The sequence below is a fragment of the Pseudomonas sp. MF4836 genome (assembly GCF_002018875.1).
GTDB lineage: Bacteria > Pseudomonadota > Gammaproteobacteria > Pseudomonadales > Pseudomonadaceae > Aquipseudomonas.
The window spans coordinates 168,661-218,176 of sequence record NZ_MVOL01000014.1 but is presented as its reverse complement, the minus strand read 5'-3'; the positions used below and the strand labels follow the sequence as shown (position 1 = coordinate 218,176).

General features: G+C 55.3%; 53 protein-coding genes, 2 tRNA genes and 2 pseudogenes (1 of these 57 cut by a window edge). 31 read left to right on the top strand and 26 right to left on the bottom strand.

Annotated features, from left to right (window positions below; genetic code table 11):
- The first annotated feature begins 441 nt into the window (after window positions 1-441).
- Window positions 442-515 (top strand) — tRNA-Cys (locus MF4836_RS28200).
- A gap of 330 nt (window positions 516-845) precedes the next feature.
- Here MF4836_RS28200 and MF4836_RS28195 read toward each other — a convergent pair.
- The 3 genes from MF4836_RS28195 to MF4836_RS28190 form a co-directional block, all read right to left on the bottom strand.
- Window positions 846-1,922 carry an RES family NAD+ phosphorylase gene (locus tag MF4836_RS28195; protein WP_078473098.1) on the bottom strand — a complete coding sequence of 359 codons (1,077 nt, stop codon included), beginning with the start codon at window positions 1,920-1,922 and terminating at the stop codon, window positions 846-848.
- A 298-nt stretch (window positions 1,923-2,220) separates the two neighbouring features.
- The gene (locus tag MF4836_RS35215; RefSeq protein WP_153050280.1) at window positions 2,221-3,069 is read right to left on the bottom strand and encodes a hypothetical protein; all 849 of its coding nucleotides are present in this window, start codon (window positions 3,067-3,069) and stop codon (window positions 2,221-2,223) included.
- Between the two features lie 382 nt (window positions 3,070-3,451).
- A complete protein-coding gene (locus MF4836_RS28190) occupies window positions 3,452-3,934 on the bottom strand; it encodes a GNAT family N-acetyltransferase (protein ID WP_178102993.1) in 483 nt (160 codons plus the stop codon).
- Window positions 3,935-4,471: 537 nt separating this feature from the next.
- On the opposite strand from MF4836_RS28190, the gene MF4836_RS28185 reads away from it, so the two are divergent.
- A complete protein-coding gene (locus MF4836_RS28185; protein ID WP_238596222.1) occupies window positions 4,472-5,533 on the top strand; it encodes a hypothetical protein in 1,062 nt (353 codons plus the stop codon).
- 163 nt (window positions 5,534-5,696) lie between these two features.
- On the opposite strand, the gene MF4836_RS28180 is transcribed toward MF4836_RS28185, so the two are convergent.
- Entirely contained in the window at window positions 5,697-5,945 is a 249-nt protein-coding gene (locus MF4836_RS28180) for a hypothetical protein (RefSeq protein ID WP_078473097.1), read from the bottom strand.
- Between the two features lie 346 nt (window positions 5,946-6,291).
- On the opposite strand from MF4836_RS28180, the gene MF4836_RS28175 reads away from it, so the two are divergent.
- Window positions 6,292-6,924: a hypothetical protein gene (locus tag MF4836_RS28175; RefSeq protein WP_238596221.1), complete on the top strand. Its 633-nt coding sequence runs from the start codon at window positions 6,292-6,294 to the stop codon at window positions 6,922-6,924.
- A 428-nt stretch (window positions 6,925-7,352) separates the two neighbouring features.
- On the opposite strand, the gene MF4836_RS28170 is transcribed toward MF4836_RS28175, so the two are convergent.
- Entirely contained in the window at window positions 7,353-7,916 is a 564-nt protein-coding gene (locus tag MF4836_RS28170) for a recombinase family protein (RefSeq protein ID WP_078473096.1), read from the bottom strand.
- Between the two features lie 321 nt (window positions 7,917-8,237).
- Here MF4836_RS28170 and MF4836_RS28165 point away from each other — a divergent pair, with 321 nt between their 5' ends.
- From MF4836_RS28165 to MF4836_RS28145, 5 genes are all read left to right on the top strand, one after another.
- Window positions 8,238-9,305: a fatty acid desaturase gene (locus tag MF4836_RS28165; protein ID WP_078473095.1), complete on the top strand. Its 1,068-nt coding sequence runs from the start codon at window positions 8,238-8,240 to the stop codon at window positions 9,303-9,305.
- A 191-nt stretch (window positions 9,306-9,496) separates the two neighbouring features.
- Complete coding sequence (locus MF4836_RS28160) at window positions 9,497-10,642, top strand: serine hydrolase domain-containing protein (protein WP_078473094.1); 1,146 nt, start codon at window positions 9,497-9,499, stop codon at window positions 10,640-10,642.
- Window positions 10,643-10,836: 194 nt separating this feature from the next.
- Window positions 10,837-11,130: a hypothetical protein gene (locus MF4836_RS35210; RefSeq protein WP_153050279.1), complete on the top strand. Its 294-nt coding sequence runs from the start codon at window positions 10,837-10,839 to the stop codon at window positions 11,128-11,130.
- 519 nt (window positions 11,131-11,649) lie between these two features.
- Entirely contained in the window at window positions 11,650-12,693 is a 1,044-nt protein-coding gene (locus MF4836_RS28150; protein WP_078473092.1) for a hypothetical protein, read from the top strand.
- Between the two features lie 197 nt (window positions 12,694-12,890).
- Window positions 12,891-13,619 (top strand): type 1 glutamine amidotransferase, encoded by a 729-nt coding sequence (locus MF4836_RS28145; protein ID WP_078473091.1) that lies wholly within the window; start codon window positions 12,891-12,893, stop codon window positions 13,617-13,619.
- Window positions 13,620-13,707: 88 nt separating this feature from the next.
- Here MF4836_RS28145 and soxR read toward each other — a convergent pair whose 3' ends face one another.
- Complete coding sequence (gene soxR / locus MF4836_RS28140; protein WP_078473113.1) at window positions 13,708-14,169, bottom strand: redox-sensitive transcriptional activator SoxR; 462 nt, start codon at window positions 14,167-14,169, stop codon at window positions 13,708-13,710.
- A 113-nt stretch (window positions 14,170-14,282) separates the two neighbouring features.
- Here soxR and MF4836_RS28135 point away from each other — a divergent pair, with 113 nt between their 5' ends.
- From MF4836_RS28135 to MF4836_RS28125, 3 genes are all read left to right on the top strand, one after another.
- Window positions 14,283-15,782 carry an MFS transporter gene (locus MF4836_RS28135; RefSeq protein WP_078473090.1) on the top strand — a complete coding sequence of 500 codons (1,500 nt, stop codon included), beginning with the start codon at window positions 14,283-14,285 and terminating at the stop codon, window positions 15,780-15,782.
- A 151-nt stretch (window positions 15,783-15,933) separates the two neighbouring features.
- Window positions 15,934-16,227 (top strand): hypothetical protein, encoded by a 294-nt coding sequence (locus MF4836_RS28130; RefSeq protein WP_078473089.1) that lies wholly within the window; start codon window positions 15,934-15,936, stop codon window positions 16,225-16,227.
- Window positions 16,228-16,274: 47 nt separating this feature from the next.
- Window positions 16,275-16,631: a hypothetical protein gene (locus MF4836_RS28125; RefSeq protein ID WP_078473088.1), complete on the top strand. Its 357-nt coding sequence runs from the start codon at window positions 16,275-16,277 to the stop codon at window positions 16,629-16,631.
- A gap of 129 nt (window positions 16,632-16,760) precedes the next feature.
- Here MF4836_RS28125 and MF4836_RS28120 read toward each other — a convergent pair whose 3' ends face one another.
- Window positions 16,761-16,970: a hypothetical protein gene (locus tag MF4836_RS28120; protein ID WP_078473087.1), complete on the bottom strand. Its 210-nt coding sequence runs from the start codon at window positions 16,968-16,970 to the stop codon at window positions 16,761-16,763.
- 73 nt (window positions 16,971-17,043) lie between these two features.
- The gene (locus tag MF4836_RS28115; RefSeq protein WP_078473086.1) at window positions 17,044-17,790 is read right to left on the bottom strand and encodes an SOS response-associated peptidase family protein; all 747 of its coding nucleotides are present in this window, start codon (window positions 17,788-17,790) and stop codon (window positions 17,044-17,046) included.
- Window positions 17,791-18,017: 227 nt separating this feature from the next.
- Here MF4836_RS28115 and MF4836_RS28110 point away from each other — a divergent pair, with 227 nt between their 5' ends.
- Entirely contained in the window at window positions 18,018-18,413 is a 396-nt protein-coding gene (locus MF4836_RS28110; RefSeq protein WP_153050278.1) for an SMI1/KNR4 family protein, read from the top strand.
- Between the two features lie 43 nt (window positions 18,414-18,456).
- Window positions 18,457-18,894, top strand: coding sequence for a GNAT family N-acetyltransferase (locus MF4836_RS28105; protein WP_078473084.1), 438 nt, complete (start codon window positions 18,457-18,459; stop codon window positions 18,892-18,894).
- 84 nt (window positions 18,895-18,978) lie between these two features.
- Here the strand turns inward: MF4836_RS28105 and MF4836_RS28100 are convergent, their stop codons facing one another.
- Both MF4836_RS28100 and MF4836_RS28095 read right to left on the bottom strand, forming a co-directional pair.
- A complete protein-coding gene (locus MF4836_RS28100; protein ID WP_078473083.1) occupies window positions 18,979-19,395 on the bottom strand; it encodes a hypothetical protein in 417 nt (138 codons plus the stop codon).
- A 153-nt stretch (window positions 19,396-19,548) separates the two neighbouring features.
- The gene (locus MF4836_RS28095; RefSeq protein WP_078473082.1) at window positions 19,549-20,775 is read right to left on the bottom strand and encodes a hypothetical protein; all 1,227 of its coding nucleotides are present in this window, start codon (window positions 20,773-20,775) and stop codon (window positions 19,549-19,551) included.
- 224 nt (window positions 20,776-20,999) lie between these two features.
- Here MF4836_RS28095 and MF4836_RS28090 point away from each other — a divergent pair, with 224 nt between their 5' ends.
- Window positions 21,000-21,227 carry a hypothetical protein gene (locus MF4836_RS28090; protein ID WP_238596220.1) on the top strand — a complete coding sequence of 76 codons (228 nt, stop codon included), beginning with the start codon at window positions 21,000-21,002 and terminating at the stop codon, window positions 21,225-21,227.
- Between the two features lie 39 nt (window positions 21,228-21,266).
- Here the strand turns inward: MF4836_RS28090 and MF4836_RS28085 are convergent, their stop codons facing one another.
- Window positions 21,267-21,758, bottom strand: coding sequence for an Lrp/AsnC family transcriptional regulator (locus MF4836_RS28085; RefSeq protein WP_078473081.1), 492 nt, complete (start codon window positions 21,756-21,758; stop codon window positions 21,267-21,269).
- Between the two features lie 130 nt (window positions 21,759-21,888).
- On the opposite strand from MF4836_RS28085, the gene MF4836_RS28080 reads away from it, so the two are divergent.
- Window positions 21,889-23,340 (top strand): L-lactate permease, encoded by a 1,452-nt coding sequence (locus tag MF4836_RS28080; RefSeq protein ID WP_078473080.1) that lies wholly within the window; start codon window positions 21,889-21,891, stop codon window positions 23,338-23,340.
- A 100-nt stretch (window positions 23,341-23,440) separates the two neighbouring features.
- Complete coding sequence (locus MF4836_RS28075) at window positions 23,441-23,674, top strand: YceK/YidQ family lipoprotein (protein ID WP_102047950.1); 234 nt, start codon at window positions 23,441-23,443, stop codon at window positions 23,672-23,674.
- Window positions 23,675-23,723: 49 nt separating this feature from the next.
- On the opposite strand, the gene MF4836_RS28070 is transcribed toward MF4836_RS28075, so the two are convergent.
- Entirely contained in the window at window positions 23,724-24,086 is a 363-nt protein-coding gene (locus tag MF4836_RS28070; protein ID WP_078473079.1) for an NUDIX hydrolase, read from the bottom strand.
- Between the two features lie 460 nt (window positions 24,087-24,546).
- Between MF4836_RS28070 and MF4836_RS28065 the strand changes: the two genes are divergently transcribed.
- Entirely contained in the window at window positions 24,547-24,810 is a 264-nt protein-coding gene (locus MF4836_RS28065) for a DUF1652 domain-containing protein (protein WP_078473078.1), read from the top strand.
- Window positions 24,811-24,845: 35 nt separating this feature from the next.
- Here the strand turns inward: MF4836_RS28065 and MF4836_RS28060 are convergent, their stop codons facing one another.
- Window positions 24,846-26,183: a serine hydrolase domain-containing protein gene (locus tag MF4836_RS28060; protein WP_078473077.1), complete on the bottom strand. Its 1,338-nt coding sequence runs from the start codon at window positions 26,181-26,183 to the stop codon at window positions 24,846-24,848.
- Between the two features lie 665 nt (window positions 26,184-26,848).
- Here MF4836_RS28060 and MF4836_RS28050 point away from each other — a divergent pair.
- Window positions 26,849-26,935: transfer RNA gene (locus tag MF4836_RS28050), tRNA-Leu, on the top strand.
- A gap of 41 nt (window positions 26,936-26,976) precedes the next feature.
- Here MF4836_RS28050 and MF4836_RS28045 read toward each other — a convergent pair.
- The 3 genes from MF4836_RS28045 to MF4836_RS28035 all read right to left on the bottom strand — a co-directional run bounded on the left by MF4836_RS28045 (window position 26,977) and on the right by MF4836_RS28035 (window position 29,057).
- Window positions 26,977-27,375 (bottom strand): hypothetical protein, encoded by a 399-nt coding sequence (locus MF4836_RS28045; protein WP_078473075.1) that lies wholly within the window; start codon window positions 27,373-27,375, stop codon window positions 26,977-26,979.
- A gap of 47 nt (window positions 27,376-27,422) precedes the next feature.
- Window positions 27,423-27,584, bottom strand: a complete 162-nt coding sequence (locus MF4836_RS35420) for a hypothetical protein (protein ID WP_161955772.1) — start codon at window positions 27,582-27,584, stop codon at window positions 27,423-27,425.
- A gap of 501 nt (window positions 27,585-28,085) precedes the next feature.
- Entirely contained in the window at window positions 28,086-29,057 is a 972-nt protein-coding gene (locus MF4836_RS28035; RefSeq protein WP_078473111.1) for an AraC family transcriptional regulator, read from the bottom strand.
- Window positions 29,058-29,156: 99 nt separating this feature from the next.
- Between MF4836_RS28035 and MF4836_RS28030 the strand changes: the two genes are divergently transcribed.
- Window positions 29,157-30,407, top strand: a complete 1,251-nt coding sequence (locus MF4836_RS28030; protein ID WP_078473073.1) for an MFS transporter — start codon at window positions 29,157-29,159, stop codon at window positions 30,405-30,407.
- Between the two features lie 201 nt (window positions 30,408-30,608).
- Window positions 30,609-30,860, top strand: coding sequence for a hypothetical protein (locus MF4836_RS28025; protein WP_078473072.1), 252 nt, complete (start codon window positions 30,609-30,611; stop codon window positions 30,858-30,860).
- 112 nt (window positions 30,861-30,972) lie between these two features.
- Here MF4836_RS28025 and MF4836_RS28020 read toward each other — a convergent pair.
- Window positions 30,973-31,662 (bottom strand): annotated as a pseudogene (locus tag MF4836_RS28020) (DNA cytosine methyltransferase); the annotation flags it as partial.
- A 238-nt stretch (window positions 31,663-31,900) separates the two neighbouring features.
- On the opposite strand from MF4836_RS28020, the gene MF4836_RS35205 reads away from it, so the two are divergent.
- Window positions 31,901-32,728, top strand: coding sequence for an MrpH family fimbial adhesin (locus MF4836_RS35205; RefSeq protein ID WP_153050277.1), 828 nt, complete (start codon window positions 31,901-31,903; stop codon window positions 32,726-32,728).
- 559 nt (window positions 32,729-33,287) lie between these two features.
- A complete protein-coding gene (locus MF4836_RS35200; protein WP_153050276.1) occupies window positions 33,288-33,494 on the top strand; it encodes a hypothetical protein in 207 nt (68 codons plus the stop codon).
- Window positions 33,495-33,531: 37 nt separating this feature from the next.
- Here the strand turns inward: MF4836_RS35200 and MF4836_RS28010 are convergent, their stop codons facing one another.
- Entirely contained in the window at window positions 33,532-33,858 is a 327-nt protein-coding gene (locus MF4836_RS28010; protein ID WP_078473070.1) for a hypothetical protein, read from the bottom strand.
- Between the two features lie 165 nt (window positions 33,859-34,023).
- Here MF4836_RS28010 and MF4836_RS28005 point away from each other — a divergent pair, with 165 nt between their 5' ends.
- The 4 genes from MF4836_RS28005 to MF4836_RS27985 all read left to right on the top strand — a co-directional run bounded on the left by MF4836_RS28005 (window position 34,024) and on the right by MF4836_RS27985 (window position 36,898).
- Window positions 34,024-34,656 (top strand): hypothetical protein, encoded by a 633-nt coding sequence (locus tag MF4836_RS28005; protein ID WP_238596219.1) that lies wholly within the window; start codon window positions 34,024-34,026, stop codon window positions 34,654-34,656.
- 154 nt (window positions 34,657-34,810) lie between these two features.
- The gene (locus MF4836_RS36030) at window positions 34,811-35,041 is read left to right on the top strand and encodes a hypothetical protein (protein WP_078473068.1); all 231 of its coding nucleotides are present in this window, start codon (window positions 34,811-34,813) and stop codon (window positions 35,039-35,041) included.
- A gap of 166 nt (window positions 35,042-35,207) precedes the next feature.
- Complete coding sequence (locus MF4836_RS27995) at window positions 35,208-35,828, top strand: hypothetical protein (protein ID WP_238596218.1); 621 nt, start codon at window positions 35,208-35,210, stop codon at window positions 35,826-35,828.
- 608 nt (window positions 35,829-36,436) lie between these two features.
- A complete protein-coding gene (locus tag MF4836_RS27985) occupies window positions 36,437-36,898 on the top strand; it encodes an anti-virulence regulator CigR family protein (RefSeq protein WP_078473066.1) in 462 nt (153 codons plus the stop codon).
- Between the two features lie 12 nt (window positions 36,899-36,910).
- Here the strand turns inward: MF4836_RS27985 and MF4836_RS35645 are convergent, their stop codons facing one another.
- Window positions 36,911-37,189 (bottom strand): hypothetical protein, encoded by a 279-nt coding sequence (locus MF4836_RS35645; RefSeq protein WP_078473065.1) that lies wholly within the window; start codon window positions 37,187-37,189, stop codon window positions 36,911-36,913.
- A 130-nt stretch (window positions 37,190-37,319) separates the two neighbouring features.
- Here MF4836_RS35645 and MF4836_RS27975 point away from each other — a divergent pair, with 130 nt between their 5' ends.
- Window positions 37,320-37,727, top strand: a complete 408-nt coding sequence (locus tag MF4836_RS27975) for a DUF3224 domain-containing protein (protein ID WP_078473064.1) — start codon at window positions 37,320-37,322, stop codon at window positions 37,725-37,727.
- 153 nt (window positions 37,728-37,880) lie between these two features.
- On the opposite strand, the gene MF4836_RS27970 is transcribed toward MF4836_RS27975, so the two are convergent.
- The 7 genes and pseudogenes from MF4836_RS27970 to MF4836_RS27945 form a co-directional block, all read right to left on the bottom strand.
- Window positions 37,881-38,336: a methyltransferase family protein gene (locus MF4836_RS27970; protein WP_078473063.1), complete on the bottom strand. Its 456-nt coding sequence runs from the start codon at window positions 38,334-38,336 to the stop codon at window positions 37,881-37,883.
- A gap of 260 nt (window positions 38,337-38,596) precedes the next feature.
- Entirely contained in the window at window positions 38,597-39,352 is a 756-nt protein-coding gene (locus MF4836_RS36260) for a methyl-accepting chemotaxis protein (RefSeq protein ID WP_443217453.1), read from the bottom strand.
- Between the two features lie 102 nt (window positions 39,353-39,454).
- A pseudogene (locus MF4836_RS36255) lies at window positions 39,455-40,267 on the bottom strand (cache domain-containing protein); the annotation flags it as partial.
- Between the two features lie 59 nt (window positions 40,268-40,326).
- The gene (locus MF4836_RS27960) at window positions 40,327-41,580 is read right to left on the bottom strand and encodes an OprD family porin (protein ID WP_078473061.1); all 1,254 of its coding nucleotides are present in this window, start codon (window positions 41,578-41,580) and stop codon (window positions 40,327-40,329) included.
- Window positions 41,581-41,665: 85 nt separating this feature from the next.
- Window positions 41,666-42,970, bottom strand: a complete 1,305-nt coding sequence (locus MF4836_RS27955) for a CitMHS family transporter (protein WP_020294700.1) — start codon at window positions 42,968-42,970, stop codon at window positions 41,666-41,668.
- Between the two features lie 132 nt (window positions 42,971-43,102).
- A complete protein-coding gene (locus tag MF4836_RS27950; RefSeq protein ID WP_078473060.1) occupies window positions 43,103-44,416 on the bottom strand; it encodes a dicarboxylate/amino acid:cation symporter in 1,314 nt (437 codons plus the stop codon).
- A 43-nt stretch (window positions 44,417-44,459) separates the two neighbouring features.
- A complete protein-coding gene (locus tag MF4836_RS27945) occupies window positions 44,460-45,542 on the bottom strand; it encodes a 4-oxalomesaconate tautomerase (protein ID WP_078473059.1) in 1,083 nt (360 codons plus the stop codon).
- Between the two features lie 165 nt (window positions 45,543-45,707).
- Here MF4836_RS27945 and MF4836_RS27940 point away from each other — a divergent pair, with 165 nt between their 5' ends.
- From MF4836_RS27940 to MF4836_RS27925, 4 genes are all read left to right on the top strand, one after another.
- The gene (locus tag MF4836_RS27940; protein ID WP_078473058.1) at window positions 45,708-46,598 is read left to right on the top strand and encodes a LysR family transcriptional regulator; all 891 of its coding nucleotides are present in this window, start codon (window positions 45,708-45,710) and stop codon (window positions 46,596-46,598) included.
- A 697-nt stretch (window positions 46,599-47,295) separates the two neighbouring features.
- Window positions 47,296-47,757 carry a hypothetical protein gene (locus tag MF4836_RS27935; protein ID WP_078473057.1) on the top strand — a complete coding sequence of 154 codons (462 nt, stop codon included), beginning with the start codon at window positions 47,296-47,298 and terminating at the stop codon, window positions 47,755-47,757.
- A 430-nt stretch (window positions 47,758-48,187) separates the two neighbouring features.
- Window positions 48,188-49,003 carry a monalysin family beta-barrel pore-forming toxin gene (locus tag MF4836_RS27930; RefSeq protein WP_078473056.1) on the top strand — a complete coding sequence of 272 codons (816 nt, stop codon included), beginning with the start codon at window positions 48,188-48,190 and terminating at the stop codon, window positions 49,001-49,003.
- A gap of 394 nt (window positions 49,004-49,397) precedes the next feature.
- Window positions 49,398-49,516, top strand: the 5' portion of a protein-coding gene (locus tag MF4836_RS27925) for a DUF1993 domain-containing protein (protein WP_078473110.1). Its footprint extends 400 nt past the window's final position; the window shows 119 of its 519 coding nt (coding positions 1-119); its start codon is at window positions 49,398-49,400; its stop codon lies beyond the right edge, outside the window.

Here is a 49,516-nt window from a genome sequence, read left to right as displayed (position 1 = left end):
GTTGGCGTTGGTGGTGTGTGTGGCATAGAAGACGGGTGGTTTGCGGGATTTGGATTGCGAGTGTGGGAAGAGTGAGTGAGGATGTGAGTGGGGTGCATAGTAGAGTAGGGGGCGGCTGGAGAGGGGGGGGGAGGGGGGGGAGGAGGGGAAGTGGCCGGGGAGGGTGCGGGGGGGTGGGGGCGTGGGGGGGGGGGCATCACCCGCTGGAGCAGATGCCGCATTGCCCCTCTCCAGGGTGAAATCACGCAAGTCACGGGAAATGTTGAAAAAAATCACAGAGGGAGTTGCCATGAACGAAAAACAAGTCCATAATTGCGACCACTCCTTAACGGGAAAGCGGAAAACTCTTTATAAAACAAAGAGTTGCGAGGTGATAAAGATCTCGTTCGCTGTTCAAGTTTGTATGTGTCCAGCACTGCTTCATGGGTATTGGATACTTGGGGCCGAGTAGCAAAATGGTTATGCAGCGGATTGCAAATCCGCCTACGCCGGTTCGATTCCGACCTCGGCCTCCACTATAAGGACCCCGTAGATCAATGATCTACGGGGTTTTTTATTGCCTGGGATTTGGGCAATCGCTTCCGCAATTTTTTGGATCGCTTCCGCAATTAGCCTCTTTTTAGCGTCGATTTGAAGAGAAGTATCTCTCAATTGAGCATGAGTTGAGGGTGGATGTTGGCTTGGATGTTTGCCGTTTTTGGCTATGGACGACCTTGCCCCTCAGCCATTGTTGTATTCAAGCTAGGTTCGTGGAAGCGACAGCTTTCGGCCAATTGCTGCCCGTCGTGAGAGGAAGCAGATGACCCGATGCCCTTCAAGGAAGAGCGATAGCCACCACACTTGAGTCAGTACTCCACGGGGCCGAAATGTCCTCTATATCCGACCTGAGTGAGTATCAATCGATTAATGCATTTGATGCTTACAAGGTCATTCTCCAGTGGACGTCCAAACAGGGCAAAATTTTGGATTGTGTATGCTTCTGCGTATTTTTCCCGCTCAGGATGATAGCGCCGCAGTGACATACCATAGGTGGTTTCAAAGGGATGGCCACCAGTGCGAATCAAACTAAAAAACGACGGGTAAATTATGCCGTCAAACCCCGCTTCTTTGGCTGCTAATGCGATTGCTCGGGAAATCTCATAGGAGTGAGAACGTGCCAGGAAGAGCATATGGATAGCCATATCCAAGCTTTCGAACTCTGTCACATCCTCTTCGAGTAAATGAGTAAGATCCAGGAGCCGTAGGTTTCGCTTGGGCTCCAGGGTAGCAACGTAGATATCGTCATCTGTCGATGCTCGACATTCATGGATGCAAACGTCGATGTCCTGCGATCCGTACATGATAGGAAAGCCTGGCGAGTCGAGTCGCCCCTTTCCAGCGAGTGCAATCGGTGGGCTGTCGTACTCTGCCGGATCAGCTGGACGTTGTGGGCAGATTCGTAGGCGATAAAACTTTTCCCCCATTACAAGTGTCTTTACTGGGTATTCCTTCATCACGCGCTTGATGATTTGCAACCGCTTCGATTCATCCTGAAGATCCTTAAGTGGCTCGACTTCGCCAATCATCCAGAGGCGTGGGCCGTAGTGGAAGAAGCCAAGCTGAGCAGCCTCCTCAAGAAGTCTGATGTCATCTTTGAGCCAGATCGAGGGCGATATATCGCTCCTCCCAAAGTGATGCTCGTTGCACTGAATAACAGGCGCTGCGCCGTAGTCGCAACGAATGGTAGTTCCACCCACAAAAAAGCGCCATGCAAGAGCTTCAATAAGCTCCTTCGTCAGCTTTCGCCCTTCTTGGCTATGACAATTCGGACATTTCAAGTGTTCCTCAATGCCGAGCTTGAATGCATCTATCCGCAGTCCTTCATCTGTGAAGCAATCAGAGCAAAGGAGGGTTTGATTCGTCTCCGCCGTTTCTTCTGTCATAGTTCTACCGTGAATAGTTATATGGGGTTGAACTCAAACTTTAGACCAAGTGGATCGCTCCGGTCTTAAGCTCACTTGAGCCCGGCTGCTTTTGTCCTTTGTTGGCCGATTGCAGCCTGTCGCGAAGGGGCGTTATATAGCTGCCCCTTGCGAAAGTAAGCAATCGGCCAAAAGCGGCAATTCAACAACGGGCGGACAGCTGCTAGTCAACTAGGGGCTCTCAATAAACCCCATTGATAATTAATAGCTTGAATAGTTTTGTGAAATTATTCCATCTTTTTAATTGTGCTCTCCAAAACTAATTTTTGACACCGTTATAATAATATTGAAATGTTAATGTCGAGGCGAACGCATGTTCTTTGAGTCTCGGAAATCTCCACTCGCGCAACATTCTTCGTGCGTTACGATTATAAAAAAAAGAATAATGCGCTAAAATTTTTCGCTCGCTTGGATACAAAGAATCAGTCAATAAACTAGAGAAAGATCGCTTTAATGGTTCTGGTATATCTGCATTATTGATAAGTCGCAAGGCACGAATAGCGCGATTATTTAATCCAATGCAGATGTCGTTATTTAGCAGGCCACTCACGACCCCTTTTACAGCTTGATATTGTGCGCGCGACGATAGTTTGCTGTGAGCGATATTATTCGCACTAATCTTCATTGATATTTTATCTCCCTCTGTAACGCCGGTATTTTTATCAGCCTGCCTGTAATGGATTTCACAATATGCTTCCAATCTTTCCAAAATTTGAAAGAAAGTTCCCTCAAATTTTTCTCGTTCAATAAATCTCATTTGACGCTCTAGGAAGTCAGCAGTTTTTCTCGCTTCGGCCGTCTGAATCATTGTAGTTCTCAACAATACCAGAAGTGCGATAAAGCTTAAGATCGGATTGGTTAGCCCTCCAATAAAATCACCAATTTGTCCAATATTGTTGTCAATGGCAAAATCCTGATCAAAAAGCATGAAAAAAGCAAAGCATATCAATAAGGCGAAAGCAGCCGCCCACCAAGCTACTAACGTTGAATCAAACGGCATCAATTGCTTCTCGTTTTTTTGTTTTTCTCGAGATAGAAAGTAAAAATAGAGCGCGAGCCCCGAAACACCAACAAGACTACAGATTAGTGCGATCAGAAGTACAATCATATTAGTTGATTCTCTCTAAGCTTAGCCCTGAACAATAATTAATTTTAAATCAAATAAGTCTGCAAGCATCTTTGCCCTAGGCTTTTGATTTACCCATATGCGCTAACTGTTGTCAAATCCGCAGTTAACGATAATCGCGACTGCGTCCATGCGCGCAGCGAGAGGTGATGTAAGGAAAGGGTGATGCTGCAAGCGTCGCACGAGACTCCATTCAAATAAACCGATTACAACCCAGAAGTCGTTATACCTGCGTCTCAACACTTAGGTGACAGTACTCTATGCTAAAGGGTTGCTGTAGGTTGTGAATGCGCTTATGAGCGTCTGCTTTTGGCCGATAGCAGACATCCGCAAACAACGGCCAGCCAGCAGAAGAGCTTGCCAGTTAGCTTTGAATAGTCCAGAGCATTGTCTGAACCATGATATGGGGATGACTTTCTAAAGGTTCCCATTCATCTATGAACGAAAACCCCTGGTTCAGATAGAAGTTTGAGGCTCTGGCATTGTCGGGAGAGACGTCCAAAAAAACACGATCATGGCCTTTCTCTATCGCGCGAGATTTCACTGCCTCAACCAGCTGAGCTGCCACACCAGAGCCTCGCGCAGTAGGTTCAACCCACATCCCGATCAAGTTATAGCGATTCGCGCCACTGAATGCCGCACCGATCATGCCAACCGGTTTATCGTCCTTCACGGCCAGCCAGAATTCAGTTCCGGTCGACGAGGCTCTGTCTTTCCATTGTTCGTCACTGTATTGGGCGGCAGTCTGGTAGCTCACACCAAACGCGGTTGGTGTGTCCAAAAGGGCTGCGAGACGAACTTGCTTCAAAAGCATCCAGTCTTTTACTTCCGTCGATCGAATGTCCATGTTCTTCCTAAAAATTAACGAAACTTAAACCTCTCACAAGAATATCGAGGGAGCAACCAAGTTGTCGTGGAGCGGGGTCGCGATTGGCTGAAAGCAGCAGCTCATGACTGACCTCTTTTGACCATTCGAAGCCCCTAAGAAATCAGTTCCGCAATCAAAATCCTACCCCCTATAGGACGTGGGCTTCAGTCTTGCTAGAGTAGGGCGCTTGCGGAATCGATTCCTCATTAACTTACTGAAAACATGGAGGTTTTATATGAATCGCAAATCCGCCTACGCCGGTTCGATTCCAACCTCGGCCCCCACTCTAAAGACCCGTAGATCAATGATCTACGGGGTTTTTTATTGCCTGGGATTTGGGCAATCACTTCCGTAATCAACTAAAAAAAGCGTCTGATAGCCCTGCAATTTATAAAGCACAGCGAATGTGCACGGATGCAATGGAGCTGTGCATCTACTGAGCCATACGTGCGCAATTGACCTTGACAAAATCAACCGCCCGTTCAGGGTCGACGAGCTCACGACCAAGGACTGATCATGTCAAAAACCGCTGAACCACAGCTCTACTATTCTCACGAAGCTTACCGGTCGGACCGCATACCCTTGCAGGCAGGCTCCGAAAAGCGAAGTGTCCTGCACAAATTCACCGGCACCCGCTTGCCTTGGGGCTACACGCAGGATGTGGTTCCAGACAACATCATGGAGGACCCAAAACCAGAAAGTATGCGTTTTTGGGAGCAGTGGGAGAAAGAAAAGGCTGAGATGAAAGCGAATGGGAAATACGTGCCACGCCCATTCGAAGACGTGGAGCTGCACTGTCGATATGATCATGAGCGATTTCGATTCGCGCAGTTGCCCTTCCGGTCTCAGTTTTGGCTCTCACTTAGGACGTTTTGCAAGTGGGGGTTAATTATTCTCCTTCCACTGTGCATCTTGATTGATTGGTTGTTCGAAATGGATTCAGCGGGATTCAATATAAGAGAGCTGCTAAATAACTCCATTACCGTACTCGTTTCAAAAATACTACTTCCCCCTTGGCTGGTTAGCAGCGTCATTGTCAATTACTTCCCGCGAGTTTGGTTCCGACCTCCTGGCGGTCCACTATGGGAGTTGAACCGTGTTACAGGACAGGTGACTATTTTCAATAGCGCGGATGTGAAAACACAAGGTCAAACCCACGACATAGTTGCGCCATTTCACGAGTTCGATGCATATATCGTAACTTCGCCGGATCGCCAAGGATTACCGACGAATGGATTGCAACTGGCTCATCGCTACAGTGCCGCTACCATCAATCTGAGTGCCCTGATAACCCCTGACAATACGACGCAGAAGCCATGTGCGCTGTGGGATTTCTTGCAAAATTTTATGGATATTCAACGTCCATTACCTGAAATTCCACTGTATGAGCCCTACCGGAGCCAAGATCCGACCACGTCTGAATACGACGAAAAAAACAATCGCCCAACGCGTTATTGGATCGATATGGACAACCACACCTTCAAAACAAAGGTTAAGGAGATGCTTGGAAAAATCGACTCCATAGATACCTTTGATCGCCCAAACCTTATGGCAAAAGCAGTTCAATATATCGATTGAATGACCGCTGAGTGGGCAAAGCCTCGTGAGGATTTAAAACGCCTTAGCAAACATGACAAATAACTGAAGACGTAAAAGCCATACGGCGCGGCGCGCGACGAGTATCGGGGCTTTTAAAGGCCGCACCGCTTGAGAAAGCTAGGGCGTAAAGCCCTAGCAGGTTTCACTTTTTCTTTTTAGCAGGCTTTTCCGCCTTCTCTGATTTCTTAGCTTTTTCTGGCTTGCTATCAGTTTTTTTTGCAGATTTCTTTGGTTCGACGTCTTTTTTCTTGTCTTTCTTTTCAGAGGATTTCGAAAGAGCCGAAGCCGCAGTTGATTTCTTTGCCGGTGATGACTTCTTGTCTTTTAATTCCTTGCTGGCTTTCGAAGCTTCACCTTTGCTTTTCTTCTCATCTTTAGCCATGTTGCCCACCTCTCGGGTATGCCGATTTTGGCAAATTGCCTGTGAGATTTTTCACAGGCTGAACATTAGGCGAGTGCGGGCAAAAGCAGTTCAAATTTTTTTGGATGTGTCGAAACAGGCTTTGGATGAAAAGGTGGGGAAGGGAAGTAGCGTGGCTTCTTCAAGGTGCTACTCATGGCAATTCTGGAAGATGTTAGCCTCCAAAAAGCTCAGGTACATGGTCCAATGGGGCGCAGAAGATATGCCGCAGGTGAGTGCGAAACGGATGAAATGCAGTGAAAAAAGCCTGATGATTCTGGGGCAGACGGTCTGGTAGTAGTGGTACCGTCTACGCAGCCATCCTGGAACCCGCTAGATGCCTCGTCAAAGTCCCCCTCACCGCGCCGCAGCGCCTCTAGCCGCGTCAAGCACTGACAGCCCCGTCGCCCACCCCCCTATTTGGCATCGCGGCCCGGACCAACTGACCGTTGGCAGCACGGGTGCGGCCGTTTTGGGTTTCAGCTTTGTGGTGCTTTGGTTGTTGCCAGGCTTAGTGCTGACAATACTGCTCCTTCTGGGGTTCGAAGCGATACCAGGTGAACCGAGCAGCGATGGCTCTAGCCTCACAACGTCGTCGCTCATCCAGTTCCTGTGTGGTTCTGTTGTGCTCATAGGGCTGGTCTTCGCGTGGATCTCTTCTGCCGCTAGAGTGCTGGCCTTCACGTTCGACGAAAACCAGCAACTGCTTACCCTCACGGTCACCCGGCGCGGTCGTAAGCCCACCGAAGTGCAGGTGCCATTTAGCGACATTATTTGTATCAGCCCTTACGTGTTAGCCAGTTATGACCGTCATGGTTATTTTAGCGTCGTGTGTCAGGGGCCGAGGGGCAAGGAGGTTGAATATCGATTGGCTGAGGGCACTTCTCTGGAAGACATGGAGTTTCATGCTGCGTGGTTGCGGGAAATAATTGGCTTACGGATGCACCATGTACTGAATCTGGACAAATGAGGAAAGTACATGCATCCAGCCACTAATTGGATTTCAGTACCTACCTTTCCCCTTCCGCCAACGCGGCGGTGCCCTTTTTGGTACTAGATAATAGCGGCCATAAGGACGAAACCACTTAAGGTAAAAATTGGGAAACCCCGGCACTGTCAGAGACTGCTGCACACCATTTCCGATGCGCAAAAAGGCGGATTTTGCTCGCTTGAAGCGGCTTCGGCATTCGGTGGTAGGGGACGAGTCCCCATCCGTAGAACCCGATTGATAGTCGTACCGAGTTGATACCCCAGGCGGTGAAATCGTTCAGCCATGACCGGTGACTTTCGGCCAAAGGCGTCCGCTCCAAGGTGTCTACGATGCACCGGCCGGCGAAAAGCCGAAATTCAAAAAAATCACGAAAGAGGTATCGAATCAGTAAGTGCCTGCAGAGGCCTCTATGTAGATCTCAAGTATCGATAAAGCGTCTGACGGCTGATATCAAAGTCACGCGCCAATTTAGATTTGCTTTCTCCAGCGCAGGCGCGGTCAATTAAACTTACAACCTGATTGTCCGACAGTTTCTTCTTGCGACCTCTATAAGAGCCGCGGTTTTTTGCGGTAGCAATTCCGACTGCCTGTTTTTCCCTTCTAGCAGCGCGCTCGAACTCTGCGAGCAGCTCCATTACCGCGATGATGGGCTCCACAACTTCAAGGCAGTCATGCCGGAAAATCAGGTTCTCGTTCAAAAACTCTAGTGTTACCTGCTTTTCAATCAGCCGGCGAATGATGGTGCACAACTGCTCGGTACTGGAGGTGAGCGTTGCCATGCTGTCCACTACCACAGTATCTCCGCACTGTATGTAGCGGATTAGCCTTTCGAGGCCTGCGCGATTTACGGCATTGTCTGCGGGTTCATCGCAAAACATGGCGTCAAATACATCATGGCTGGTTATTTTCTCTACGGTGCCCTCGGGTTCTTGTAGAGAGAGCCGGAAATATTTGATGCGATGCAGTCTCATGGTGCCTCCTTGGCAATACTTGTACGCAGTCGTTTTATACTTATGCAAACTGTAACTAAATTATTAAATCCTTACACAAATACCTGTAACGCTGAGCTTACCCAAAATACACAGTTGCAAAGAATTTAACTTGTTTTATCATTTTAAAGCTTGGAATGATTCTGGCAACTTTTTTTTGGCAAGCAGTCGATTTCGTATTTCTTGAATGATGCGCGTGAATTCACGCGGTGAATTTCAATGCGTACTGTTTATAGCTGCAACAATTGACTTGGCCGGCTTGACGAAGCTGGTACTTCCCCGACGCAAGCAGAGGATGAATTGATGAAGGTCTTGGAAAAAGCCATCGAAATTGATCGCCTAAATACCGATCAGGAAAAGATTGATCATGTAACTCGGAGAATTACCGAACATGGAAATGAGCTACGCAAGCGTTATCCGATCTTGCAGTATCAGAATGCTCTGGGTGCGAGTGTCATGGCGTTTTCCCTAGTAGGGATGATCGTCACGGGAGGGCTCTACATAAAGGGTTTTATCCCAGGATGGAGCTGTATTTTGATCAATGCGCTGCTGACTTCATTCATTCATGAAATCGAACATGATTTGATTCATCGCCTTTATTTCAGAAAGCAACCGCTGGCCCATAACGTCATGATGTTTATGTGCTGGCTGGCTCGGCCGGGGATGCCCAGTCCCTGGCTGAGACGCAGTCTGCATTTTCATCATCATAAGGAGTCCGGAACTGACTCGGATGTTGAAGCATGGATCACGACCAGTGGTAGCCCATGGGGAATACTACGGTTATTGAAACTGATGGATGGATTTGTATTTGGTTTTCTAAATGCGGTTTTCGCGCCAGGATGGCGGCAAAAGGTAAAATTGTTAGGCAAGATTATTCGGCTCAATACGCCTTTCGGACTTTTGTATTGGGGATGCTGGTATGTGTTCCTCGGCTACCACCTTTATGTCTGGCTTGGGTCAGTCATGGGACAGGAGGTTCACAGTTCTGCTGCAACATTGGCGATTATGGATGTCGTCAATAGCGTGGTCGTTATTCTGATCGCTCCAAATTTGATACGGCAGTTCTGCCTGTTTTTTATAAGTTCAAATATGCACTATTATGGTGATGTTGCTCCGCGTAATGCATTGCAGCAAACTCAGGTGATGAACCCTTGGTGGTTATGGCCATTTCAAATGTTCTGTTTCAACTTCGGTAGTACTCACAGTATTCACCACTTTGTTGTGAGAGACCCGTTCTATCTTCGCCAGATGACGGCACCTTATGCTCATAAAGTCATGGCGCAGGCCGGTGTCAGATTCAATGACTTCGGCACCTACAAGCGAGCCAACCGTTTTTCCATGGCGCACTCTCAAACTCGGTCGCGGGGGTGAGTTCTCCCATAAACATTATCTGCTTGATGGCGGGCGCCGCCGATAAGCCATAACTTTTACAGTCCAAGAGCGTGTTGTTACTTAAGTACTGGTCTGCCAGGCGGCGGGATATTTCTTATCGCCTGGCAGATTTGATGATGGTCAAGTTTGGCAAGTATCAAGGCAACACTTCAAATACGAGGAGTCTTAGCATGAAAGCGCAAGGGATGTGTGCGAAGCAGTTCGAAGCGGTCAAGCAGGCCTTCGAGGACATATTTGATGATCCGCAGGAGCGTGGGGCCGGGCTCTGCGTGCAGGTAGGCGCAGAGGTGGTCGTCGACCTGTGGGCCGGCATGGCGGATCAAGAGGGTACTAAGCCCTGGACGCGCGATACGTTGGCCAATACTTTTTGCGTTATAAAGCCCTATGTTGCGGTGGCCGTTCTGATGTTGGTTGAGCAGGGCAAGCTGGAGCTGGATGCGCCTGTGGCGTGTTACTGGCCTGAATTCGCCCAGAGCGGGAAAGCAAAGGTCACCCTGCGTCAGGTGATGAACCACACCGCGGGCCTGCCGGCGCTGCGAGCCCCCGACCATAACGCCATGATGTATGACTGGGAGCACATGGTACGGGTCCTGGAGGCCGAGCCGCTTTGGTGGGAAGCGGGCACAGACCTGGGGTACGGCACCACTACCTTTGGCTGGATTCTCGGTGAGTTGATTCGTCGTGTGGACGGACGAGACCCCTGTGTCTTTATCCACGAAGAGATTCTGGACCCCCATGACCTCGACGTTCACCTTGGCGTGGACGAGAAACACTTTCATCGTATCGCTCGTTTCGACAATGCCACGGGCCGAGTCGGTGATCCCTACTCGCAAGCGCTGCGAACAGTGCTGAAAAGCGAGCCATCGCATATCGCGACATACGCCTTCACCAATCCCGGAATGGTGCCTAAACGGACCAGTGACCCTCGCTGGTGGGCTTATCGGCAGCCGGCTGTGTGCGGACATGGCACGGCTCACGGCTTGGCCGGTTTCTACAGTGCATTAATGGCGGGAAACTTCATCAGCCGTGAACTGCTGAGTGAATTCACTCGAGAGCACAGTCATGGCATGGATCGGATATGGATGCGCCCAATGCGTTATGGATTAGGCTGCATGCTGGAGCAGCAACTCGATCCAGCGGCTTCCCACGCAATGGGCCCAGGCACCTTTGGTCATATCGGGCTTGGCGGTCCGATAAGTTTCGCCGATCCCGAAAGGCAAGTGAGTTTTGGTTTTGTCACCACGACCTCGGGCAGCCATACGATGATCGATCCTCGACCTAGCCGGCTATCATCCCTCGTCTATGCGGCGCTTTGAGCAAGTTGTCATTCAGGGGTTAATTTGAGGTTTTTTACTTAGTGCCGGCGCGGCATCCTCTTGCATACGCCTTTGTATTGCCCCTGGCCCCCTGCAACAGATCTGGTATTACGTTCGGCACTTATTGAACGCTGGCTGCGATATCATGGCCGGCGATCAAGCCCCCCCCTTTAAAGGATTGAAAGTTGAGAGTTATGGAGTATCAGACTGATGCGCAGCGAGTGATCATAGCGTTTTTGATAATCGTTGCTTCATTGGGCGCAGTAGCTTTCATTGGCTGCTTGGCCAGTCCACCCGGCTTTTTAACTGACCTCAGATTTGTGCTGGCGATGGCTGTTTTAGGCGTTACCTGTCTGGTTTCCTATCCGTTGGTCATCGCCTACTGGTTAGTTTCCGACAGACCAATAGGTGTACGCGATTTACTCATTGTCCATACAGTCGCGTTAAGTGGGTTTGTTGCCTGGTGGGTTATGGTTTATTTCGATTGAAGAATTTTCACGATGTTTAGGCTCATGGAAGAGCGGACCACACACTTCAGCGGGTGCCTGTTCAACGACCTTTCGCCGTCCTCACTCACGTGCCTCTGTTCCAGGTAGAGACCCTGATCCTGGACCCTGCGCCGCATGTTTAAACCCCTTGGGATCGAGACCATCGATCCAGCGGCAACGAAATTACATCGCGCGGGAGACATAGGGTGGTTTCCCTCTGGCACCACGATGTATTTGGCGCCGTTGCCGTTGCTCACTGACGCATCGTCCCACAGCCCTTACGGCAGCGATTTTTATCGCCCCGTTTTTTGCCAGATGGTCCGCAACCATCGGCAGGCGCTCCGCAAGTTTCTCCTTGTTTCCTTGGCTTAACGATCTCTTCGACACGGTGTCGGGCCTGGAGTACTGCGGCAGATATGGCTAGCTGCCATTAGCACATTCGATCTATTTGTCGCTGCATAGGCTCGACCGCAAAATAGCGCGATTTAGCCATCGCCCCGTTACCGATAAGGATATCCAATGAAGACTCTGTCAAAGCACCCGTTCTCCTTCGCTGTGCTGGGTGCAGCGACCTTATTGACGGCCTGTGTACCTCTTGGCAACTCCGGCATCAATGGCAATGCCATGCAGGACCCGACCAATCAACTCCTGGATATCATCGATGGCGCTACTCGGGACGGCATGTCCGTGGTGCTGGTGCCGGCACTCATGCCGAACAAGAGTGTGACGGACCTCTCAAGCTACTCTCATCGCGTCATTTTCAAGAACAAGGACCAGCCAGATAAAGGCTATATGCAGGCGTTCGCCAATAACGACCTGGAGAAAATCAAGGAAACAGTCTTTCTGTGGGACTTCCTCGAAGTCCACATTGTCCCGCCCGGAACCTATCTGATGTCTGGCGGGATCGATTACAAGATAGACAGCTCACTTGCCCAAGTGGGAGCCGCAAAAGGGCAGCCAAAGGCCAGTGGCCGTGGAACGGTGAATCTGTCCGCAGTGCTGTATCGCCAATTTCTCAAGGAGAAGTACTGGCGTAGTGAGACCTACCAGGACAAGACTAACTCGCAGAATGTTTGCAGTACGGTGCACGTGGCCTCCGGCCAATGCGTTGGCTGGACAGAGCAAAAGTACAACACGCGCGAGAAGGTATCGGACGCTGGCTGGACCGATGGCACGAAGATGAGGGATGTCCAGTCCATAAAACTGCAAGCGCAGATACCAGACGCTTATGCACCATTGGCCTTTACCATCCAACCAGGTCAGATACTGCTCAGCGACCGCTTCCACTTGAAAACGCCGGCGGTGAGCTATGACAAGAAAACCTGCAAAGCCGTCGACACACAAAACATAAAATGCGCACTGCGCGACGTTCAGGTTTATGTGAGGCCTGCTCCAGTCGAGCTGACGAAGAAGTTCGTCGATAACGCGCAGCCAACGCTCAACGAGAAAAGCCGCCAGGTGCTTGCTCGCATTCAGCCGATGAAAACCCAGATGCTTGGAAGTGTGGGCATGGAAGACTTGGTTTGGGGCATTCCGGTTTCCCTGAAAAAGACAGGGAAGTAAATGGACTCGTTTGAGCAGCGCAGTTGCTGCAAAGGCTGAGCCGCGGCGCAGGCTTTCGATCTTGAACGTGACTCGAGCCATGGGCTTTAGGGCGGCATCTTGGAAGCGTCAGACTTGCTAGTGACACAATGTGTCATATAGTATTTTGCGTGTCATTCGATCCGTCCCACCGCGCAATTGCCCATCGAGGAATTTTAATGAACGTCCATTTCGTGGTTCACGAAGCATTCGAGTCGCCCGGTGCCTATGAGGCCTGGGTTCGGGAGCGTGGATACGAAGCGAGTTATTCGCGCGTTCATAGATGGGATGCCTTGCCCGCGAGCGTGGAGAACATTGATCTGCTGGTGGTGCTGGGCGGGCCACAGTCTCCTGCGACGACGAAGGAGGAGTGCGCTCATTTTGACGCAGCGGCCGAGTGCGATTTGACCGTGAAAGCCGTCAAGGCCAACAAGGCCGTGGTGGGTGTTTGCCTCGGCTCGCAACTGATCGGTGAGGCGCTGGGTGCTGCGCATGGCCACAGTCCGGAAAAAGAAATCGGCACGTTCCCGATCGTGTTGACGGAGGCGGGGAAGGGGAATGCCAAGGTTGCGCATTTTGGCGATGTGCTTGAAGTGGGGCATTGGCACAACGATATGCCGGGCCTGACGCCGGATGCGAAGGTCCTCGCTTACAGTGAGGGCTGCCCGCGTCAGATTGTCGAGTACAGCGATCTGGTCTATGGCTTCCAGTGCCATATGGAGTTCACGGCGGACGTGGTGGAGCAACTGATCAACGCTTCCAGCGAAGAACTTGCGGCGTCGGCAGGTCGTCGTTTCGTACAGCAGCCGGCGACGCTGCGCAGCCATTCCTATGCCGAGATGAACCTGAAGCTCTTTGAGTTTCTGGACAAGCTGGTTGCTCAATACCAGCAGCAAGACAAGGCCTAGAAAAAATGCGGCTTGGGAGTCGGCGCAACGACCCGTACGACAAATAAAACCGTATTATTTTGGCCGGTTATGACGCTCGTCGATTCGCTCACGCGGGTGGCGTGGTGTCTTTCTCGAGCAAAACGGCACCTTCCCCGAGCTGGCTCAGACGATCGCCTGGATTGCGAAGAGGGCAGTCGTCCATGGAGAGACAGCCACAGCCTATGCAACCGTCGAGCTGATCGCGCAGTTGCGTGAGGCTGCGAATGCGCTCAGTCAACATGTCCCTCCAGATCGTTGAGAGCTGCGTCCAATCTTTTGCCGTCAGCGGTCGTCCGCAAGGAAGTCCATCCAGCGCGTCCTTGATCGCCGCCAGCGGCACACCTGCACGCTTCGCGATCTTGATGATGGCAATGCGGCGCAGAGTGTCCCGGGCATAACGACGTTGGTTGCCCGCGCTACGTTGCCCTTGAATCAGGCCTTTTGCTTCATAGAAGTGCACGGTTGCGATAGTGACCCCGCTTCTGCGAGCCAACTCTCCAACCGAAAGTGGCACGTGCACATCGATCATGACTGTCTGCTCTCTCTTGACCTCATCTATACATGAGGTTTTATAAAGAGCGTCGGCTTGCCTTTGCAAGCCTTCATTCGCCGCAGCGGGTGAATTCTCGAAGTGGAGTGCACATGGACAAGCGTCATATTCCTTCTGGTCATTATTCGCAAACTGCGTCAGAGACGAGCGCCTCGACGCAGGACCGTCACTCAAGAACCGGGTGGGCCGCCTTGCTGTCTGGCTGGAATGGTGTGCGTTCGCTCGCGCTCGCAGGGGGTGTCGTGCTGCATGCGATCAATGTGTATATCGCCACCACGATTCTGCCCTCCGTCGTCTCGGACATCGGCGGTATCGACTATTACGCCTGGAACACCACCCTGTTCGTCGCGGCTTCCATTCTCGGATCGGCCCTGTCGGCGAGGTTGCTCACCAGCGCCGGGCCGCGCAGCGCCTACGTTATTGCCTCGCTGGTGTTTGCGATCGGCACCTTCATCTGTGCAAGTGCCCCGTCAATGCCCGTCATGCTGGCAGGACGTCTGATTCAGGGGCTGGGCGGTGGTTTCTTGTTCGCGCTTTCCTACGCCATGATCCGGCTGGTGTTCGATGAAGCCTTATGGCCGCGCGCGATGGCGTTGGTCTCTGGCATGTGGGGCGTGGCCACCCTGGTCGGGCCTGCCGTCGGCGGGATCTTCGCTGAACTGGGTGTATGGCGAGCGGCATTCTGGTCGCTGATCCCAGCCGCGGTGCTGTTTGCCCTGCTGGCTGTCGCCGTATTGCCCAAGCGCAGGGCTGATAAAGGCGAACGCTCGCCGCTTCCACTCGCCCAACTCGTTCTCCTGACGTCGGCGGTTCTTGCCGTCTCATTCGGCAGTGTTTCCTCGACCCTGTCCTGGAACATCGCAGGCCTGGTCGCCGCCGCTGTCCTGACGGCTCTGCTGGTGGCCACTGAAGGCCGCGCCCGCCATAGGCTGCTGCCGGAAGGTGCATTGCGCATTACAACAGCGCTGGGTGCGCTGTATGCAACGATGTCGCTGCTTGCGGTCGCGGTTACCAGTGGCGAGATATTCGTGCCGCTGTTCCTGCAGGTCCTTCACCATCAGTCCCCGCTTGCCGCCGGTTATCTTGCAGCGCTTATGGCGGCCGGATGGACGCTGGGGTCAATTGCCAGCGCAGGGGCGACGGGTAAAAGCATCCGGTACGCCATCCTCGCCGGTCCGATTCTCGGCCTGGCCGGCATGGCAGCGCTTGCCGTTTTGATGCCCATCGAAAGTACCGGCGGCGGGCTCGCGATCACGCCGATCTGCCTTGCGCTTGTGGCCATCGGATTGGGCGTGGGGCTGGCTTGGCCCCATCTGCTGACCCGCGTGTTTCAGGTCGCCTCGGCAGGCGAGCAGGCTCTGGCGGCAGCGTCCATCACCACCGTGCAGTTGTTCGCCACTGCGCTCGGTGCGGCGTTGGCGGGGATGGTGGCCAACGTCGCAGGCCTCACGGACCCCGGCGGCATCGCCGGCACGGCAAGCGCCGCCGGCTGGTTGTTTGGCGTGTTTGCATTGGCGCCGATCCTGGGTGTTTTTACGGTGCTGCGGGTGGTCCGGCTGCATGCCAGAACTGCCGAGGTTCAGGAGGTTTGACGCTGCATGCGATTGTCCTGGCCTGCAGGGTTCGGGTAAAACAGCAGCCCATGCGCGTGCTGCCCTGGGTCGACCGCAGGCTTTGCTAGCAAAACGACCATCCGCGGGCCGCACGTACGCCAATTCCTATTACCAATCCAGGCCAACCCGGATGCACGAAGATCCTGCAAATAACGATATCCAGGCGCTTAACGCGGCCACCCGGCTTGCAGCAGTTCATGGTGCCGGGCCTTTGGGCATTGACGGGTATGAACAGGTGGTGGAGCTGTGCGGTCGCGTCGCGCAGGGCTGGTTGTTTCGCTATCGAGTAGTTTGCAGGCTGAACATCGCTTCTGAAGATCAGGAACTCTTCGCGGGCGCCGCTGGCTGTGTCGTTACTGATGAAGGGCAGGTGAGGGATTTGCCAGGCCCGGCGTTTATGGAAGTGCTCTTGGCTTCGGCTTAGCGCTGTTGGAGGCGTACTGAAATACCTGAGTCGCAAGGAGCTGGATAGTGAGTGAAGGGCTAGACATTGTTAATGTTCTTGAAGGTTTTTTAGACGGCCTCTATAGGAAAGCTTCGAAAAGTCAAAATATTTCACTGACGAGAAACAAGGGTCACTACTTCTACTCGGGTCAAAAAATATGTGTCTATGTCACGTTTTTCCCCAAGGAAGTTGAGCTTGTTTTTGATGGTGAGGAAGTCGGTGCCGGCATTTTCTGTGTTGCGCTGGATATATGCAGGCCAAATGGAAAAATACTGGCTGGCGATAGCGTGTCGCTGAAGGGCCGGTGTAGCGAGATCAAAGCCGCATTGGATGCTCAAGAAGAGTCGGTATTGACTCAACTCTTGAAATTCCTGGGTGACTAAGTCGTCATGCTCAGTGCCAGGCACAGGCTGATGATGGTGTGGAACCGGTGTTTGCTCGCGCAGAGAGCAGCACCAGAGGAGCGAAGTTGTCGGCCTGATTTGCACATCATTTGCGGTCAGCATGGGGGCTTAATGAAGGGTTTTGACTCTTCGGCTTTCGCCGATTCTGATACGGTCCAACGCCCTGTTTAATCCATCCAGTGCGTCCAGGAGCGCTTTCGCTTCGACCTCTCGGCCATCTCCCCAGAGGCGTTCGGCCATTTTGTTAAGGGCCTGAATGGATCGTTCAATATCGGCAGCAGTCGCGGCCTCGGTGTGCATCTGTTGTTTCTTTGCCATTCAATAACAATTCCGCAGCGGCCCTTTAGGCAGTGCGTCATTTTGTTCGGGCGGTGAGCGACGCGTCTACAGGTTATTCATGCAGAGGGCCGATGGACATCAAATCGGCGTTGGCTTGGCTCACTTCGCCACTGACCGTGTCTGCCAGTGGCTCCAGCAATTGCGCCCCGTGGTTTCGAACATTGCCCACGGCGGTGCCGACCTTGAACCACTCGAAGGCCTCTGCAGCCTCCCCTTGATGCAGCGCCATCTGTTCGGCGCGTTCTCCAGGTGTTGCCGGGTCCAGCCATTCCCGGGCCATTTCGGGTGAAAGCACCACCGGGCGTCCGTCGTGAATGTCGACCATGCCGCCCTGAGCGTTGGCAGTGATGATCACAAAACCGTCGCTCTGGCCGTGGCCTTCATCGAGACCAGGCAGTTGTCCGATCGATGTGCAGAAGATAGGCGACCCGTCGCGATGCCTGATCAGGTAGGGCTGTTTTTTCGGGCTACCTTCGTCGACCCACTCAAACCAGCTGTCGATGGGACATATCGCCCGGTGCGGCCAGATTTGCCGGTAAAAAGGGCCGTGGGCGACCTTTTCGATTCGGGCATTGATCGGTACGGTCCGATCCTTGGCCCAGTGCGGACGCCAACCCCAGCGCACGGTATCGGCATGCAAGGTGTCGCCGGCAACATGGAGCAGGGCCAATTGCATCGTCGGCGCCGCGTTGTAGCAGCCAAGGGCCTGCTCGCCGACCCTGTTGACCATGGCCCCGGGCATGCCCAGGGCCGCGACGAAGTCGTGAATGCCGCGGTACTGGCTCAAGCGTCCACACATCATGGTTTTCCTCGGGTGGAGCAAGAATCATAGTTCATCGATTCAATGCGCCGGCTACCACTGGACGGCGCAGCGGAGCGTCGTGCAAATCTCGTTGCATTGGTTTTCGCGTGCCCCCAAGCTTCGGCCCCGCTCAGTTAAACCTGAGGTCGCAGGCCGAGGCAGGCTTGGCTGAGGTGGACATTGGTGTTCAGACCGGCGCGAAGCCGAATCAAGGAGTTTTATCGGTGCAGATCAATTCTGGCTGGGTTGGACATGAGGGCGCGTCTGTCGACGCTCTGGAGCGCCTCCGATCTGTGGCCCCATCGGTTCTACCTCTGGAGTATTACCAGTTGCTGGCCGGCAGCAACGGTGGTGAAGGCGAGCTACCTGATCCCTTTTTCACCCTGTGCCTGGACCCGGCTGAAACAGCCTCGGATCTTGAGCAAATCGAGATGTTCGCGGACATCGCTCCCGGGTTGTTTGTATTTGGCAGCGATGGCGGCGGCCAGTTGTTCGCGTTCGATACCCGGGGTGAAGCTCCGCTGCCAATCGTTTCCTTCGACGGTGTCGATCCGGATGCAAGCCTGTGCCGGGTGGCAGGCAGCTTTGCGGAACTGCTGACGCTGATCGGCCGGGAGTGAGGGTGAACAGTGGCGCTGAAATCACGGCATGGAGGGCAAGTGAATGAGTTGGCACATCAGGCAGGCGGTCTTGAGCGACATAGAATTTCTGGTGGAGATCGATCCCGTGACCCGGATCGATGCCGGCCGCCGGGATGACATCGAGCGCGCCGTAGTTGCGGGAGAATGCTGGGTAGCCTGTGCTGCGAACCAGCCTGGGGTGCCGGTCGGTTATGGCTGTCTCGACCGAAGCTTTTTTGCAGAGTGGTTTATTTCGCTGGTGGTGGTTTCAAGCGCATGGCGACGCAGTGGCATAGGCCAACAATTGGTGACTCATCTGGAGCGCTGCTCCACTGGGGTAAAAATCTTCACTTCGACCAACACCTCGAACGAGCCGATGCGCCAGTTGCTCAGGCAGCTCGGCTATCAAGACAGCGGCAGAATCGAGAATCTTGACGCCGGTGATCCCGAGCTGATTTTCGTGAAGTTCTTGAGTCGGTGAGCGATAGCGGGGAAAAGTGTTGCCCGAGTGGGGCCCGGGCCGCCATTTCCCAACTCGATACTTCTCGTGGCCCCTGGTTCAATCCTAGGTTCTGGACGCCAAAGCGATGCGTTTCTGGGTTACGACCAGCATCGCCGTCGCGGTAATGCCGGGCGTCAGGTAAATGATCCAATACAGACTGTCGGAGCCCATCTCCAGCGCCACCATCAGCAGGCCCAATGCCGTTCCCGTCAAGACACCCGACACCAGCAGGCATTTGCTGTCGAACCTGGGGTGGGAACTCATTGCGATGGCATAGATCTTCCAGCCCATTGCAAGGCTGAACGTCGCAATGCCAATGATGATAAGCGCGTGCACAAAGGTGTCAGAGCCAACGCCTAGCCGTCCCACGATCTGCACCAGGGCCGCGTACGCCCCCTGGATAAACACCAGTGTGACCGGCAGCAGGCCAATGATTGCGCCGATGGTCAATTTGATTCTGAGGTGGGCAAGGCTGTTCAAGTGTTCCCTTAATCCGTTCAGGGGGGATGAAGTTCGAGCTGCTGCCTGTGGCAGGTTTACTGTTGTGTGAAGGGGCGGGCCTGCGCGCTCCGTGATGCCTGCCGGCCAGCGCGAGCAGGCGTCCTCGCCACAAGCGTCATTCCAAACCGCTGCTCAGCCGATGGGCGTCAGGCGACTCCGTTGCTCGGCATTGGGGAAACCCAGGGTGCGATAGCGGGGCGGGTAGAGGTCTTTGTCGGGTGCAAGCAGTTCCCCCAGTACCGACTCGACGTCTTGCCAGGCGAACACCTCGGTCACTGCCGAGCCTTCATGATGGGGTTGCACCAGAACAATCCGGTCAGTCTTGGGCAGGGAAGTCTCGACCCCTTCTGTCCAGGCCGCTATGGAGAAGGTCTTGCCATTGTCTTCAGCGTTTTCGTAGAGCATGTACGTGGCGACGAATACATCTTCTTTCTGATCCTCATGGACCTTGTCCAGCATCTCCTTTTGCATGCTGTAGATACCTTGGGACATCAGCCGTGCAAGGGCGTCCAGCCGCTCTGTAAGTTCCGGATCCTGCAGGACGAAAGGAATGATCTGACGCTCATCGTAGGTGTAGATCTGGCCGGAAAGGACGCGGCCGTTTTCCACGGCCTGACAACTTAGCTCGATCATATGGCGCAGGCTCTCGGGGTCCTTGTCCCCGGTGACCATCAGCACATCACGGGTGGGCATCATAAACACCGGTTGGCCCTTGATCGGCGCGCGCTGCAGAACATCGGGCAGCAGCGCCCGGCTGGTGTCGTAGCCGTCTTTCCAGGCACCCAGGTAAAGCCCGGGGATGATCTCTTCGAATGCATCGGGCGTAGCTTCACGCAGGTTGTCCAGGGCGATGGCCAAGGCTTCGTCGAAGCTGATGCCCCAATCATCCTGCGGGCCCTTGGTCAGGGTGGATGTGGTCTCTGGGTAGTCGACCGCCAACAAGGTCACGCAATCCTTGCCCAATGGCCGATGCGCGACGATGTAGGGTGAGTCCCAGCCTTCGCTGCGGGCGTGATGCAGGCGCACCTCTTCCAGCATGGCGCGGTTGCGGATCACCGGCCGTAGCAAGGGGCGAACTTGCTCGAAGGTCAGTATCGGACTGTTCTCGGCGCCGAGCAGGGTGGCCAGATAGCCAGAGAGAACCTGTGGCTTGTGTTGTTTATCGGCTTTCAGGTAGTCGCGGTAAGCGTTGTGCAGATTGAAGAAACCGTTATCGCCGTGACGCAGGCGGAATTCGTCTGGCAGGTACTCAAGCGTGGCGCTGTAGCCGCTGTCGCGAGCGGCCTTGATCATCTTCTGGGCGAACCCGTCTTGGGTAGGAGGGCGGTTGAAGAGCCCATCGAAAAATTCCCTGAGCATGTTGCAGGTCCTCCATGAGTGTGAGCAGGCGATGATGCTGGCGCGAGTGGTTCAGGTAAAGCCGGTGGCCGAAATAATGGCCTCGGGGGTTTGTGGATGGACCCGGCCAGCGTCGCAGAATTCCCCGGCAAGGCGCCCATTTCACAAGATGCTGATCTTCAAAGGATTCAAGCATGGCTATCACGTCCGTAGAATGGGCTTCCTTCACCGTCACGGAGTGGTAAATGATGCGGCGCGAAATTGGCTATTGGGACCGCGAGGGTAGGGAGTTGTTCTACTACCTGGAGTTCAACCCGCAGACTGCGGAGTTTTTTATCACCTGCGAGCATACGCCGCGCGATGGAAGCAAAAGCGTCCGCTCGGTCCCCCTCAGTGAAGCTCGCGGCGAACGTTACTACGAAGACGCGTTGCTGATCATCAAAGAAGAGCTGTTCAGAGACTATCGGCTCTGAGTGCTGCCTGGGATTGATCAACAACCCCGGAGGCGGATGCTATTTATCCGTGCAGGACACTTCGAGCCCTACCTTCAAGCGATCCAGCGCCACCATGGTCTTGAACCACCTGACGTTTGCGTTCTCGGCGAACAGGCGTCGCGCCAGGGCCTGGTACTCTTGCATGGAGCCAACGTTGACGATCAGCACGAAGTCGGCTTCACCGGTGACGTAGTAGCACTGCTGGACTTCAGGCACGGCGAAATGCTTTTTCATGGACTCCAGCGCGTCGATGCTCGTGCGCTCGGTCATGACCTCCACCACGATGGTGATGGCTTTTCCCACCTGCGTAGGGTTGACGATCGCCACGTTACCGGTGATCACCCCGCATTCCTCCATGCGCTTGAGGCGGCGTTGCACCGAGGCCGAGGAGAGGTTTACCCGATCGGCCAGCAGGCGCAGGGGCGTCGTGTTGTCGAACTGGACGACTTCCAGAATGGCGCGATCGAATCCATCTAGGGCGTAAGGCGTGGTAGCGGATGGTTTTGGCATGATGGCTAAGTGAGATAATTTCCCGAAAACTACCACGATTCAGCGAAAAATTATCCTCGTGAAAGAAATATTATCTCGCCCGTTCCTGCTTTTCAGGAGCCGTCGAGAAACCCCACAGGATAATTCTGGCATGTCGATATTGGTGCATCTTTCCCCCGTATTGCTCGTGATGTTCATGCTCATGGTGCTACGCCGTCCGCCGGTGCAGGCGGCCATGGCAGGGACCGCGCTGGTGGCCGTTTTGTGGTTGGCAGGGGCTGCTGATGCATGGCAAACCTTAACCTTGCTCGCGGCGGGTCGGGACACTGCGGTGCTGTTTCTCAGCACAGCGTTTGTCATTGTGCCGGGCATGGCGTTCGTCATTCTCATCGAGCGCTTGGGCGTCAATCTTGTGCTGAGTCAGTGGGTGCAATCCCTCGGGCTGGATCGCACGCAGCAAGTGGTATTCATCGTCCTGGGCCTGGCGCCGTTGCTGGAGTCGATGACCGGCTTCGGGGTGTCCCTGATTGCCACGGTGCCGTTGCTGCTCAGCCTGTTTGAGCGACGCGTGGCACTGCGCATCGCCCTGACCGGCATGGCGATCATGCCCTGGGGCACCTTGGGGTTGGCCACAGTGATCGGTGCTTCGCTGGCGCATCTGGATGCCTGGGCGCTGGCGTCCACCTCGGCACTGACCAGTTCACTGGTGTTCCTGGCGCTCGGCACTGTGGCGCTGTACCTGGCGGGTGTGCGACAGGCCCGAGCGCTCTGTGTGCTGGGGGCTTTCTGGCTGCTTTTTGTGAGTGTGTTGTACGGCGCGAGCCGCTGGATGGGGCCGGAAGTCGCCGGGGTCGGCGCGGGCCTGGTGGTGGCCTGTTCCGTGTTGCTGTGGGCACTGTCGCGTGTACGTCGCAATGGTCACCAGGGCGAAGGCGTACGCTGGCCGAGACAGGCGTGGCCGTATCTGGCACTGATCGCCTGTATCGTCGCATTGAAGGTGCTGAGCGCCGCCACGCAGTGGCAGGACCTCTGGCTGGTGCAGGGCGCCCAGGTGACCTGGAAGCCGCTTGCGTCCCCGGGCGTTGCGCTGACGTTGGTCTTGATCGGCCTGCTGCTCTACAAAAGGGATTTGCGCCGTCATGAGCTCAATGAACAAGGGCTGCTGCGTGGTCTGGCCGTTCGTACCAAACGGCCGCTGTTGACGATTTTCTTTTTTCTCGCCATGTCGCAAATGATGGTCAAGGCGGGCTTTCTGTCGGGGTTGGTGCAGACGTTGGCAGGGCTGGCGCCCTCGGCGGTGATGCCGCTGATCGCGGGGTTCGGGGCGCTCTCCGGGTACATGACCGGTTCGAATGTGGGCGGCAACGCGATCTTCATGCCGGCCATCGCACTGTTGCCTGAATCGTCACGCTTGCTGCTGGCTGCGGTACAGAACAGCGCGGCAGGTCATGCGGCACTGGGTTCGCTGTCAATTGTGATGCTGGTCCTCGGGCTGGCCAAGACCAGCACCCAGGAGGAGGGCGAGCTGGTGCGGTTCGGATTCGGGTTGGTCTGCCTCAATACCCTGATGGTCGGGCTGGCCGCGCTGGTGTGGATGGCATGAAGTGTCGACGTTGCGCCAGAAACTTCACTCTGTAAGGTGCAACTGTCTTGGTTGTGTGAGAATGCGCGCGATTTGCCCCAGACAGTAATAAGGACGTTGCGTGTATCTGAAAGTGATGTTGGTGATCGGTTCGGTTTTGATCAGCGGTTGTACTGCTGTTTTGGCTCGCACGACGGAATTTCGTTGTCCGTATCTGGGTGTCCGAATCGACTGGAGTCTGGCCAAGGACAATAACGGCGTCCTATGGCCGTTGCTGGCAATTGATGCGCCATTTTCAGCCGTGGTCGATACGGTCTTTCTGCCCTTCGAACTTCAGCACAGTTGCAACTTATGACCAGGGGCTCGGCGCAGCGGGCTTCAGGCCTGTGGCCTCGGGTCCGCGCTTACAAGCGCCGCAAGAATGAACTGACAATGGTCTTGGTCGGGCCGGTGGCATCAAGTCCGTTCGCCGCGCCATAGGCATGCCATTCAATGTCGGCAATTTCATTGAGGGGGCGTGCATCTTCGACATTGATGACCGCCGCTTCAAAGACATGGTGGCGTACATTGCCGGCGTCCACTTGCAGGATGTAAAGCAGTTCGCTGGCGTCCAACCCTGTTTCTTCTCGCAACTCTCGGATAGCGGCATTGGCCACGGATTCTCCGGGTTCGACCTTGCCGCCCGGTAGCGTCCATTTCGAACGTTGTTTACGCACGAAGAGAATTTGCCCGTCCTGTGTGCAAATGACTGTCGCTCTATTTTTCATATATGCACCTCACCGGCTCGCTATGGACAACTACTGCACCTCAAGTGTGCGAGGGTAGACGGCAGCTATCTTCAAGTTGTCACAAAAATGTCATATGGATTGTTATGCATTATTGATACCGGCGTGTTTCATCAGTTCAATATAGGTCTTATATGAAAATAGGCCGCTAGGCGAAGCGGCTTGCCCTTTGATCACGGAGTATCGAAGGGCAATAAAAGAACAACTATTTTTTTGCCGTGGAGGTCAGTTTTGCGAGTGTGCTGGCTGTGTCGCGGTGCGCTTTCGGCTGCGAGCTTCTGGCGCGGCAAGGTTTGAACTGGGTGTTGGAAGTTCGTCATACCCACTTTCTATCGAAAATGAGCGGCAGTTGGCATTTTTTTCTCAACGACCGAAGCGGTAGCCCTTACGTTCGCCTACGCTGGGTAACAAATTCGATAAACACCCCCGCAAGGAGCAAGTGATGCTCTCGACTGTTGAGCTCTGCCACATTCTGGAGTCCGGCTTTCTCCCGCTTGCCTGCGCCTGCACCCTGAGCCCTAACGGGGCCTTGATGATCAAGGTGTTCGAGCCGGAGTCGGGGCGGGTGGATCTGCTGCTGACCGGGGTCTCGACAGCAGAGCTCACCAGTGTTCGATCCATTTCCAACCTTATTGGTGAACTGCGCACTGAAATCAGGGCCGGGCGCCGAGCGTTTGCCGGTGGTTTTACCAGCTACGCCGGCTGAGGCGATCCGCATCGTGCGCCGTCGCACCATTTCACTCAGGGCAGTCTTTGCAGGTGAGCAGCCAGGGCATCGAAAGCGGGCAGGGTGACCGGGTCATTGGCTGAGTTGCTGGCCACCGGGTGCGACGCATAACGCACAATCACCATCTGTGCCTTGGGATCGATATAGATCCGTTGCCCATGCACCCCGCGCGCCATGAAAGCACCGCCATCCTTATTGGTAACCCACCACATCGATCGATAACTCCAGCCTTTCAACAACGCATAACCGGCCTTGGCGAATGCCTGCTTGTCGCCGCCCTGGCGAATATCGGCGACAACCGCTTGCGGAATAATCTGCTGGCCATTGAATTGCCCATCGTTGCGCAGCATCTCGCCAAAGCGCGCCAGGTCGCGCAGACCGGTGTTCAGGCCGCCACCGGCAAACGGGGTCCCGATCGAGTCCACGGTGAAGTACGCATCCTGTTCCGCGCCAAGGCGGCTCCAGATCCGCTCCGACAGTAACTGGGCGACATTGCGCCCGCTGACGCGGGCAATCACCCAGCCCAATACATCCGTATTGATGGTTTTGTAGCTGAACGCAACACCGTGCTCGCCTTCCAACTGCACGCTCTGCAGGAATTCGTAATAGGTCCTCGGACCCGTATAGCCCTCGGGTTTTGGCAGCGGGTTGCCTGCTTGGGCATGGGCCCAAACCTCGGCATTCGGGTCTGCGTAGTCTTCGCTGTACTTGAGCCCGGTGGTCATGTCGAGCACTTGGCGCACGCTGGCATTGGCGAAGGCGGAATGGGCCAGTTCGGGGACGTAGTCGACGACCCGTTTGCTGGCATCGATTCGACCTTCGGCCACCAGGGTGGCACCCAGCGTGCCAACTACCGACTTGGTAACCGACATCGCCGCATGCTGGCCCTCGGGTGTGAGCACGCCAAAGTAGCGGTCATAAACGATTTTCCCGCGGTGCAGCACCACGATCCCGTCGGTGTAAGTGGCGGCCAGCGACTGCTCCCAAGTCATTGCTTGTTGAGTGCCGATGGGGGTGAAACTCAGGCTGTCGATATCACTGCGCAAAGCCGTGGGCAGTGCCACGGGAGCGCCCAGGCCACGGGATACGTTGATCGTGGGCATCAGTTGACGAAAGTTCGACACGCTCCAGCGCATGGCCGGGAACTGAAAATAGCTGCCATCTTCAAAACGTACCGTGCGTTCAGCAGGAGGCGGTGAACCCACCATCCACCCCAGTTTTGCCGGATCACTGGCGGCCGCATCGGGAAAGACCGGTTGATCGGCAGCACCGGCGATGGACGCGCACAAGCCGAGCAACAACGCAGGCGTGCGTCGTGGGAGGGGGCGGCGAAAAAACTGAGGCATGGGCATATCGTCGATTCCTTTCGAAAGGCCCGGAAGTTTAACAGGCCAAACCCTGCCTGCTGGGCGACTGCTGACCATCGACCCGGATAGATCCGACGGCAGCGGAATTTGGCAAGCTCGGCTGGCCGATTGATGACAGTTGAACATGTGATGTTTTACTTCTAACTTGCGCCTGTTCGCCCAGCACAGACGACTCTTTACCGGTTCATGGATGGCGAGGTCGTACGTGCTGGGCGAACCCTTCGCTGACTGCTTTTTCTCCCTTCTCATCATCAATAGCGCATCACGCGCGTTTGCTCGCAGTGTTCGATCAGGATTGGATCCCGCTTGATCCCGCTCAGCGCCTGGCGGACGCATAAGCCTTTGAAAATCAGTTGGTTGCGAGATATTTCGCATGTTAAGCTGCGCAACTCGCGAAAACCTTCAGTGAGCTCACGTTCAAGCCGGTAACGGTACAGGGCGTACAAAGCACCACATTGTTGGATGAGCACTGTAGATCAATGATTTATGGCGCTTTTTTCTGTCGAAGAAGTAAAAGGGTGCAGATTGCCAAAAGGGCTCTACGACCTTGCTTCAGTGCAAAGGGATGTATATATTCCTCCCCTTGCCGCAAATGCACCGGAATGGCTTGATCCTGATTAACCCCTTCCACGCTGCTGCATAGCGCTACCGCCCGAATGGCGAAACTGGTAGACGCATGGGACTTAAAATCCCCCGCTCGTAAGGGCGTGCCGGTTCGATTCCGGCTTCGGGCACCATATTTATCAAGGGCTTGCGTGATTTATCAGGCGAGCCCTTTTTATTTCTGCTCCGCAATTTGATGGTTTTGGCGTGAGCCTTCCTTCGCCACAAAACCCATAGTTCCGCACGCCTCGCAGTCCTCTCTCAGCGCGAAGTGGTCTCGGCACGACGCGCATTTGCTGAAAGCCGCGGCGAGAAGAAGAGGCCGGGCTCGCAGGTACATCTCGAATTCGTGGTTTTCCAGGGTGACCTGCGCGGTGTCGAGCAGCGCCCGGTATGCGTGGGGGGCATCGATGTTCGAATACTCTTTCCCGTTGGTGCGCTGGCCGGTGATCACCAGGTCATAAATGCTGCCGTCTTGCTTTGTGATCGTCATGCCATCCATTGCCCAGGCTTCGGCGCTGGTTCTGAACACAAGCCGACGTGTTCTGTTCTCTTCTATTACCTGCGCTGCCATCTGGCCGACTAAATCCTCTGGAAAGCAAATGCTGCCGTTGAGCTTGCCTATGCGTGGGCCGCCAGCTCGCGGCATGTGGTCATAGAAGCCCCAGGCGAGTAACCGGGTTCCCAGTCATTTAGGGTTTCGACTGTATGCCAATACGCTGCGTTGGCCAGTTCGACGATTTCCAGCTTTTCCATCCGATCGATGGCGTCGGTGTCGAGCATGTCGCCCGAATTCGCGCTACAGATGGTTCTGTGGGCTTCTGGGTTCGCCACCCGCAATTCGTAGTCATCAAGGTGCTGGCGACACTTGGCTGGTTTGTGCGTGGGGGCAACTGCTTTTCTAAAGCTGTATGTGCATGCATTAAACGAGGCTAGAGGGGGGGCGCGAATTGAGGCGACGAGCTGTAGCGGATTTGGTCATGACCATGTAGGCGGCCACCAGTGTCGGTGCGACCTTTATAAGCGATAAGACCGGTAGGTTCGTTTCAGGGAGCGATAGCCACCGCAACCTCGACTGGTTTTTGCATGGTTTAAGCCCGGTGGCTGCAAACGGGTAGGTATGCGCCATCGCTGACTGCAGCTAAGCGGTGATAGCTGCCTGTTGCGAGGGCTGCAATCGAGACCTATTGCAGGTAATCGGGAGTAACAAGCCATAGCAGCCGTTCACATCGGGGGATTATCAGATCGATACAAGCGTCTCTGCACACTCCACATCTTCGTACTTCAGGATGCAATCGAACGAGCCATTTGCCGACTGGCGCCGGGTGGCTGGCCGGTGATGCGCTTGAAGGCACGACTGAAGGCCGCCTGCGAGGTGTAGCCCAGGCGCTGCGCGACGGTTTCGATAGGCAGTCGCTCGAGACTTAGCCATTGACTGGCGAGGCGCATTCGCAGCTCCGTTGCATAGCGCAGCGGGGGGATGCCGATAGTGGCCTGGAAGCGTTCTGCGAAAACCGAGCGAGAGGTATTACATTGCGCCGCCAGTTCCGCGACGGTCCAGTCACGCGCCGGCTCTCGGTGCAAGGCCAGAAGCGCGCGGGCTAGCCTAGGGTCGCGTAACGCGGCCACCAAGCCAGAGGCGTTGCCGCAGGCGCATTCAACCCAGCCGCGCACGATCATTGCCGCCACTACGTCGGCGAGGCGAGCGAGGATGCCTGCGAAGCCGACGCGTGCGGAACGAACTTCGCGTTCCATGGAGGCGAGAATCGGCATAAGCCCTGGGTAACGCTGCCCCCTGGCATCAATCAGCATCAGATCAGGCATCAACCCGCCGAGACCTTGCATGCTTCCGAATTCAAACTCCATGCAGCCGCTAAATATAATGGTGGTGGGGCTGACATCGGCGCCGGGGGAAGCATCCACTGCGCAGACCGCGTCGCCGAGAGGGGCCGCATCGAAGCTGCCGATGTCTTGGGCGGGGACGTCCAGGCTTGAGAGAAGTTGATGAGATTCACCCTGAGCGATGAACACGGCGTTGCCGGCCGACAACTCGTAGAAAGTGCCATCCTCCGCACACAGGACGGCGGTGCCGACGGCGAGGAAGTGGAAGTAGGCGTGTCCTGGTTTGGCCGCAAAACCCAGCCCGAAAGAGGGGCCGGCCTGGATGCGACGGTACTCGACGCCCCGCAGGCGCATGCCGCGCAACAGTTCGTTGATGAGATCGGACGATAAGGCGAACTGATCTAGAGAATTCATTTCGGGGTTTTGATCAAAAACTAAAGATTTTGCATCATAGAACATCCTGTTCTGCGTCCATAGACTTCTGGTTGAGATAATTTCCAGAGGTGTTTGGTGATGAGTAATGGGGTGTGTGACGTTGTAGCTGATGCGCGCTTTGGCAACGAGGCTGATTTAGAGCCAACGACGCCGGCCTGGATGGCGGTATTTTCGCTGGCGATGGGCGTGTTTGGATTGTTGACGGCGGAGTACCTTCCGGCCAGCTTGCTGACGCCGATGGCCGTTGAACTAGGGGTGTCGGAAGCCCTGGCGGGGCAGGCGGTGACAGTGACGGCGGTAGTGGCGCTGTTCTCCGGGTTACTGGTGCCAGGCTTGACGCGAGGGATCGACCGGCGAGTGGTATTGCTGTGCTTTTCCACGCTGATGATTGCCTCCAACTTGCTGGTGGCTTTCTCTTCCAGCCTGATAGTGCTGCTGATCATGCGGATTTTGCTAGGTATCGCACTGGGCGGCTTCTGGAGCATGGCGGCGGCAGTGGCGATGCGCCTAGTGCCGGCTGCGCTACTGCCACGGGCCCTGTCGATTGTTTTCAGCGGTATTGCAGTGGGCACTGTGGTGGCGGTGCCGCTCGGCAGCTATTTGGGCGGGCTGTATGGCTGGCGCAGTGCTTTTGTGGCGGCCGCCGCCGTCGGGGTAGTGACGCTGGTTTTCCAGCTTTTCACGCTGCCGCCGCTGGCGCCGCGCAGGACGGCGCGGTTGAGAACGGTGCTTGAAGTGCTACTGCGTCCGGGCATTGCCGTTGGCATGCTGGGTTGCGTGCTTGTGCACACAGGGCACTTCGCGTTGTTCACCTACATCCGGCCGTTTCTGGAAAGCACAACCGGCGTGGGGGCCGAAGGATTGGCGTTGATGCTTCTGGGGTTCGGCGCGGCTAACTTCGTCGGCACGCTGTTGGCCGGCTGGCTACTTGAACATAGCCCGCGCGGGACAATGGTGCTGATGCCTGCGCTGGTCGGCGTTGCAGCATTAGCCTTGGTGTTGCTGCCTGCTTCTGTGCCGTGTCAGGCATTGTTGTTGGCACTCTGGGGCATGGCCTTCGGCGGTGTACCTGTGGCGTGGTCAAACTGGGTAGCCCGGGCGGTGCCAGATCAGGCGGAAAGCGCGGGAGGAATGGTAGTGGCCTCGGTGCAGTCGGCGATCGCTGCGGGTGCTGCTGCCGGGGGCGCTATGTTCAGTTTCAGTGGCATCGCCGGCGTATTTGTCGCTGCCGGCATCCTGATGCTGCTCGCAGCGCTGTTGATCGGGATGCGGGTCAAGGTCGAAGCGCCGGAGCACGGCGCCGGAGGCAATTCGGTTCTGCATCTTTAAGATGACTTGTCAGGTGGTGGATAGCTTCAATATCAGTGTAGATAGCGTAATCTAGAGCCGTCGCGGCCGTCAGCAAGAGAATACTATTCACCAGTTGGTGTAAATTTATAATTGATTTTCAGAAACACAATTAACAATCGCGTCCATTAAGGCTCGCAAGTTCGCGTCTATCTACGCGTGTGTTAGGCCACAGGAAAGAGTATGTCCGACATCTTCATTATCCAATCGACGGAAGTGTTCTCTCGCCTTAGCGCATCTCATCCCAGTGTCGAAGTTTGGCAGGATAGCGAGTTCTCAGATGATGGTTACGCTTACTACTGGCTGGTGGCGAACAGCGACGGCGAGACCCGTATGCTTGCCTATATCCGCTGCAAAGATGGAGGCTGCGAGCAGCGCACCTATGATCTTGAGGGCGATGATCTTTGGATCCCCGCGGGCACTGCTGCGGCCTAACCCTTCATTCAAGCCGACGCCGCTTCGTAGCGCGGCCTAATTCAGCCGTAATGGCGAAGGATTCAGCGAAGACGTATCCACATCCGCACGGGAGTGGAAGGGCGAAAGGAGCTGTTCGGGTAACGTCTTGCCCCTCGCCTCGGCGCGACGCAGTGTCCCGGCGCATGCCCTCGCGCTCAAAAAGCACCTCGGTGGGATCGAACCCGTCTCTAGAACTTGCGACAACGAACACACGACGGCGTCGTTGGGCCAGGCCGAAATATTGGGCGTCCAGGACCCGCCACGCGATTGCTCTTTTGGGTCCATACACACAACCAGCGTCCTTCCATTTCTTCCCTGGAGGCTGCAGCTCGCAGTCTTCCCCAGCAAGCGCGCCAAGAAAGCATCCGAAGGCGTTCCCTTTGTCGTTGAGTACGCCGGGGACGTTCTCCCGGACGATGACGCTGGTGGGCTTTCGCTGGCCGGCGCGAACATAGTCAACTGCATCTGCAAGCTCCACGTATTTGATGGTGAGGGCGCCGCGCGGGTCGGGGAGGCCTTCGCGCATACCGGCAACGCTGAAGGCCTGGCACGGGGGGCCGCCGACCAACACGTCCGGCGCCGGGATCTTGCCGGCCAGCACCAGGGCAGCCAGCTTGGTCATGTCGCCGTGGTTCGGCACGTCGGGGTAGTGGTGGGCCAGGACCGCTGAGGGGAACGGCTCAATCTCGGCGAACCAGGCGGCGCGCATGCCCAGCGGGTGCCAGGCCTGTGTCGCGGCTTCGATGCCACTGCACACAGAGCCGTAGGTGATATCGGGCATAGGGGGGCCTCGCCGGCTGGCGTGATTCATTGGTTGTAGACACCGTGTACATTTATAAACGGGATGATTTTAGCGAGTGCACCTATCAGTGTTGTCGGAAAGTTCCTGCTGAATTTCAGAAGTTTCCGATAGTCTGGGTGCCTAAGAGCGGCGATCTTAGATCGCTTCGCGAATAGTTGCTTACATGTGCGCATAAGTATATGTCATCTAACTCTTGCCTATATTGAGAGTCAAAGAAATGAAGTCCGTTATTTTTTGTGGGATTGTTAGATGCTTACTATTATTTATGGTTTTTACTAGTGCTAACGCGGTTTCTCTGGTTTCAAATGGAAGCCGAAATGAGCAAGGTGGTGTTAGGTACTACTTTACTATTACTGATTGGTTGTCTGGAAGTGGTTCCGGGTATTGTACTGATTGGGGTGCGACTAAATGTGATCTGTTTATAGTGGCAGTTGGCGAGCAAGATCAGTGGCTTAGAAATGCTGTATTTAGCGAATACCGCTGGAAAGATATGACGGCTGGGGGTTCATTGGCTGAGTTGTATGAGGAGATGAGAATGCAAGGTTTTTATATACCATTTAGTGGGTCTATATTTGTTCCTAACTCCTACAAGAAGCCAAGTGATTTTTGTATATCATTTGGAGTTCAACATAAGTATTCGGGGACAGGTCGCCCCGAAACCCGTATTGGATCTTGTGCTCGTGTTGCTACCCCTCCCTTAGCGTGTGTCGTTTCAGGTAATACAACAATAAAACATGGTGTTATTAATGATAATGATGTGAATGGCAATGAGGCGGCAACGCAACTTCAATTAAAATGCACTGGGGGCTCCAGCTTGATTTTAACTGCAGGCAAGGAGAGTCTCTCGGGCGTTAAGTTGAGAGTGGATGGTAGTTTGTATTCCAGGCTGACTATTGAAGGGAAGTCAGCAGCAGAAGGTGTTTCAGTTCCAGTTATAGAGGGCGTACCTAAAGCTATATCTTTAAAATCTACTCTTTACAGTAATGGTAAAGTTGAACCAGGTTATTTCTCTGGATCAACAGTGATGACGATTTCATCACCGTAGCGCCGTCAGGCTTCTTGTCGATCTTGTCGATCTTGTGGATTGCGCGGTGAAGTACGGGCATTGCGTTTAGCTCAGGTAGGCGCCGCCCTCCGGGTTCCGGTGGTGGCAATTTGGTTTGGGTTGGGGTATCTGTCGTTGTTGAATTACATCCTGCTAGGAGCAGAAATTGACGATAGAAAATTTGGTCGTGACGCTAAATCGAGTTCCAGAGATCAGAGCAATAGTGGATTCAGGTACTGATTGGACGGTCCTTGTCGGCTTTGCACTTACGGCTTTGGCAGTGTTCGCAGGAGCCTGGGTATCGATTTTTACATTCAAGAAAACTGCGCACAGCCAGATGATCCTGGCTAAAGCAGTAGCGCTTTAAGAGAGCAGTCAAGCATGGATCAACGAGTTACGTAACACGTGCGCTGAATACATCGCCGCAATCGGTATGTTACAGGTCCACGCCACTGGCACCGAAGATCACGGGGCGTTCATTAAGCTCGTCAAAGACCATGACCCATCGGCCGCGGCAGGTTTGAAAGATAAGTGGGAGGGGGAAAAGAGGACATTGATAATGACTGCCTTTTCACTGGGAGCAAAAATACAACTGCTCTCAAACCCCAATGAACCTGACTTCGAGAAGCTAAATGCTGAAGTGAACAGCGCTTTGAAATTCGCCAGCACCCCAGGAAGTAACGTCTACGATAACTGCGGTCGAATTGTCGAGTTGGCTCAACAAATTCTCAAGACAGAGTGGAATCGTGTAAAAGAAATGCGTTGAATAGCCCGCCATTACCGAATGCAGCGAGTAGGGTGGGTTATGCGGGCTCAATGATTTCGTCGCCAGGGTCTTTCTGGATGGCGAGCAGGCTTTTGTTGCGGAACTCCCGCGCCACGTTTTGCGATGGTTCGTAATTGTGGCGCGGCGGATTCAAGAGTGGCTGACACTTCGCGGAGCCCAGCGCATGCAGGTGATGAATCATCAGCGTCATCGCTTCGCCTTGCTCAGTGATGCCTGACCACTCCATCAGGTCGGCAAGGGCTTGGCGGGTACCAGAGCGAACCCTAAGCCTCAATTCTTCCTCCGCAAGTGCCACTCGCTTCCTGGCAGTTTTTGTCGAGCGTTCCTGCACAGTCTTGGCCATGGCCAACCTCTTTAATTCCGGTGTGTGCGCCCATTCGTTAGCGCCCTGATTGCCTAGCGTTTGCTCTTGGGTACTGGGGGGGCGGCGTGAAAAAACCTGATGCCTCTGGGCCAGACCGTCTGGTAGTAGTGGTACCGTCTACGCAGCCATCCTGGAGCCCGCTAGATGCCTCGTCAAAGTCCAACTCATCTCATCGCAACGCCTCTAGCCGCGCCAAGTACTGCAAACCCTGGCGCTCACCCACCTATTTGGCATCGAGGCCCGGACTTACCGATCATTGGCAGCACTGGTTCGGCCATTTGGGGTTTCTGCTTTATGTTGCTTTGGTCGTTGCCGGGCTTAGGGCTGACGATATTGCTCCTTCTCGGGTTCGAAGCGATGCAAGGTGAATCGCGCAGCGATGGGTCGAGTTTCACGTTGTCGTTGCTCATCCAACTCCTGCTTGTTTCTGTTGTGCTAATGGGGCTGGTCTTCGCGTGGATGTTCTCTGCGCCTGAAGTGCTGGCCTTCACGTTCGATGAAAACCAGCAACTGCTTACCCTCACTATCACCCGTCGCGGCCGTAAGCCCACCGAAGTGCAGGTGCCATTCAGCGATATTAGTTGCATCCCCCCTTACTTGTTCGCCAGTTATGACCGCGATGGCCATTTTAGCGTCGTGTGTCAGGGACCGAAGGACAAGCAGTTCGTCTATCGATTGGCTGAGGGTACTTCTCTGGAAGAAATGGAGTTTCATGCTGCGTGGTTGCGAGGAATAATTGGCTCACGGATGCACGAAGTGGTGAATCAGGACAAATGAACGGCTACATCGCTTGATACAGGCTATGCGGCGCACGAATTGGTGCCCAAGTTGATCTTTGGCTTGCATGATGTCACCACTGGACTCCGCTTTATCCGTATCAAAGTCATAGAGGGGAGAGGTATCGTTGCCACCTCAGATAGGGAGGTGCGCTGTGGTCGTACACGGAGTTGAATACACGTTTTTTACCGCCTCACACGTGACAAAGGGGCATGACGGCTTGGGGCTTGAGTGCTGGCGTGGCAACGATATGGTCTTTGAGATATTCAGGAATGACGAAACGCTGCGTTTTGAGGTAAGCCTGTTCGAGCAGGATGTCCCTCTGGAGTTGCTCGAGTTCGCTATCTCGACTGCTCGCGAAAGCTTGGGTGAGTTTGCGCCGTAGAACCTCTCCTTGCCGATATAGCAACTGACTTTGAAGGGGGAGGGTTACAGCGGGTTGACGTGAGTAATCGAAGTGCGGAGCGCGGTAAGAAAAGCCCCCGTGATTCGTTTCCAGACTGTCCGGTAGTAGTGGTAACGTCTACGCCGCAATCTCTTGAGACAGCCAGATGAATTATCAAAAACCAGCTGACGACTTAGCAACACCACCTGGCGAGCCAAACACTGCCCACCCGTCTATTTGGTATTACGGCCCTGAAATACCCATTATCGGAAGCAACGGTATGGGCGTTTTTGGTTTCTCTCTTGCGCTGATTCTGCTTTTACCCGCCTACGGGCTGGCGACGCTCCTTTTCACTGGGCCGGACGTCATACAGGGTGTGCAGCCTAAGTATGGTGAGAGCCTCACTGCGTCATCCTTCATTCTGTTAATGCTGGCCATTGCGGTACTCATTGGTGCGTTCTTTGCGTGGATTGTCTCTGAGCCTCAAGTGCAGGCTTTCACGTTCGACGAAAAGCAGCAGCTACTGACCCTCACGATTACTCGTCGTGGCCGAAAAGCCACTAAAGTGCGCGTGCCATTTAGCCAAATCATTTCCATCCGTCCTTACGTTCTCGCAACGTTTGATCACGATGGCCATTTTCTCGTCGTTTATCGGGGGGCGAAGGGCAAGCTGTTCGAACATCGATTGGCTGATGGTACTTCTCTGGAACAAATTGAGTTTCATAGTGCGTGGTTGCGAGGAATGATAGGAGAGCGGATGCGCGAGTTGATAAATCTCGACAAATGAAAGCAGCCTTTAAATTCAACTACTAAATGCTGTGATTCAACTCAACTGCGCAGCTAATTATTGGATTTCAGTACGAACTCTAAGTCCCGTCTGACCCACTGATCGATTGGTCGGCCCAGCATGTATTCAGTCGTCATGCGGGATTTCATTGCCAGCCTTGTCCAGGCGATGGGTGCTACGAGTGCGCTTCACTCAAATGAGCAGGCCCATGACAAAGCACGGTATTTATGATGGGCACGAAGGCTTTCTGCTCTGGAACTACATGGCGTGAGGGCCGGGAGACCTGGCGGATCAACGTCGAAGTGAAGCGGGGCGGCTAAGTGGTGGTGCCGGTTGTCGCGGGTGATCGCCCCTTTCCTGACGGTGGCCTGGCACAGGTTGCCGGGCGAGAGATGGGTGCCAGGCTGGTAGCTGCAGGTGCTTTATCGCCACCGCCGCCGGATGCTCGTAAGCAGTTCTGCACTTCACCACCCAGCTCAGCTGTCCCGATACCGGACTAAGAGCAGTCCTCCGTTACCGGATGCAGCGAGCAGTGTTGATTATGCGGAACTAAAGTCGGCAATACCGTCTACCTTTCAAGGGGGTATTCCCTTTCAGAGAAGACGGTCATGTTTAATTCTCGCTCGCTTGTAACCGCTGTTACCTGCCTTGCTTTGGCCGTAGGCTCAGTGACGGCCCTGGCCGATCCTGGCAACGGGAAAGGCCAAGGAAATGGGAAAGGCAACTCCCAAGGCGGCCAAGGCCATGGCCACCAGGGCAACAAGGGGAAAGGTTCCAGCGCAGATGATTGGGATCACGGGCCCAGCATTGACCGGGGCGGTGTACTGGGCGTGGTCGGTGGCTACCGTGATTATTGGCGCCCAGGTCCTTCACTGCCGCCTGGAATACAAAAGAACCTAGCTAGAGGAAAATCTCTTCCTCCAGGCATTGCAAAGAAGCTGGATGGTCGCTTGTTGGGCAGGTTGCCCTACTACGACGGCTATGAATGGCAACAAGCGGGCACTGACCTGATACTCGTCACAATTGCTACCGGCATCATTTACGAAGTTCTCAACGGAGCCTTTGATTGAGCTGCTTTGGGATCAATGATCTTGTCGGCGCGGGTCGCGCCTCAACTCGCTTAAGCGTTGAGTATGAAATTCCCTCGTCACGTTTTCGCTAATCACAATTTCGTGGTGCGGATAGCTCAAAAACTCGAGCAACTCGTCGTCGCCCATCAAATCCAACTTCATGATGGCGATCTGCGCCGCTTGCAGTGAGCCGGAGCGCTGGATATCGGTCAGCAGTTGCAGGGGCTTGGCGCGCACGGCGGGGTTCAGGGCCAGGTGCCCCAATGGGGGGCTGGAGTCGCGATCGCTCATTGATGTATCGCCTCTTCCGGGCTGTTAAAAAATGCAAATAGGCTTAGTTGCGCAGAGCGTTTTGGCTCCGTACGTGCTGTGCTGTGGAGTAGAATTAGCGCCTCACTCATTTGGATAGAGACAGATGCGAATGGAAGCGTTAGCTACTTTTTCCACTAAGAATTTCAAGCCGACAGGCCTGAGCCCAACCCCTGAGATTACAACCTCCTTGCCAGTGTCGATCAGCACCATGGAGAAATGCTACTCGGGTGCTGTCGACGGTGTTTCCTCAACAGTTTTTACTGCGGCGTTCGACCAGACGACTAGGACGGGCAGTTACATTGCAATTGAAAGCTTCAAAGGTGCGGTGAATGGGAAAGAGGGCGCCTTCAACTTCATCCACTCCGCCTCCACCACAGGCACTGATCGAGCAGATGAGTTTTTCTGCATAGTCGGAGGCAGCGGTACAGGCGATTTGAGAGGGATATCAGGATCAGGAGGGATCAGAATCGACGTCGATGGCACGCACCATATTTGGTTGAATTACCAAATCGAATAGGTCGGAAATAGTTTTTAGGTACTGCCGTGAGGGCATCGTTGCTCTGAATACTGCATCAGGTTAGGTGTGTTCACCGTACGCTTACGGTGTACCCGTCTAGGGGGGGGGCTCGTTTCCACGGACATAAAACAGGCCCCGCACCCGCTCCCCTTTCTAGAGCCAACGCCTAACCCGGCTGCAGTATTGAGTGAATGCTCTCCCGAAAAGACTGGCAAGGGCTCGCTCCTCCGGCCCGATCTGGAAGAGGTTCATGTAAATCACGAAGCCCAGCACGCCCAGGAGCGCCGGCGGCCAGGCCAGGAAGATTGACCAGGCTGTTAGAACTGTGGCGAAGCCTAAATACATTGGGTTGCGTGTGTATTTGTAGACCCCCGAGCTGACGAGTGCCGAAGCCGTTTCCGGCTTGAGTGGATTGACTGTGGTGCGGGCGCGGCGGAAGGAAAGCACGCCGGTTAGACAAATAGCTATGCCTGCTAGCAAAACCACCAGCGCCAGGCTGGTGCGCCACTCGATAGGCAGCTCCAGGGCTCCCGGTAAGTGTCGAGCAGCCAACCATATCAGCAGACCGAACAGGGCAGCAACCAGCGGCGGAGGGATGCGGTTGTCCATGATGAATCCCTATTAAATGCGAATTTGCTGCCAGCGTGAGGGTTATAGCCACTACAGGGTCAAGCACCATGAGCACTATAGAGACCGCGGGGCGGTAGCTCGTATCACCGAGATCAAAACAGTGAACATCCGTTACGAGCGTCACTGAATCGCCCTGGGTTTCTTAGGGAGTGGGCGACCGCTTTTGGAGCAGTCATTCAGCGTCTACTAAGCCAGAGGGAACTCAATTCGATTGGCATTGCCGGTCACGCGTAGCCTGGTTAAATCTTGAATTGCCTTAACAGACCTTCAAGGCGATGGCCTATGGCGTATAGCTCATCGACAGTTTTCACGCCGTTTTGGGTCTGGTCCGCGACGCTTTCAATCGCGCGAGCAATTTGATGGACGCTACGGTTGATTTCTTCGGCCACTGACGTCTGCTCCTGAGCGGCACTGGCAATGTGCGCGTTCATCGTATTGATGGTAACGATCAGTTTGACCGCTTTGCCCAACGACTGGCCAGCCTGCTCAGCGTGCAGGCTTGCGCCATTGCCCGCTTCGCCGGAGTGGCTCATCGCGGTGACGACCTTGGTCGTGGCCTGGTTAAGCCGCTCGATCATGGCTTGAATTTCCTGGGTGCTTAGTTGCGTCCGGCTTGCCAATGCGCGTACTTCATCGGCTACCACTGCAAACCCGCGCCCCGCGTCCCCGGCCCGTGCCGCTTCGATAGCAGCATTGAGTGCCAGCAGGTTGGTCTGCTCGGCGATTGAGCGGATGACATCCAGCACCGTGACAATGCCTTCTACATCGCCTTGCAGACTTTTTAACGACACTCCGCCCGTGGACAGGTCAGCGGTCAGCGCGTCCAGGCGGGCGATGCTTTCATTGACGACCTGCCTGGCATGCTGGGCCTGCTGGTCGGTTTCGGCTGCTGCATCTGAAGCGCTCTGGGCACTGACGGCCACCTCCTGCGCCGCGGAAGACATCTGATTGATTGCTGCGGCGACCTGATCGGTTTCCTGGCGCTGTTGCTCCATGACGTGATCGATGCACTGGCTCTGTTCCGCTACTTGGGTGACCGACTCATTCAGCTCCCGGGCCATGCTAATGATCTGGCTGACCAGCCCGTGGATCTTGTCGGCAAATGCATTGAACGACACCGCCACCTGTCCGAACTCATCGCGACTTGCGGGTAAGCGTCGCGTCAGGTCGCCTTCGCCCGCTGCGATTTCATCGAGGTGTTCGCGAATTCGCGACAGGGGACGCAGGCTTTTTTTCACCAATAACAACGCGAGCGCGCCGATGATTCCCAGCGCAATCAGGGCTATGACGGTTATCCCATAGACGAGGCTGCGCACACGCTGATGGATTTCCCCTCGCACCTGGGCCACCTGGTTTTCGATGGTGTCGAGGTTAATGGCCGTCACCACCACCATGTCCCAGGCCGGCAGGTAAAGACTGTAGGCCAGTTTTGGAACGACTTTATCCGTGTTGATCAGGGCTCCGGAATAATTGACGAAGTGGCTGCCGTTCTTCGCTGCGGCAACCATTTCCCGATTCAGGTAAATCCCGTTTTTGTCTTTGCGGTCACTCATATTGGTGCCGACGCCTTCGCTGTTGTCGCCACGAAACAAGCGCACGACCTGACTGTCGTAACCGATAAAATAGCCATCGTCGCCGAACTTCATTTTGGACAGTCGCGCTATCGCCAGCTCACGTGTTGCCTTGTCCCCTGCCTCAGCCTGCGCATACAGTTCCGCCACAGAGGTTTGCGCAAGCGTGGCGTAGTCTTTCAAGCGTTCCCGGCTTTCATCGAGCAGACGCTCGCGGGTCACCGTGACTTCGTGCTCGGCGCCCGACAGCAGGGTGGCGCTTGTTGTCAGTGCCAGCACCGAGGACAACAGCACCACGGGGGCCAGCACCAGGATCAGTACTTTGTTCTTGAACAGCATGTAGGGGATTCCTCACCTGAACCTGTAGGAAAGCGGCCGCAAGGGCCGCAATCGTCGACTTACCAGAGGGCGATGTCATAGGTGAGGTAGAGGCGATTGCTGTCGCGCCCTCGGGAGAACTCAGAGCGGTAGACATAGTTGCGCATGCGCACACCCAGCCCCTTGAGCGTGCCGGTTTGCACAACGTAGGCCAGCTCAGCATCACGCTCCCATTCCTTAACCGTGGTCGTGGACTTGCCGTCATTGCCGCTCAGATAGCGCGTAGAGAAGGTCAGGCCGGGCACGCCGACGGTGGCGAAGTTGTAGCCGTAACTGAGCATCCAGGTCTTTTCGTCTTCCTCGATGAACTTGCCAATACCGGCGTTGCTGAACGAGTACACGGTTGCGCCACTGATGTAGGGCAAACCGGCGTCGCCACGCAGGCTCTGGTAGCCCCCACCGACGGTGTGGCCAGCGATCGCGTAGGACAATTGGCCGCTGAGCATGTTGTTATCGATTTTACCTGCGTAGGCAGAGCCGCTATCCACGCTGGCGAAGTAGCGCAGGTCACCGGTCAGCACGCCACCGGCCAGTGGCAGGTCGCGCTGGATGCCGGCGAAGTTCTGCCGGTAAAAATTCTCCAGTTCCCCGTAGAAATAACTCAGGCGGGTGTTTTTCCCCCATTTGTACTCGGCCCCAACATAGTTGAAGTCCCCCGATTCCCCCCCGCTGTAGCCGTCAGGCACGATCGGCACGCTGTCGGTGGAGTCGCGTAATTTGAAACGGTCCAGGTGCCCGCCGGTGACGGTCAGGTTTTCAATGTCGTTGCTGCTGATCTGAGTGCCCTGATAGGTCTGGGGCAACAAGCGCGCGTCGTTGTAAATCAGTACCGGTGTTTTGGGCAGCAGGGTGCCGTACTTGATCGTGGTTTTGGCGAACCTCGCTTTTGCGGTGGCGCCAGCGCTGGCAAATTCGCCGGCTGCGCGGCCGTCGTCATGAACCGGCATTAGCCCGGTGCCGCTGCGACCGCGTCCTGAGTCAAGCTTTACGCCATACAGCCCCAGGGCATCGACGCCAAAGCCGAGGGTGCCGACGGTGAATCCGGACTGATAGTCCAGCAAGAATCCTTGGGCCCATTCAGTGCGCTCGCTTTTCGCCGTTCTGGCCGCTCGTGCACTCAAGCCGTGCTCGTCGCGAAAATTCTCGTTGAAATACACATTGCGCAGTTGCAGTTTGAGGGTGCTGTCATCAATAAAGCCTTCGGCACTGGCGCCGGCGAATGGCACTAGACCTAACACGCAAAACAGGGCCCGACGGGCATACACAGGGTTCATGGCAAATGTCTCATTGTTGTTATTTGGAGTGCAGGACAGCACGCGCCCCGAGGGGAGGCGCGTTGAAAGGCAGCAGGGAGGTGAATCAGGTGAACAGGCTGATGGCCCCGGTCAGTAAGGCCAGCGCGGTGACGACCAGGGAGGTCAGCACCGCCCATTTGACGGTGGCTTTCTGGAAGTCGCCGATGTCGCGGTCGACCATACCGACCAACAACAGGGTCGAGGCAACCAACGGGCTCATCAGGTGCACGGGCTGCCCCAGAATCGAGGCCCGCGCGATTTCTACCGGATCGATGCCGTAAGCCGCGGCGGCATTGGCCAGGATCGGCACCACACCAAAGTAGTAGGCGTCATTGGAGAGCACGAAGGTCAGCGGCATGCTGGTGATCGCAACCACCAGTGGAAACAAGTGGCCCCAAGACGGCGGGATCCAGTCGACCAGGGTCTGGGCCAGGGCATCGACCATCTTGGTGCCGGAAAAAATCCCAGCAAAAATCCCGGCGGCAAACACCAGCAGCACGACGGTCATGGCATTGCCTGAGTGCGCCAGGATGCGTTCTTTCTGAATATCCAATTGCGGGTAGTTGATCATCAGCGCGAGCACAAAGCCGATCAGGAACAGGATCGCGGAATGCATCAGCCCCATCACCAGGGCCGCCATCACCGCGATAACCAGAACCAGGTTGACGTAGGCCAGTTTCGGACGCTTGTGGGGGGTGTCCTCAAGAATCGCGTTGATGTAGCAATTGCCGCCACCGCTTTGCAGTTGCACGTTGCCGATACGCTTGCGCTCGGCTCGCCCCAGTATGAAGGCCGTGAAGACCACCCACATGGCGCCGCCGATCATGGTTGGCAGCAACGGCACGAAGTATTCGCCGGCATCCAGGCCCAGCGCGGCGATGGCCCGCGTGGCGGGGCCGCCCCAAGGTGTCATGCCGCTCATGATGCTCAGCGACAGCATGGAAATGGTCGCCAGGATCATCGGATTCATGCCGATACGCTTATACAGCGGCAGCATCGCCGCGCAGGTAATCATGTAGGTTGTGGTGCCGTCGCCGTCGAGTGCGACCAGCAAAGACAGGAGAGCGGTGCCCACCGCGATCTTCATCGGGTCACCATTGACCCGCTTGAGGATCTTGCGGATCAGCGGATCGAACAAGCCTGCGTCGATCATCAGGCCGAAGAACAGGATCGCAAACAGCAGCAATGCGGCAGACGGCGCGACCATCTTCAGACCGTCGAGCATCATTTTGCCGGTGGTGCCGCCGAAACCGCCGATCACGGCGAATACGATAGGTACAACGGTGAGCGCGACGATTGGCGACAAACGCTTCGTCATGATGAGGACGGTGAATACGACCACCATGGCCAGGCCAAGGAAAGCGAGCATAGGACGATTCTCTTGTTGTTATCGTAAGAATGGCTAACGCCGAGGCGCACGAGTCCTGACCCGCCTGGCTGCACAATGGCGCCTGGCGGGGAGGGGAGCAGTTAAGTGAGGGGAAGCTGTTTGCGGCTTTCGCTAGATGCGTTTGGCGACCTTCAGGTCTTGCCAGGCTTCTCCGGTTGCAGGATCGGGTTTTGCGTCGAGCACCCGGGACAGCGTTTCGCGGTGGCAGGCATTTTCAGACATCGAAATCACCACCGTCGCAACAGCGTTACTGGCCAGGCTGGTCAGGGCTCGCGCTTCAGACATGAAGCGGTCAACGCCGATCAGTAACGCCAGGCCGGCCAACGGGATGTCGTGAATGACCGTCAGTGTCGAGGCCAGTGCCACGAACCCGCTGCCAGTAACGCCGGCGGCGCCTTTGGAGGACAGCAGCATGATCGCCAGCATGGTGATGATTTGCGTCAGGCTCAGGTCAATATTGCAGGCCTGGGCAATGAAGATCGCCGCCAACGACAGGTAGATGGCGGTGCCGTCCAGGTTGAACGAGTAGCCGGTGGGCAGTACCAGGCCCACGACCCCTTTTTTGCAGCCCAGTGCTTCGAGCTTCTCCAGCATTCGCGGCATGACAGGTTCCGTGGACGAGGTCCCGAGCACCACCAGGAACTCTTCGCGAAAGTAGCGAAGCAGTTTCCACAGGCTGAAGCCGTTGGCGCGGCAGATGCTGCCCAATACTACGAACACGAAGAAGCCGCAGGCGATGTACAAGGTCATGATCAGCTTCGCCAGCGAGCCGAGCGATGTGATGCCGTACTGGCCGACGGTGAATGCCAAGGCCCCAAAAGCGCCGAACGGTGCAAAACGCATCAGGTAGGCGAAGATCTTGAAGACCATGTGCGAGGCCGATTCAAGTACGTCGAGAACCGGCTTGCCACGCTCGCCCAGTGATGACAAGGCAAAGCCGGACAGCACGGCAATGAACAGCACAGGCAGCACTTCTCCTTTACTGAAGGCACCGATAAAGGTCTCGGGAATGATGTGCATGAAAAACTCCACAAACCCAAGCTTTGCGGCCGACTCCGTGTACTGGGCCAAGCCTTTGGTGCTCAGTTGGCTGGGATCGATGTTCATGCCAGCGCCCGGCTGGAACACATACACCGCCACCAGGCCAATGATCAGGCTGATCACCGTCAGTACGAAGAACAGCAACATGGTTTTGCTGAGCAGTCGGCCGAGTGAGCGTTTGTCACTCATCCCGGCGATGCCGGTGACGATGGTGCAGAACACCACGGGGGCAATCATCATCTTGATGAGCTTGATAAAGGCATCACCCAATGGTTTGAGCGCGATGGCCTGCTGGGCCCAGAAGTGTCCGACCACGATGCCCAGTACCACGGCGCAGAGAATCTGGAAGTAGAGCGATTTAACAACTTTCATGGCATCACCCATTTTTAGAATTGTGCGGATGCAAAAATGCCAACGACCACCGGGGTTATCCGGCGAGGCGCTGAGAGTCCGCGGCATAGACGAAGCCGGAGAAAAGCCTGCGGGCAGTGCGTACGACAGAAGCCTGGATTGTCTCACCGTTGACGCCGGTGTATGACAATACGACATCAATTGCGCCGCTTGGGTGCTCGATACGCACCGCTTCCAGGCGCGGTGTACTGATCCCGCCGAGCATCTGTGCGACGACGCTGCCTTCTATCACGCACGCGGTCGCCAAACCAATCGAGCCGGTAATGGCAAGGGCGCGGTGGCAGCTATGTGGCATGAAATAGCGAACCTGGATCGTGCCGCCGGCTTTTGGGGGTGAGACCAGCACTGGCTTTGGAATCACTTTGTCGCCGACATCGCCCAGGCCCATGGCCCGGCCCGCCTGAAGCCGCAATGACTCAAGGCGCTGCAGGAAGTCTTTATCGGCGTCCAGTTCTGCGGGACTTTCATCGCCACGCTTGCCCAGTTGACTGGCCTCGATCAGCACCATGGGCATTGCCATATCGATGCAAGTCACCGAAATGCCATCGATCACGTCTTGCGTATTGCCGGTAGGGAAGAGCTTGCCGGTCTTGCTGCCGGCCGCATCGAGGAACGTCAGTTGTACGGGCGCTGCGGTACCCGGCACGCCGTCGATGGCGGTGTCGCCCTCGTAACTGACCTTGGCATTCGGTGTGTACACGTCGGAATTGACAAAGGTCCCTGTGTTTACGTTGCGAATGCGGACCCGGGTGCGGCCCGGGGTGCCTTTGACCAGGCCCTGCTCGATAGCGAAAGGGCCGACAGCGCACAGCATGTTGCCGCAGTTGGGCGCGCTGTCGACCCTGCGTTGCGAAACCATTACCTGGACGAACAGGTAGTCAACATCCGCGTCCGGGTGCAGCGAAGGGCTGACAATCGCAACCTTGCTGGTTTGCGGACTGCCACCACCGATCCCGTCGATCTCCAGCTCGTGGCCGGAGCCCATCAAGTTGAGCAGCAGTTCGTCACGGGCCTCAATGGCTGCCGGCAAATCCCAGTCGAGAAAAACCGGGCCTTTGGAGGTGCCACCGCGCATCAGCACACAGGGAATTCTTTGCATGAGACCGACTCTTGTTAATCAATCGAGGTAATTGATGCTCCGGAGGCAAGAGTCTCAAGCTTTGAAAAATGTTTCCAATGCAAAGATTGACGTGATTATTGCGTTTTACGAATGATAAATTTGCGTTAAATTGCTGCCCGACTTCTTCTGCAGATGAGACAAGACATGGACTATGAGCTCAACGATATTCGATCTTTCGTGAAAATCGCCGAACTAGGCAGCTTCCACGAAGCCGCCGATGCCTTGCACTTGTCTCAGCCTGCGCTCAGCCGCCGCATCAAAAAACTCGAGGAAGGGTTGGGCACTGCGTTGCTCGATCGCACCACGCGCAAGGTCAGCCTGACGAGTGTCGGACGCGACTTTCTGCCTAAGGCGCGTCGATTGCTGGATGACTTCGATGAGTCGATTCTCAATATCCGCGAACTTGCCGAGCGGCAGATTGGCCGAGTGACCCTGGCGTGTATCCCTACGGCCGCGTTCTATTTCCTGCCTTCGGTGATTCGTCTGTACAACGAGCGCTACCCCCAGATTCGCATCCGCTTACTGGATTTGAGTGCCAACGAGGGGCTTGAAGCGGTGTTGCGAGGAGAAGCTGATTTCGGGATCAATATGATGAGTGGGCAGCATCCGGACATCGAGTTCGTGCCCTTGGTCATCGAGCCGTTTGTGTTGGCCTGCCGACGTGATCATGAGTTGGCTGGACGCACTTCGGTCACTTGGTCTGAGTTGAGCGACTACCGCCTTATCGGGGTTGGGCGCCTGAGCGGCAACCGCATGCTGCTGGATCACGCCTTGTCCGGCTTGAGCTGGCGCCCGCAGTGGTTCTACGAGGTTCAACACCTCTCAACCTCCCTGGGGTTGGTGGAAGCCGGGTTGGGCGTCTCAGCAATGCCAAGCCTGGCCATGCCGGCACAGGATCATCCCACCTTGGTCAGCGTCCCCTTGATCGAGCCGGTGGTGAACCGTTCTTTGGGCCTCGTCTACCGCCGCGGGGCATCGCTTTCGCCGGCGGCGGAGAAATTCGTCTCGATCCTGCTTGAGCAATGGCCACAATGAGCCAGCGATTATCGGTACACGCTTTGCCATGGCCAGGTTGCGTTTACCTTTGGCAGTTCAATTGCTGTTTAATTTTTTCGCTATGGGGCTCTACCGTACTGAAGGTTAGGCCGAACACCGAACCTGGAGCCCAGAATGCGTAGATGCAGTATTTGCAAGCGTCCTCTCGATACCGCGCCAGAGCTCGAGGATTGCGGAGGCGATTGTCTTGAGTGCATGGCTGAATGCGGAGATCCTGGCGCACAGCTGGCAATGCAACAGATTCTTCTAGCGCGCAGCCGTGAGGCTGGTGCAGGCAAGGCCATGGCGAGTGTCGGGAGTAGCGGCTGACTTTAAAGGGCGCAGGTGACGGGCCGGAAGTCGCCATGAATCTTGATGCGTTTGTGAAACAGGTTTTCCAAATTGCGGGTGAGCTTGAGCTATGCCGCCCAGGCAGAGCATCTACTTCCATAAACCAGCGACAAGTGACTGAGTGAACATCACATTCGGGAGCTGTTTCCGGCGATTCTTGATCCCGATTTGTCTGATCTGGATCTTAGGCGCGGTACGAAGACGGGCTGATCGACACGCGGCGACTTCTCCTACGGGCGCAAATTTACACAACAGCACTTATGTAACCCGACAATACGCCGATACCTTGCAGCGGCACGCAAGTACGCAAGCAGCACTTACTCCATCGAAGGCAGGAAACCGAACAATGTGGGAGCACATCTGGCGCAGCATCAATTCCCCGGGCTACTTTCCCAACGTACTGGACTGGATGATCAATATTCTCCTCAACCCATTCATGGTGATTATGTGCCTGATGGTCGGAGCGCTGGCCGGTAGGTGGTGGAGAGCCGTCCCCTATGGCAGCCTCATTTGTTATGTAGTGTTCCTGAGCCGCTCGCCATTCTATGGGTGGGGGAGCATTTTCCCGGAAGCCGGGCTGCCTGCGCTGTTGATTGATGGCGCACTGCTTGCCCTCCTTGGCTTCTATTTGAAAGGCGTACTCAGAACCCGCTCAGAAGCAAAGCCCGAAGGCCATTGGTTGCGCTGGCTTTATCAAAGCCTGAAGGTCGTCATGCTGATAGTCGTGGTGATGTTCTGGGTTCTCGTCGTGCTGTTTATCGTGATCTTCACCGTCTCGATCGCTACCCAACCGTCAGTGGTGCACTGACCCGCGCTTCACCCCGATCGACACTGCCGTGGCGATCTGAGTGGAGGTGAGCCTATTTTCAGCATGCTTGCAGACCTCAAGGGCCAGGCGCATACGTTCGGCCTGGCGGCTCAATTTCGCGACGATGGCATCGGGCGAGTTGGCCATCGGTATACCGCTTATTGCTGGACACCATAGTGGGCGCGCACTGCACCTGGTCATGGCATTCAGTAAATCAGGCGAGCTACCAGGGTGAGGACGTGCCTAGTGCTCCTGAGATAGAGCCCCATCCAAGTCATTGAATTTAAGCGCTGTGTGCTTTTTGCTTACGCCTGGCGGCGGCAATCTCCTCTTTAGCGGCACGAACAATCCGCCTTGAACACTCATTGCAATGCTCAATACTTCGCAGCGCCATCTGGCACTTTGTACACACCCAACGAGGGATGCGAGTATGACGATCAAGGAAGAACTGAACCAACCCCAAAGTCATTCGATTGAACTTGACGACCTGAACAGCGAGCAAGGAAATGCCCGCGCCATTTTGACATCCAACTTTGCCGGCAACTTCGATCAGTTCCCGACTAAGCGGGGTGGTTATGCGATCGACAGTTACCTGCTGGATTACAGCGCGCCCAAACAAGGCTGCTGGGTTGATGGCATCACCGTCTACGGCGACATCTTTATCGGCAAGCAGAATTGGGGCACCTACACTCGCCCGGTCTTTGCTTACCTGCAGTACATGGACACCATTTCCATTCCGCAGCAGGTGACACAGACTCGCAGCTACCAGTTGACTAAGGGGCACACCAAAACGTTCACGACCAGTGTCACTGCCAAATACAGCGTTGGAGGTAGCATCGGTATCGTCAACGTCGGTTCTGATATCTCCGTTGGATTTAGCAGCAGTGAGTCCTGGTCTACTACTCAGACGTTCAGCGAAAGCACTCAATTGACGGGGCCTGGCACCTTCATTGTCTATCAGGTTGTTCTTGTTTATGCGCACAACGCCACTTCGGCGGGCAGGCAGAATGGTAATGCCTTTGCCTATAACAAGACCCAGACGGTGGGCTCGCGCCTGGACCTGTACTACCTGTCGGCCATCACTCAGAACAGTACGGTCATTGTCGAGTCCAGCAAGGCCATCGCGCCGCTGGATTGGGATACTGTCCAGCGCAATGTACTGATGGAGAACTACAACCCGAGCAGCAATAGTGGGCACTTCAGTTTCGACTGGAGCGCCTACAACGATCCTCATCGCCGTTACTGATCTATTCTGACGCGTTGTTCGATGGCCCCTTGTGATGAGGGGCTGTCGTGCGCCAGGCCTTCTAAGACCTTACTGCCGGTCACTATCCCATCAGCAGATGTTCGGCGTGCGCCTCAAGCCCTTTCGACTCGGCTAGGCCGTTCTTGCTTATCGGTGGAAGCACACAGTTGTCGTGTGCGAACTGTGCTCTGCGTAGTCTCGAGAGGCTTGTCTCCAGTGCGGCAGATGCTGATCCTTCAAGACTCGGATGCACGCTTACACTCCACTGGATACCAATGGGCATGGAGCGGAGCGCATGCGGATTCGGTCGGGGAAGAGGGCGCTTCTATTGCCGGGAGTCGTGCTGCAATCTGCTAGGATTCAGACCGCATTGAATGGCTATCTAGGGAAAAATATGTCGGTCTACTCAGTTACCATCCCCTGTTTCGCGCAGATGCTGCGAGCGTTGTCTTCTCTTTTGTCTAAGGGCGAAGCCACTGCTTTAGAGCATGGTTACGACCCGCGCATTCTGCT

Coding starts and splice junctions, on each gene's coding strand:
- MF4836_RS28195 (WP_078473098.1), bottom strand. CDS start 1,922: ATGACAGAAGAAACGGCGGAGACGAATCAAACCCTCCTTTGCTCTGAT.
- MF4836_RS35215 (WP_153050280.1), bottom strand. CDS start 3,069: ATGATTGTACTTCTGATCGCACTAATCTGTAGTCTTGTTGGTGTTTCG.
- MF4836_RS28190 (WP_178102993.1), bottom strand. CDS start 3,934: ATGGACATTCGATCGACGGAAGTAAAAGACTGGATGCTTTTGAAGCAA.
- MF4836_RS28185 (WP_238596222.1), top strand. CDS start 4,472: ATGTCAAAAACCGCTGAACCACAGCTCTACTATTCTCACGAAGCTTAC.
- MF4836_RS28175 (WP_238596221.1), top strand. CDS start 6,292: ATGCCTCGTCAAAGTCCCCCTCACCGCGCCGCAGCGCCTCTAGCCGCG.
- MF4836_RS28170 (WP_078473096.1), bottom strand. CDS start 7,916: ATGAGACTGCATCGCATCAAATATTTCCGGCTCTCTCTACAAGAACCC.
- MF4836_RS28165 (WP_078473095.1), top strand. CDS start 8,238: ATGAAGGTCTTGGAAAAAGCCATCGAAATTGATCGCCTAAATACCGAT.
- MF4836_RS28160 (WP_078473094.1), top strand. CDS start 9,497: ATGAAAGCGCAAGGGATGTGTGCGAAGCAGTTCGAAGCGGTCAAGCAG.
- MF4836_RS35210 (WP_153050279.1), top strand. CDS start 10,837: ATGGAGTATCAGACTGATGCGCAGCGAGTGATCATAGCGTTTTTGATA.
- MF4836_RS28150 (WP_078473092.1), top strand. CDS start 11,650: ATGAAGACTCTGTCAAAGCACCCGTTCTCCTTCGCTGTGCTGGGTGCA.
- MF4836_RS28145 (WP_078473091.1), top strand. CDS start 12,891: ATGAACGTCCATTTCGTGGTTCACGAAGCATTCGAGTCGCCCGGTGCC.
- soxR (WP_078473113.1), bottom strand. CDS start 14,169: ATGATCGATGTGCACGTGCCACTTTCGGTTGGAGAGTTGGCTCGCAGA.
- MF4836_RS28135 (WP_078473090.1), top strand. CDS start 14,283: ATGGACAAGCGTCATATTCCTTCTGGTCATTATTCGCAAACTGCGTCA.
- MF4836_RS28130 (WP_078473089.1), top strand. CDS start 15,934: ATGCACGAAGATCCTGCAAATAACGATATCCAGGCGCTTAACGCGGCC.
- MF4836_RS28120 (WP_078473087.1), bottom strand. CDS start 16,970: ATGGCAAAGAAACAACAGATGCACACCGAGGCCGCGACTGCTGCCGAT.
- MF4836_RS28115 (WP_078473086.1), bottom strand. CDS start 17,790: ATGTGTGGACGCTTGAGCCAGTACCGCGGCATTCACGACTTCGTCGCG.
- MF4836_RS28105 (WP_078473084.1), top strand. CDS start 18,457: ATGAGTTGGCACATCAGGCAGGCGGTCTTGAGCGACATAGAATTTCTG.
- MF4836_RS28095 (WP_078473082.1), bottom strand. CDS start 20,775: ATGCTCAGGGAATTTTTCGATGGGCTCTTCAACCGCCCTCCTACCCAA.
- MF4836_RS28090 (WP_238596220.1), top strand. CDS start 21,000: ATGATGCGGCGCGAAATTGGCTATTGGGACCGCGAGGGTAGGGAGTTG.
- MF4836_RS28085 (WP_078473081.1), bottom strand. CDS start 21,758: ATGCCAAAACCATCCGCTACCACGCCTTACGCCCTAGATGGATTCGAT.
- MF4836_RS28080 (WP_078473080.1), top strand. CDS start 21,889: ATGTCGATATTGGTGCATCTTTCCCCCGTATTGCTCGTGATGTTCATG.
- MF4836_RS28070 (WP_078473079.1), bottom strand. CDS start 24,086: ATGAAAAATAGAGCGACAGTCATTTGCACACAGGACGGGCAAATTCTC.
- MF4836_RS28065 (WP_078473078.1), top strand. CDS start 24,547: ATGCTCTCGACTGTTGAGCTCTGCCACATTCTGGAGTCCGGCTTTCTC.
- MF4836_RS28060 (WP_078473077.1), bottom strand. CDS start 26,183: ATGCCCATGCCTCAGTTTTTTCGCCGCCCCCTCCCACGACGCACGCCT.
- MF4836_RS28045 (WP_078473075.1), bottom strand. CDS start 27,375: ATGGCAGCGCAGGTAATAGAAGAGAACAGAACACGTCGGCTTGTGTTC.
- MF4836_RS35420 (WP_161955772.1), bottom strand. CDS start 27,584: ATGCTCGACACCGACGCCATCGATCGGATGGAAAAGCTGGAAATCGTC.
- MF4836_RS28035 (WP_078473111.1), bottom strand. CDS start 29,057: ATGAATTCTCTAGATCAGTTCGCCTTATCGTCCGATCTCATCAACGAA.
- MF4836_RS28030 (WP_078473073.1), top strand. CDS start 29,157: ATGAGTAATGGGGTGTGTGACGTTGTAGCTGATGCGCGCTTTGGCAAC.
- MF4836_RS28025 (WP_078473072.1), top strand. CDS start 30,609: ATGTCCGACATCTTCATTATCCAATCGACGGAAGTGTTCTCTCGCCTT.
- MF4836_RS35205 (WP_153050277.1), top strand. CDS start 31,901: ATGAAGTCCGTTATTTTTTGTGGGATTGTTAGATGCTTACTATTATTT.
- MF4836_RS35200 (WP_153050276.1), top strand. CDS start 33,288: ATGACTGCCTTTTCACTGGGAGCAAAAATACAACTGCTCTCAAACCCC.
- MF4836_RS28010 (WP_078473070.1), bottom strand. CDS start 33,858: ATGGCCAAGACTGTGCAGGAACGCTCGACAAAAACTGCCAGGAAGCGA.
- MF4836_RS28005 (WP_238596219.1), top strand. CDS start 34,024: ATGCCTCGTCAAAGTCCAACTCATCTCATCGCAACGCCTCTAGCCGCG.
- MF4836_RS27995 (WP_238596218.1), top strand. CDS start 35,208: ATGAATTATCAAAAACCAGCTGACGACTTAGCAACACCACCTGGCGAG.
- MF4836_RS27985 (WP_078473066.1), top strand. CDS start 36,437: ATGTTTAATTCTCGCTCGCTTGTAACCGCTGTTACCTGCCTTGCTTTG.
- MF4836_RS35645 (WP_078473065.1), bottom strand. CDS start 37,189: ATGAGCGATCGCGACTCCAGCCCCCCATTGGGGCACCTGGCCCTGAAC.
- MF4836_RS27975 (WP_078473064.1), top strand. CDS start 37,320: ATGGAAGCGTTAGCTACTTTTTCCACTAAGAATTTCAAGCCGACAGGC.
- MF4836_RS27970 (WP_078473063.1), bottom strand. CDS start 38,336: ATGGACAACCGCATCCCTCCGCCGCTGGTTGCTGCCCTGTTCGGTCTG.
- MF4836_RS36260 (WP_443217453.1), bottom strand. CDS start 39,352: ATGGAGCAACAGCGCCAGGAAACCGATCAGGTCGCCGCAGCAATCAAT.
- MF4836_RS27960 (WP_078473061.1), bottom strand. CDS start 41,580: ATGAACCCTGTGTATGCCCGTCGGGCCCTGTTTTGCGTGTTAGGTCTA.
- MF4836_RS27955 (WP_020294700.1), bottom strand. CDS start 42,970: ATGCTCGCTTTCCTTGGCCTGGCCATGGTGGTCGTATTCACCGTCCTC.
- MF4836_RS27950 (WP_078473060.1), bottom strand. CDS start 44,416: ATGGGTGATGCCATGAAAGTTGTTAAATCGCTCTACTTCCAGATTCTC.
- MF4836_RS27945 (WP_078473059.1), bottom strand. CDS start 45,542: ATGCAAAGAATTCCCTGTGTGCTGATGCGCGGTGGCACCTCCAAAGGC.
- MF4836_RS27940 (WP_078473058.1), top strand. CDS start 45,708: ATGGACTATGAGCTCAACGATATTCGATCTTTCGTGAAAATCGCCGAA.
- MF4836_RS27935 (WP_078473057.1), top strand. CDS start 47,296: ATGTGGGAGCACATCTGGCGCAGCATCAATTCCCCGGGCTACTTTCCC.
- MF4836_RS27930 (WP_078473056.1), top strand. CDS start 48,188: ATGACGATCAAGGAAGAACTGAACCAACCCCAAAGTCATTCGATTGAA.